48 protein-coding genes, 2 pseudogenes and 2 riboswitches are annotated in these 57,671 nt (G+C 59.0%); of the genes and pseudogenes, 28 read left to right on the plus strand and 22 right to left on the minus strand.

What is annotated here, in order from left to right; genetic code table 11:
- Window positions 1-215 precede the first annotated feature (215 nt).
- The 5 genes and pseudogenes from LJD17_RS20325 to LJD17_RS20345 form a co-directional block, all read right to left on the minus strand.
- Entirely contained in the window at window positions 216-611 is a 396-nt protein-coding gene (locus LJD17_RS20325; protein ID WP_227386027.1) for a hypothetical protein, read from the minus strand.
- A gap of 89 nt (window positions 612-700) precedes the next feature.
- On the minus strand, window positions 701-11,095 hold the full coding sequence (locus LJD17_RS20330; protein WP_227386028.1) for a DUF4214 domain-containing protein: 10,395 nt from the start codon (window positions 11,093-11,095) through the stop codon (window positions 701-703).
- Between the two features lie 255 nt (window positions 11,096-11,350).
- Window positions 11,351-11,881, minus strand: coding sequence for a hypothetical protein (locus LJD17_RS20335; protein ID WP_227386029.1), 531 nt, complete (start codon window positions 11,879-11,881; stop codon window positions 11,351-11,353).
- A 342-nt stretch (window positions 11,882-12,223) separates the two neighbouring features.
- Window positions 12,224-12,991 (minus strand): annotated as a pseudogene (locus LJD17_RS20340) (IS5 family transposase).
- Window positions 12,992-13,281: 290 nt separating this feature from the next.
- Window positions 13,282-14,589, minus strand: a complete 1,308-nt coding sequence (locus tag LJD17_RS20345) for an LPD7 domain-containing protein (RefSeq protein WP_227386030.1) — start codon at window positions 14,587-14,589, stop codon at window positions 13,282-13,284.
- Window positions 14,590-14,922: 333 nt separating this feature from the next.
- Here LJD17_RS20345 and LJD17_RS20350 point away from each other — a divergent pair, with 333 nt between their 5' ends.
- Both LJD17_RS20350 and LJD17_RS20355 read left to right on the plus strand, forming a co-directional pair.
- Window positions 14,923-15,441 carry a DUF2628 domain-containing protein gene (locus tag LJD17_RS20350; protein ID WP_227386031.1) on the plus strand — a complete coding sequence of 173 codons (519 nt, stop codon included), beginning with the start codon at window positions 14,923-14,925 and terminating at the stop codon, window positions 15,439-15,441.
- A gap of 23 nt (window positions 15,442-15,464) precedes the next feature.
- Complete coding sequence (locus LJD17_RS20355; RefSeq protein WP_227386083.1) at window positions 15,465-15,695, plus strand: WGR domain-containing protein; 231 nt, start codon at window positions 15,465-15,467, stop codon at window positions 15,693-15,695.
- An 8-nt stretch (window positions 15,696-15,703) separates the two neighbouring features.
- On the opposite strand, the gene LJD17_RS20360 is transcribed toward LJD17_RS20355, so the two are convergent.
- The 5 genes and pseudogenes from LJD17_RS20360 to LJD17_RS20380 all read right to left on the minus strand — a co-directional run bounded on the left by LJD17_RS20360 (window position 15,704) and on the right by LJD17_RS20380 (window position 18,295).
- Window positions 15,704-16,102, minus strand: coding sequence for a type II toxin-antitoxin system VapC family toxin (locus LJD17_RS20360; protein WP_227386032.1), 399 nt, complete (start codon window positions 16,100-16,102; stop codon window positions 15,704-15,706).
- Window positions 16,099-16,347: a hypothetical protein gene (locus LJD17_RS20365; protein ID WP_227386033.1), complete on the minus strand. Its 249-nt coding sequence runs from the start codon at window positions 16,345-16,347 to the stop codon at window positions 16,099-16,101. The genes LJD17_RS20360 and LJD17_RS20365 overlap by 4 nt, the downstream gene beginning before the upstream one ends.
- A gap of 173 nt (window positions 16,348-16,520) precedes the next feature.
- Window positions 16,521-16,851 (minus strand): annotated as a pseudogene (locus LJD17_RS20370) (DUF2958 domain-containing protein).
- A gap of 331 nt (window positions 16,852-17,182) precedes the next feature.
- Window positions 17,183-17,767 carry a glyoxalase superfamily protein gene (locus tag LJD17_RS20375; protein ID WP_227386034.1) on the minus strand — a complete coding sequence of 195 codons (585 nt, stop codon included), beginning with the start codon at window positions 17,765-17,767 and terminating at the stop codon, window positions 17,183-17,185.
- Between the two features lie 228 nt (window positions 17,768-17,995).
- A complete protein-coding gene (locus LJD17_RS20380) occupies window positions 17,996-18,295 on the minus strand; it encodes a zincin-like metallopeptidase domain-containing protein (protein WP_227386035.1) in 300 nt (99 codons plus the stop codon).
- A 269-nt stretch (window positions 18,296-18,564) separates the two neighbouring features.
- On the opposite strand from LJD17_RS20380, the gene LJD17_RS20385 reads away from it, so the two are divergent.
- The 5 genes from LJD17_RS20385 to LJD17_RS20405 all read left to right on the plus strand — a co-directional run bounded on the left by LJD17_RS20385 (window position 18,565) and on the right by LJD17_RS20405 (window position 21,288).
- Entirely contained in the window at window positions 18,565-18,975 is a 411-nt protein-coding gene (locus LJD17_RS20385; protein WP_227386084.1) for a MarR family winged helix-turn-helix transcriptional regulator, read from the plus strand.
- A gap of 39 nt (window positions 18,976-19,014) precedes the next feature.
- Complete coding sequence (locus tag LJD17_RS20390) at window positions 19,015-19,416, plus strand: DUF1398 domain-containing protein (RefSeq protein ID WP_227386036.1); 402 nt, start codon at window positions 19,015-19,017, stop codon at window positions 19,414-19,416.
- 14 nt (window positions 19,417-19,430) lie between these two features.
- Window positions 19,431-19,868: a hypothetical protein gene (locus tag LJD17_RS20395; protein ID WP_227386037.1), complete on the plus strand. Its 438-nt coding sequence runs from the start codon at window positions 19,431-19,433 to the stop codon at window positions 19,866-19,868.
- Between the two features lie 325 nt (window positions 19,869-20,193).
- On the plus strand, window positions 20,194-20,574 hold the full coding sequence (locus LJD17_RS20400; protein ID WP_227386038.1) for an antitoxin Xre/MbcA/ParS toxin-binding domain-containing protein: 381 nt from the start codon (window positions 20,194-20,196) through the stop codon (window positions 20,572-20,574).
- Window positions 20,575-20,790: 216 nt separating this feature from the next.
- Window positions 20,791-21,288, plus strand: coding sequence for an RES domain-containing protein (locus tag LJD17_RS20405; protein ID WP_227386039.1), 498 nt, complete (start codon window positions 20,791-20,793; stop codon window positions 21,286-21,288).
- Window positions 21,289-21,487: 199 nt separating this feature from the next.
- Here the strand turns inward: LJD17_RS20405 and LJD17_RS20410 are convergent, their stop codons facing one another.
- Entirely contained in the window at window positions 21,488-21,757 is a 270-nt protein-coding gene (locus LJD17_RS20410) for a hypothetical protein (RefSeq protein ID WP_227386040.1), read from the minus strand.
- A gap of 333 nt (window positions 21,758-22,090) precedes the next feature.
- Between LJD17_RS20410 and LJD17_RS24275 the strand changes: the two genes are divergently transcribed.
- On the plus strand, window positions 22,091-22,768 hold the full coding sequence (locus LJD17_RS24275) for a cold-shock protein (protein ID WP_319799711.1): 678 nt from the start codon (window positions 22,091-22,093) through the stop codon (window positions 22,766-22,768).
- 262 nt (window positions 22,769-23,030) lie between these two features.
- On the opposite strand, the gene LJD17_RS20425 is transcribed toward LJD17_RS24275, so the two are convergent.
- Window positions 23,031-25,007, minus strand: a complete 1,977-nt coding sequence (locus LJD17_RS20425; protein ID WP_227386041.1) for a methyl-accepting chemotaxis protein — start codon at window positions 25,005-25,007, stop codon at window positions 23,031-23,033.
- 375 nt (window positions 25,008-25,382) lie between these two features.
- Window positions 25,383-25,745, minus strand: a complete 363-nt coding sequence (locus tag LJD17_RS20430) for a hypothetical protein (RefSeq protein WP_227386042.1) — start codon at window positions 25,743-25,745, stop codon at window positions 25,383-25,385.
- A gap of 1,124 nt (window positions 25,746-26,869) precedes the next feature.
- Here LJD17_RS20430 and LJD17_RS20435 point away from each other — a divergent pair.
- The 5 genes from LJD17_RS20435 to LJD17_RS20455 all read left to right on the plus strand — a co-directional run bounded on the left by LJD17_RS20435 (window position 26,870) and on the right by LJD17_RS20455 (window position 30,862).
- Window positions 26,870-27,583, plus strand: a complete 714-nt coding sequence (locus LJD17_RS20435) for a gamma-glutamylcyclotransferase (RefSeq protein ID WP_227386043.1) — start codon at window positions 26,870-26,872, stop codon at window positions 27,581-27,583.
- A 136-nt stretch (window positions 27,584-27,719) separates the two neighbouring features.
- The gene (locus LJD17_RS20440) at window positions 27,720-28,304 is read left to right on the plus strand and encodes a GbsR/MarR family transcriptional regulator (protein WP_227386044.1); all 585 of its coding nucleotides are present in this window, start codon (window positions 27,720-27,722) and stop codon (window positions 28,302-28,304) included.
- 3 nt (window positions 28,305-28,307) lie between these two features.
- Window positions 28,308-29,729, plus strand: coding sequence for a cytochrome ubiquinol oxidase subunit I (locus LJD17_RS20445; protein WP_227386045.1), 1,422 nt, complete (start codon window positions 28,308-28,310; stop codon window positions 29,727-29,729).
- A gap of 3 nt (window positions 29,730-29,732) precedes the next feature.
- Complete coding sequence (gene cydB, locus LJD17_RS20450) at window positions 29,733-30,740, plus strand: cytochrome d ubiquinol oxidase subunit II (RefSeq protein ID WP_227386046.1); 1,008 nt, start codon at window positions 29,733-29,735, stop codon at window positions 30,738-30,740.
- Window positions 30,740-30,862 carry a DUF2474 domain-containing protein gene (locus LJD17_RS20455; RefSeq protein ID WP_227386047.1) on the plus strand — a complete coding sequence of 41 codons (123 nt, stop codon included), beginning with the start codon at window positions 30,740-30,742 and terminating at the stop codon, window positions 30,860-30,862. Before cydB ends, LJD17_RS20455 begins: the two co-directional genes overlap by 1 nt.
- Before the next feature lie 157 nt (window positions 30,863-31,019).
- Here the strand turns inward: LJD17_RS20455 and LJD17_RS20460 are convergent, their stop codons facing one another.
- The 3 genes from LJD17_RS20460 to LJD17_RS20470 are packed head-to-tail and all read right to left on the minus strand — an operon-like array spanning window position 31,020 to window position 34,362.
- On the minus strand, window positions 31,020-32,405 hold the full coding sequence (locus LJD17_RS20460; RefSeq protein ID WP_227386048.1) for a tripartite tricarboxylate transporter permease: 1,386 nt from the start codon (window positions 32,403-32,405) through the stop codon (window positions 31,020-31,022).
- A gap of 2 nt (window positions 32,406-32,407) precedes the next feature.
- Window positions 32,408-33,001, minus strand: a complete 594-nt coding sequence (locus tag LJD17_RS20465; protein WP_227386049.1) for a hypothetical protein — start codon at window positions 32,999-33,001, stop codon at window positions 32,408-32,410.
- A 47-nt stretch (window positions 33,002-33,048) separates the two neighbouring features.
- Window positions 33,049-34,362: a hydroxymethylglutaryl-CoA reductase, degradative gene (locus LJD17_RS20470; RefSeq protein ID WP_406600857.1), complete on the minus strand. Its 1,314-nt coding sequence runs from the start codon at window positions 34,360-34,362 to the stop codon at window positions 33,049-33,051.
- A 70-nt stretch (window positions 34,363-34,432) separates the two neighbouring features.
- On the opposite strand from LJD17_RS20470, the gene LJD17_RS20475 reads away from it, so the two are divergent.
- The 9 genes from LJD17_RS20475 (at window position 34,433) to LJD17_RS20520 (ending at window position 43,231) form a co-directional block, all read left to right on the plus strand.
- Window positions 34,433-35,872, plus strand: coding sequence for an aminotransferase-like domain-containing protein (locus LJD17_RS20475; protein WP_227386050.1), 1,440 nt, complete (start codon window positions 34,433-34,435; stop codon window positions 35,870-35,872).
- A gap of 59 nt (window positions 35,873-35,931) precedes the next feature.
- Entirely contained in the window at window positions 35,932-36,834 is a 903-nt protein-coding gene (locus LJD17_RS20480; RefSeq protein ID WP_227386051.1) for a hydroxymethylglutaryl-CoA lyase, read from the plus strand.
- A 1,013-nt stretch (window positions 36,835-37,847) separates the two neighbouring features.
- Complete coding sequence (locus LJD17_RS20485) at window positions 37,848-39,605, plus strand: family 1 glycosylhydrolase (RefSeq protein WP_227386052.1); 1,758 nt, start codon at window positions 37,848-37,850, stop codon at window positions 39,603-39,605.
- Window positions 39,606-39,642: 37 nt separating this feature from the next.
- Window positions 39,643-40,191 carry a hypothetical protein gene (locus LJD17_RS20490; protein ID WP_227386053.1) on the plus strand — a complete coding sequence of 183 codons (549 nt, stop codon included), beginning with the start codon at window positions 39,643-39,645 and terminating at the stop codon, window positions 40,189-40,191.
- Between the two features lie 421 nt (window positions 40,192-40,612).
- A complete protein-coding gene (locus tag LJD17_RS20500; RefSeq protein WP_227386054.1) occupies window positions 40,613-41,089 on the plus strand; it encodes a DUF2231 domain-containing protein in 477 nt (158 codons plus the stop codon).
- 130 nt (window positions 41,090-41,219) lie between these two features.
- Window positions 41,220-41,570 carry a PAS domain-containing protein gene (locus LJD17_RS20505; protein WP_319799712.1) on the plus strand — a complete coding sequence of 117 codons (351 nt, stop codon included), beginning with the start codon at window positions 41,220-41,222 and terminating at the stop codon, window positions 41,568-41,570.
- 5 nt (window positions 41,571-41,575) lie between these two features.
- Window positions 41,576-42,115 carry a DUF488 domain-containing protein gene (locus tag LJD17_RS20510; protein WP_227386055.1) on the plus strand — a complete coding sequence of 180 codons (540 nt, stop codon included), beginning with the start codon at window positions 41,576-41,578 and terminating at the stop codon, window positions 42,113-42,115.
- A 295-nt stretch (window positions 42,116-42,410) separates the two neighbouring features.
- Window positions 42,411-42,899, plus strand: a complete 489-nt coding sequence (locus LJD17_RS20515) for a DUF4142 domain-containing protein (RefSeq protein ID WP_227386087.1) — start codon at window positions 42,411-42,413, stop codon at window positions 42,897-42,899.
- A 14-nt stretch (window positions 42,900-42,913) separates the two neighbouring features.
- A complete protein-coding gene (locus LJD17_RS20520) occupies window positions 42,914-43,231 on the plus strand; it encodes a cupredoxin domain-containing protein (RefSeq protein ID WP_227386056.1) in 318 nt (105 codons plus the stop codon).
- 772 nt (window positions 43,232-44,003) lie between these two features.
- Here the strand turns inward: LJD17_RS20520 and LJD17_RS20525 are convergent.
- On the minus strand, window positions 44,004-44,303 hold the full coding sequence (locus LJD17_RS20525) for a hypothetical protein (protein WP_227386057.1): 300 nt from the start codon (window positions 44,301-44,303) through the stop codon (window positions 44,004-44,006).
- Window positions 44,304-44,369: 66 nt separating this feature from the next.
- Window positions 44,370-46,217, minus strand: coding sequence for a phosphomethylpyrimidine synthase ThiC (gene thiC / locus LJD17_RS20530; RefSeq protein ID WP_227386058.1), 1,848 nt, complete (start codon window positions 46,215-46,217; stop codon window positions 44,370-44,372).
- Between the two features lie 58 nt (window positions 46,218-46,275).
- A riboswitch (TPP riboswitch) is annotated at window positions 46,276-46,383 on the minus strand.
- A 96-nt stretch (window positions 46,384-46,479) separates the two neighbouring features.
- Window positions 46,480-46,584, plus strand: a riboswitch (TPP riboswitch).
- Here thiC and thiM point away from each other — a divergent pair.
- The 6 genes from thiM (at window position 46,575) to LJD17_RS24425 (ending at window position 52,366) form a co-directional block, all read left to right on the plus strand.
- Window positions 46,575-47,363: a hydroxyethylthiazole kinase gene (gene thiM, locus LJD17_RS20535; protein ID WP_227386059.1), complete on the plus strand. Its 789-nt coding sequence runs from the start codon at window positions 46,575-46,577 to the stop codon at window positions 47,361-47,363. (Overlaps the previous riboswitch by 10 nt.)
- Window positions 47,360-48,025, plus strand: coding sequence for a thiamine phosphate synthase (gene thiE, locus LJD17_RS20540; protein WP_227386060.1), 666 nt, complete (start codon window positions 47,360-47,362; stop codon window positions 48,023-48,025). Before thiM ends, thiE begins: the two co-directional genes overlap by 4 nt.
- A complete protein-coding gene (gene thiD, locus LJD17_RS20545) occupies window positions 48,022-48,822 on the plus strand; it encodes a bifunctional hydroxymethylpyrimidine kinase/phosphomethylpyrimidine kinase (protein ID WP_227386061.1) in 801 nt (266 codons plus the stop codon). The genes thiE and thiD overlap by 4 nt, the downstream gene beginning before the upstream one ends.
- Window positions 48,806-49,897, plus strand: coding sequence for a TRAP transporter substrate-binding protein (locus LJD17_RS20550; protein ID WP_227386062.1), 1,092 nt, complete (start codon window positions 48,806-48,808; stop codon window positions 49,895-49,897). The genes thiD and LJD17_RS20550 overlap by 17 nt, the downstream gene beginning before the upstream one ends.
- 409 nt (window positions 49,898-50,306) lie before the next feature.
- Window positions 50,307-52,067 carry a thiamine pyrophosphate-dependent enzyme gene (locus LJD17_RS20555; RefSeq protein WP_227386063.1) on the plus strand — a complete coding sequence of 587 codons (1,761 nt, stop codon included), beginning with the start codon at window positions 50,307-50,309 and terminating at the stop codon, window positions 52,065-52,067.
- 188 nt (window positions 52,068-52,255) lie between these two features.
- Complete coding sequence (locus LJD17_RS24425) at window positions 52,256-52,366, plus strand: hypervirulence associated TUDOR domain-containing protein (protein WP_406600858.1); 111 nt, start codon at window positions 52,256-52,258, stop codon at window positions 52,364-52,366.
- A gap of 258 nt (window positions 52,367-52,624) precedes the next feature.
- Here the strand turns inward: LJD17_RS24425 and LJD17_RS20565 are convergent, their stop codons facing one another.
- The 4 genes from LJD17_RS20565 to LJD17_RS20580 all read right to left on the minus strand — a co-directional run bounded on the left by LJD17_RS20565 (window position 52,625) and on the right by LJD17_RS20580 (window position 57,317).
- Window positions 52,625-53,590, minus strand: a complete 966-nt coding sequence (locus LJD17_RS20565; RefSeq protein ID WP_227386064.1) for an ABC transporter permease — start codon at window positions 53,588-53,590, stop codon at window positions 52,625-52,627.
- Window positions 53,591-53,598: 8 nt separating this feature from the next.
- Window positions 53,599-54,579 carry an ABC transporter permease gene (locus LJD17_RS20570; protein ID WP_227386065.1) on the minus strand — a complete coding sequence of 327 codons (981 nt, stop codon included), beginning with the start codon at window positions 54,577-54,579 and terminating at the stop codon, window positions 53,599-53,601.
- Window positions 54,576-56,117: a sugar ABC transporter ATP-binding protein gene (locus tag LJD17_RS20575; RefSeq protein WP_227386066.1), complete on the minus strand. Its 1,542-nt coding sequence runs from the start codon at window positions 56,115-56,117 to the stop codon at window positions 54,576-54,578. Before LJD17_RS20575 ends, LJD17_RS20570 begins: the two co-directional genes overlap by 4 nt.
- 75 nt (window positions 56,118-56,192) lie before the next feature.
- The gene (locus tag LJD17_RS20580) at window positions 56,193-57,317 is read right to left on the minus strand and encodes a sugar ABC transporter substrate-binding protein (protein ID WP_227386088.1); all 1,125 of its coding nucleotides are present in this window, start codon (window positions 57,315-57,317) and stop codon (window positions 56,193-56,195) included.
- Window positions 57,318-57,671: the final 354 nt, after the last annotated feature.

Here is a 57,671-nt window from a genome sequence, read left to right on the forward strand (position 1 = left end):
CCAGAATGTTGACCACCGCGGAAAACACCGCGACGCCAATGAATGAAGGGCTGCAAGCTTTCAGAGCGTCATAAACCTCTGTGCTTTCTTCCCGTTGCCTTTTCGATGCCTGCGTCATCTCTCGTCCGGTGGGCTGCGTGAAGGGGCTGCCATGGCTGCTGGGCTAAGTGGCCAGATGTCAGCAGGCGCGATCTGACGGCGCCCTGAACGGGAGCCTAGCGGCAATGGGAGGCGTAGGTAACCCGCAGCCTGCCGTGCGATGCAGCAAACCCTTCAAGGCTCGCCTGCGCCTTCGGCGCAGTGACGATTTGGGCGCAGATCGGACTTTCCTGTCCTTTCCATGTCAGCTGCCGGTCGCCTGCAACCAGCGTGGCTTTGAGCGCCTGGCAGGTCGCTCGGTCCCATGCCCCCTCCTTGGCGTGGCCCTGTGTAAGAAGGGCTTGCCCGTAACGGTGCGTGGCCGCATCGACGTCCTCGGTCAGTCGTTTCGACTTCTCCATGCAGGCGACGATGGCAGCGCCAGGATCCGACGCCTTAGCTTTTGCATTCGCTGGTAAGCACGCGGCAAGCAAGAGGCCAAGTGCTGTCAGAAACACTCGTGTCGCTTTCATTGGGAAGATCCTGGTCTGTAAAAAGAGAGTCTCGCAGTATTGGACTGGAGGCGCGGCAGCGGGACACCCGGCCGCGCCTCGGGGAGGCGTTAGGCCATGAACCGGAAGTCGTCCTTGCTGAGGCTTGAGAGAAGCACATTCTTTAGGGTGACGGTGTTCTCATCATCTTTGGTGATCACCACGTCTTCTCCGATCTGCTGCGCCGCACCGAACACATCATCCGCATTGGCAAAGGTCTCCTTGTTGAAGACGATCAGATCGCCTGTGGCGCCTGCATCGAAACCACGGACAGTGTCATGACCGAACCGCTGAGCAAAGACAAAGGCATCAGCTCCCTGAGTTGCAATCAGCTCTTCTGGGTTTCCTGTGCCGGAAATGATGCCTGGCGCTGCCCCCCCGAGCGTCTTTGTCTCAAGGGCCTCCGGGGTAAAGCTGAGCGCTGTGTCGCCGGCGAGGGTCGTCCTGCCGTCGGCCCAGGTAATCGCGGCTGTGCCCGAGATCATGGACCCATCAGGGAAGTTCTGAGGCGTTGAGCTATCCGCCTGCAGGTCAATGCTCTTGATCCCCCACTGGTCCAGCGTACGCAGTTCTCCCGCTTCGGAGATCCCATTCTGGTTCTTGTCCTGCCAGATCCGGAACTCACCCCAGCGCTCATCCTTCGCGTCCAGCACACCGTCGCCATTGGAGTCGAAGGCTTGGCGAAGGGCCTCAAGATCAGAGCTCGTCCATTGCGCCCAGTTTGTGAAGGCAATCTCCTTCTTCTGATCAATGACACCGTCAGCGCCCGCAGATCCATCGGCCGCCAGATCAATAACGAGGAAGCCATCCTTGGCACTGGCCCATGCGGTCTTTTCTCTCTTTCCGTCACCATCCCAATCGAAGGTCACGCCGGATGTGCGTCCATCGAGCAGCTCAATTCCGTCGCCGTCAAGGTCAACAGTAATCGGAGCCACGTAGTACGCCCATGTTCCATTGTCGTACTGCGTGCTCATGGCATCGAGATAGCCGTAAGCATTGTAGTGCTGATATTGGTAGTAGATGGTGGAGTTCATATAGATGTCCCACCATTCGTAGGACCGGCCGCCACTGTCGAGATAGAAGGTCTGGTCCATAAGCGTACCGGAACCATTATAATTCTTCTGATAGCTCGTCCAGTTAGTCGCGCCGTAATCCCAGCCGTATTCAATGGTGGCGCCGCTGTCCAGGTTATCCTGCTGCAACGTTGGTCGGGCGGCTCCGTCGTAGATGATCAGCCGTTGGTACAGGGTGTTCGCAGAAGTATAGTCCCAGAAATACGACCAACTTCCACCGCTATCGTAGGTACCCTGTTGGCTGGTACGGTTACCGCTGGCATCGTAGTAGTCGGTATAAGTCGACCAGTTGTAAGCGCCGGTGGGATCCCAGAACATAACCCATTTGCGCCCATCATCATAAGTGCCGCTTTGGCTGGTCCGCTGACCCGACGCATTTATGTAGTCGGTATAAGACGACCAGTTATAAGCCCCTGCCGGGTCATAGTAGTTTGTCCATTGAGTGCCATTATCGTAAGTGCCGCTCTGGCTGGTCCACCGTCCGGCTGCATCGAAATAGTCAGTATACGTCGACCAGTTGTTCGATCCTGTGACATCCCAATACATCGACCATTTGCGACCATCGTCATAGGTACCGCTCTGATTGGTGCGCTGACCGGCAGCGTTCATCGTGTCGGTGTAGGTCGACCAGTTATAGGCGCCTGCGACGTCCCAGAAGATCACCCACTTGCGGCCATCGTCATAAGTCCCATTCTGGCTTGTGCGATGACCTCCTGCGTTGAAATAATCCGTATAAGTCGTCCAGTTGTTTGCGTTTGCGACGTCCCAGTAGCTCGTCCACTTGCTACCATCGTCGTTGGTTCCGCTCTGGCAGGTGCGCAGCCCGTCCGCATTGACGAAAGTCGTGTAGGTCGCCCAGGTCTGAGCGTTCGCCACGTCCCAGATCTGGTTAGAGCGTGACCCGTCGTCATTGACGATGTCTTTTGTCGTTCGCAGCCCGGTTGTGTTGAACTGCTCGACTTGGCTTGTCCAGACCTGCGTATTAGCGGGGTCCCACAGCTTCTCGGTGCGGGATCCATCATCGTTATTGGTGATCAACTTGGTCATGCGGCCCTGTGAGTCGGACCATTCCTGACGGGACAACCACGCTTGGGTGCCTGCCAGATCATGCGACACACTCGTTGATGTACCGTCATCAAACAATGTCCGCTCGTAGATCAAAGCTCCGAGTGCATTGTACTCATGCCGGATGCTGGCCCAGGACTGCCCTGCGTTCACGTCCCAGTCGATGACCGTCCGTGAACCATCGCTCGCGACTGTTTCCGCATGGGCCTCAGGACTCGCAGCAGCTTCTATCTGAGCGCGGGTCAGTTGGGAGCCATCCGCAAATACAACGCCGTTCAGACCCCATTCCTTCGTTCCACTCCCATCCGTGACGCCCGCTCTGAACTGATCGTGGACCGTGATGATCTCGCCCGTTGCCAGAACGCGGATGCGCAGGTCGTCCCAGGCTCCCGTCGGGCTCCCAGAAGCATTGACACGCTGTAGGCTGATATCCGCTCGATTGAGATTGCCGAACTGCAGCCTGTCCGCTCCGACCACTTCGTCCGGTGCGCCGCTGGAGCTTGGCACGACGAGATGGGAGGCGTAGATGACATCATCGCCATCCCCCCGCGCGTAGTGGATTGTGTCCGTACCCTGCCCGTCAACAATCGTATCAGCGTTAGCTCCGCCAGTGATATGGTTGACCCCGGCGCCACCGCTCAACTGATCGCGCCCACTCGTGCCATTCAACACATCGTCGCTGGATGACCCAGGAACAATGTTTCCAGTACTATCGCCCGGTGTCTGCGCAATTGCGAGGATCAGATCGGCGCGAGAGATCTGGCCACCATCCAAGGCCGAGACCCAGTGATTCGTTTCCTGCACAGTGGGAGCGCGGCCTAATGCGTTAAGGAACATCGCTGCAATGAAGGATGCACTCGAGAGGTTGGCGCCATTCTTCGTGCTAAACTCCGACGATGACAACAATGTTGCAATCACTTGTGCAACCGTCTTGCTGCCATTGACGATCGCCTGTGCTTGGGCTGATGCCTCAGCCACAGTCGGATCCCGATCCAGCATGGTGCCATAGAGCTTTGATACCAGATTGAGTGCTAACGCTCTATCCGTCTCGTGTTGCAGACTGAAAGCTTCATTTCCGGGGAACTTTTCTTCAGCCAGGCGCTCGTCACCGTTGGTCAGATTCTCGGCCGAATTGGCAAGTGACAGGGCTGCCCCGACTCGCGTCAGTGCACCGTCCACGAGACCTGAAAGAAGCCGATGGGTGTCTGACAAAGTAGCGCTGTGCTCAAAGGCATTCTGATAGATCCGGTCCAAAAACTCGGCATTCGAGAGCGGTCCGAATCTCTGCCCGAACTCCCCACTCGCTAGAAGGTCGGAAGCCAGCTTGGCCGCATCAAGCGCGCCATTGCTGATATATTTCAGGAGTGTCTCGCTTTCCCGATCCGTCATTTGCCGATCAAGGACAACCCCGTAGATCCGAGTGGCGAGTTCCAAGCATCCCTTCTTTGTCGCTAAATCAATCGTAATCGTCCGAACAACGCCACCTTCGTTCGATGTCCAGGTGTCCACCCCATTCAGGCTGATCGCGTGGCTCACTGTGATGCCGGAACCGAGCGAAACATAAACGCCGTTGGTCGCAAAACCGACAACATCGGCAAGCCCATCTCCGTCCACGTCAGCCAGTTTGCGCGGTACCGTGTTGTTACTGGTCCAGCCCTGATTTGATCCATATGAGCTGGAGGAAAATACCGCACTGCTAAAGGTTCCGTTTGCCTGACCGAAGGAGACATAGACACCATCGGTGGCAAAGCCGACAATATCGGCCCGCCCGTCGCCATTTATGTCAGCCAGTTCACGGGGAGTGGCATCTTGGCTGGTCCAGCCGCCAGCCGTTCCATAACCGCTGTAAGCGAGTGAAGCAGTGCCAAATTTACCATTTGCTTGACCCAGCGACACATAGACCCCGTTGGAGGCGAAGCCGACGATATCCGCCCGACCGTCGCCGTTCACATCCGCCAGCTTCCGCGGCATGGTGTTGTCGCTGGTCCATCCGCCCGCAGTGCCGTATCCGTAGATGCCGACGAACGCAGTGCCGAATGTTCCGTCGGCTTGGCCCAGAGAGACACTGACGCCGCCAGAGGCAAAGCCAACAATGTCCGCGCGCCCATCGCCGTTTACGTCTGCAATCTCGCGCGGATAAGCATCCTGAGTCGACCAGCCGTTCCCTGCGCCGTAGTGATTGTATGCAATGAATGAGGTACCGAATGTTCCATTACTTTGACCGAGCGCGACGTACACCGCACCTGAACCAAAGCCGATGATATCAGCTCTTCCATCACCATTCACATCTGCCAATTTACGGGGATAGGTATTGTCGCTGTTCCAGGAGCTCCCGTACGTAAATCCATTGCCGGCAACGATCGCGGCTGCGAACGATCCATCCGCTTGACCCAACGCAACATTAATCGCATTGTGGGCAAATCCAACGATGTCGGCGCGCCCGTCACCGTTCACGTCTGCCATTTCTCGGGGATAAATCTCCTGGCTGGACCACCCACCGGATGCAGAACCGTAGCCGCTATAGGCAGCTTTCGCATTATCGAAACCGCCAGTAGCCTGCGTCCACGTATAGCTGCCGTTTTGATTGGCCAAATACTCGGTCTTCTCGACGACCCCATTGCTCCATTGCCTCGCGACTGACTGACCATCGGCGCTGACGGTTCGGGTCACAGAGGAGGTAAGGGCCCCGGTCGCGGAATAATACTGGGTTGTCTCGGATTGTGTTTCATCAGCATTTACAGTGGTAGTGACGACCTTGTCATCGATGCCATCACCATCGCTATCAATCTTTGACGTAGTGGTTCGGCCGTCTGCCGTCGTGGTCGTAATGATCTTCTTATGCAGGGAATTGTCCGCATAGCGCGACGCGACGGTCGTAGTCGTAGATCCGTCTATGTTCAGTACTTTGTTCGTTGTCGTCGTCCGATCGGTGGTTCCGTCGCCGTTCGTATCGAAGATGGACGTGACGGTCAGGCCGTCATCGCTCGTTGTCGTTGTCGTCTTACTCACAAGCTGACCGGCGTCGTTCGTCTCCGAGACAACAGTGGTCTGGCTGCCGTCTGCGTTCAGCGCAACTATGCTGGTTGTGACCCGGTCGTTCAGGCCATCACCGTCCCCGTCCACCTGAACTGTCTTGGCGAGACCGTCGGCACTGGTGACCGTAACGACCTTATCCCTTGACGCCTCAGCTGTCCCGGTGTTTTCCCAGCTGTCTGTGACACTGCGATCGGCATTGACGATGGTCGTGTGCAACCGGTCGAACAGGCTATCACCGTTGGTGTCTACCTGCCCGACAACGCGGAGCCCGTCTGCACTGGTCGTCACGACTGACTTTTGAATCAACGATCCCGTAAGACTCTTCAGCTCAGCAGTCTCAGTAACGGCGCCGTTGACTGCGATTGTCTTGCTAGACGCGCGCTCGATAGAACCGTTGCCGTCAACGTCAAGCTGGGTCGTTTTCGACAAGCCGTTGCCGCTGATGATTGTTGTCGACCGATCGAGGAGCACCGCAGAGCCACTGAAGGTGCTGATCGTCTCGGTCCGTGAGCCGTCGGCATTCAGTGTCGTCACGTCTGTGGCACTGCGCTTAAATAGATTGGGAGAATAGCCTGGGCCAGCGGCATCGAACGTATAGCTGGCTGAGAGACCATTGCCGCTCACGGTGGACACGACACTGCTCTTTAGCTTGGCTACGGCTCCACCGGACCCAGAATAAGCAGTGTCGGTCAACGTTGTCGTCCGGCTACCGTCAACATTCAAGACGGTATGACGGGCCTGAACGCGGTCGAACGCCCCGTCGCCATTGAGGTCGCGCTGCTGCGTCCAATCAAGACCAGTGGCACTGGTTGTCTCGACGATTTTGTTGATCAGGGTTCCTGTCGCCGACAGGTTCGCACGCGTCTCAACCAGATTTTTGTTACCGTCGATTGCTGTAGTCACGGTCCGGTCTATCTTGCCGTCGCCATTGAGATCACGACTGACGGAGACGGTTTCGCCGTCATCGCTGGTTGTGACTATGTCCTTGCGCCGCAGAGATCCGTTGGCGTTCGTCACCGTAACAGTTTGCGTCCGGCTACCGTCTATATTCAGGAGGGTCGTATCGGTGGTGGTAGTTTCGAAGGTCCCGTCGGCGTCAGCATCTACCTTAGTCGTCTTCACGAGCCCCGTCGCGCTCACAGATGCCACGGTCTGATCACGCAACGAGCCATCACTGTTCAGGGTACGGTGGGTGGTCGTTCGGCCGCCGTCGGCACTCAATGTCGTCACATCTGTCGCGGTGACATCGACAACACCGTCGCCATTGACGTCCACCTGGGCTGTCTGCGACAGGCCGGTCGCACTGGCGGTCGTGACGGTCCTGCTGGTCAGGTGGCCAGCGGAATCGAGGTTCGCAATCGTCGTGACGGTGTCGCCGTTGACAAGGGTCGCAACGACGACTGTTTTGTCGGCATGGCCGTCGCCGTCCGTATCGATCTGCGACGCCGATGACCGTTTATCGTCACTGACCGTCACCTCACTGCGCTGGCGCAGGGATCCGTCCGCATTGGCTTCGGTAATCGTATGAACCTGACTGCCGTTGGCGTTCAGCACCATGACATCGGTCGTGATAATATCTGTTATACTATCGCCATTGACGTCACGCTCGACCGTCGTCACAAAGCCGTTGGCACTGACTGTGCCGATGGTCTTGTCGCGGACTGTGCCGTCGGGATTGACCGCCGTGCGGGTTGTCGTGCGGCTGCCGTTGGCATTGAGCACCGTGACCTCGGTGGTGGTCAGGTCAAAGGTGCCATCGCCATTGGCATCGGTCTGGCTCGTCCTCGACAGACCCGTCGCGCTGACCGTCGTTACCGTCTTGCCGCGCAGCGAGCCGTCGGCATGAGTGTCGGTCGCCGTGGTAATGCGGCTTCCATCGGCGTGCAAGACCGTGGCAACCGCTGTGGTCAGATCATAGATTCCGTCACCGTTCAGGTCCCTCTGGATCGTGCTGGAAAGGCCATTCGCGCTCTTCGTCGCAACGACCTTGTCGATGAGACTGCCGCCGGCCGTCAGGTGGGTAGCGGTTTCGACGACGCTGCCGTTGGCCTGAACGGCGCTGCTGATGCTCTCATCGGCACTACCATCACCGTTGGTGTCGCGGGAGAATGTAGTCGTCTGCCGGTCGCTGCTCGTCTGCGTGGTTTCCCTGGAGCGGAGGGAGCCGTTGGCGTTGGTTGCGGTCAGTGTCCGTACCTTGCTGCCATCGGCATTGAGTACGGTAACGTCGGCCGTTGACAGGTCGAAGACACTGTCGCCGTTGGCATCGACCTGTGTGGTCTGGCTCAGGCCATTGGCACTCGCTGTTGTGACGACTTTGCCGCGGACCGCGCCATCTGTGTTGGTGGTCGTCTGGGTCGTCGTCGAACTCCCGTCGGCGTTCAGGACCGTCACATTTGCGACAGTGCGATCAAAAATCCCATCGCCGTTCTCGTCGGACTGATCCGTCCGTGCGAGACCGGTGGCGCTGGTGGTCGATACGAGCTTTGAGCGCAGCGATCCGTCTTCATTATATGCCGAGACGGTGGCGACGCTGGCGCCTGTCGTATCGACAGCGATTGTCTCGACCCGGTCGAATGCCCCGTCACCATTGCTGTCGGTTTGGGTGGTGCGGGAGCGCCCGTCGCTGCCTTTGAAAACGATCTCTTTAATGTGGAGGGATCCGTCGCCGTTGTGGGTCTCGACGGTCTGGGTCCGGCTGCCGTCGGCGTGGATGACGGTTGCGTCGGACGTACTGAGATCAATATCACCGTCCCCGTCGACATCGGACCAGGTCTGGCGGACCAGACCGTCGGCGCTGACGGTCGCGGTCGTGCTGGTTTGGAGCGAGCCGTCCCGACTCTGAACCAGGTTGCTCGACGTCGAGCTGCCGTCTGTGGTGACCGTGATGACGATCGACTGAACGAGATCGTTTGCACCGTCGCCGTCGAGGTCCTGTTGGATGGTTTGAGTGCGGCCGTCGCTACTGATGGTCTTGATCGTCCGGTTGCGCAGGGTGTCGTTGGCGTTCCGGATGCTGATCGTCTGGACGCGGCTGTCATCGCTATTGACGAGGGTCGCGTCCTGCTCCTTGTCGTCGGCAATGCCGTTACCGTCGACATCGACGTCGGTCGTTCGCGTCAAGCCATCCGCCGCGACAGTGCTCGTCGCCTGGCGGATCAACGTGCCGTCGCGGCTGAGATCGGAGACGACAATGGTGGAGGTGCCGTTAGCCTGGGTGGCACGGAACTCGGTCTGGTCTGCGAACGTATCGCCGTTGCTGTCGCGCGAGATCGAGACAATCGCCTTGTCGGCACTGGTTTCGGTGACCGTGCGGTCTGTCAGACGTCCTGCAGCTGTGGAGTTGGCCAAGGTTTCCGTCTTGCTACCGTCGGCGTGTGTCACAGTTGCACGCGATTGCATATCGTCGACAACAGTGTCGCCATTGCGGTCGAACAACAACGTTACGGTTTTTCCGTCGGCGGAGGTGAGGCCTGTGATCGCGCTGGCCAGGGTGCCGTCGGCGTTCAGCATCTTGTTGACGATGCTGGTCGAACCGTCGGCGTTTTGGGTCACAGTCTTCTGGACGACATACCCCTCGAGGTCGTAGCTGAGGGCGGCATCGGCAGCCGTACCGGTCGTGCCATCGGTGCGGGTATAGGTCGCCTGTCCAAGGATCTTGCTGCCATCCGGCAAGGTGATGTTGGTCTTATCAGCGATTAGGTTAATCGATTCGATGCCGAGTTCGGCCAGGGTCTTCACCGACGTAGTTCCGTCAGAATTCGTGACCATAACGCGGAACTGCGACCACCGCGCGTCCCCCGCATCGAGTCTGCCGTTTTGGTTGGTATCGAAGACGTTGCGCAACGCCTGCATATCGCCACTGGCGGTGGGGTCCCAGTCAGTAAAGATAGCTTCGCTGCGGTTGGTGATTTGCCCATCGCCGTCAGCGTCAATAGCCAGCACGCCGTTGCCAGCGCCGGCCCAAGCAGTGCGATGCTTGTAGCCATCGCCAGCCATATCGAAGAAAGTACTCGACGATGACTTTTGTGTGATCTGAATGCCGTCGCCAGTTAAATCCAGGATAATGGGCCAATTGCGGGCTCCTTCACCTGGAGAGTTATCTCCGGTATTCTCGGCGCTGTAACTTTGACCATCGTAGCTGCTATAGCCGTAGTTATTTCCATACGCTCCCCCTAACTCGGGCCCGAAACCGTTGAACGATCCCCTCGTGGTACCATCATAACCGCCGTAGTCGCGAGCTCCTCCAGAGTAATCGCGACCTTGGCCGAAATCCCCTCCCTTACTGTACCCACCGTCACTGCTTGGAGCCCTGTCACCGTATGAGTCGCCGGGCTCGCCCAGGTTGCCCCTGTCGCGTGGAGAATCATATCCGGTACCAGGTCCCAAATACCCGCTATCGGGGTCTCTGGCGTAACTATCACCACCCCAAGCACCCGAACTGAAGCCATATCCACCAGAACTGGGGCTGTATCCACTTGGGCTGAAGGAATAGCCACCGGGATCGTAACTGTAGCCACTCGGAACACTCGGTGGTGCGATATCTTGCGCTTCCGCCGGGAGGCTGGGCGCTACGCGTTCGGGGCCGTCCAATTTTAGTCCCTCAGCACGAGCGAGGGCGAGTTGATCGTTGGTAAAAACTGGCGAGTTGTCTAGGCTCCAACTGACAGCATCGGCCGGCAGGCTAGGCATCGCTGGACCATTGAGATTAAACCCGCCAACCACCGCTCCCCGCGCCGCCGCATTGTTGGCGGCACTGGCAAAGTCGTGTTGATTGGCTAGAACGGCCTCGTGGACGCTGCCAGCTTCCAAAACGTCGTTATCGGTCAATCCATGGCGAGCGTCGTTGTAGCTTAGCGGCGACGCCGGAGTAAAAGTTCCGTAGCTAAGACTCGCCTGCGGCACATATGTGTCAAGCCCATAGTACGTCCCCACTCCAAGGCCGAAGCCAATCGCCGTACCAGCAACCGGAGCGAGTGGCCCTGCCAATGAGAATACAGCCGTGCCAAAGGCAAGGCCCACGTTGAATGCTTCTAGCGTGGCCACGCCGATCGCGGCAGAGCGAACGCCTGCTACGGCGCCATAGCTCGCTGCGGCAGGAAGTGATCCCGTCTGCTGATATCCAGCGATGCCCATGGTAACGCCGGTGGTAATGGCGCCAAACCCTACCGCGGTTCGGCCGAGGGCAGTCCCGACTTGTCCCACGGCGCCGACAACGGCTGTAGTACTGCCTGGGGCTAGATAACCGCCCATCTCAAAGGATGCAGTGAGGAGCCCCGTGCCGACCATCATGCCGGCATATGTGTCGGTGATGACACCGCCAAAGGCGTAGCCTACCGCGCCCTAGCCCGGCGATTGCAGCGGACCATCAAGACCGAAGGTACTATGGCCAAAGTTGTCAACCGCAAAAGAACCACTTCCTGACCAAGACTGCGTGAAAGACGATGAATCCGACATGTTCAATCCTGCGTTTGCAGCCTAAGGAGATAGATTGGCGGGGAAAGAAACTGATCGTGGTAGCTACTTGACCTTACTGGGCAAAATCCATTAATACTTTCGGTAACTATAGATTTTCACATAGCCTATTTCGCATAATATACCGATTACGATAATAAATGTGATAGCGCATAGAAGAACCGGCAATATTAACTTTATTAACTGGCGTGCAACGTCTTGGCCACTGTTGAGAAAAACACCGTTAATTTCCCCTATAAACGATAGACGAAGTAACACTAATACTATTAGCAGAAGAGGCATAGTAACGAGATTTCGCCGAAGACCTGGCAGCGCCCTCATCTCAGGCATATGAGGGAGGATTGTAGGCAATCCGGCGATAGCTTGGGCGAGCGCTCCGATCAGCGCCAATACAACGAATTGTTGATGGTAAACTGTCAGCCCGTGCGCAAACGAGCGCTCCCATGGCAGTAAAGAATATGGGTAGAACCATTCGATCAGACCTTGCGGCATAAGTAAGTGCTGCGGGCCGCGCGCCAGCGCATAAATTGCCAGTCCAGTGAATATAAAGAACGGAAGACCAAACATCTTGCCGTTAAACTGAAGGCGCTCTTCATATGTCATAGCAAGCTGCCCAGCGACACTTGGTGTGCGCGTCCATACACTACATTATTTGAAGTCGTTGAGACTTAGCAATGGCATTAAGCATCCAACTTAAGAATCAATTCAGTAAAACTGAACAGTGAAATAGACATCACATTCAACAAACGCACAATGTATCATTATATGTCGTTATGTGAGTATGCCGAAACAGATTGTGTGCTGGCGGCAATGGCTCTTGCGCTCAGATCAGGCTTGGATACCCAGCATGCCTAAATCTAAACTGAGCGCTCCGGCCGTTATCACAAGCGTGAACTAACTCGGCTCGACCATCCCCTTCGTATACCTTGCCCTTTCTACGGCCTGTTAAGTCTTGAGCCAGTCGATTGCTGCGGCAAGGCAGAGCACACCCATGAAGGATGAGGCGGTCTTCTCGTAGCGGGTTGCAACAGCCCGCAACTCCTTCAACCTCGCCCAGAGCCGCTCGACAACATTGCGATTGTTATAAATCCAGTCCGGACAGGCAAGCGGCACCTCATTGGACTTGGCCGGGACGGCCGGCTTGGCACTGATGCTCCGGATGTGTTCGCGGAAGCTGTGACTGGAGTAGCCGCGATCCGCCACAACTCAGCTCGGCACGTCCGGCAGGCTGGTGCGAAGCGGAATGGCTACAGGCAGCTTGTGCGCCTGACCGGGCGCGAGCCGAACGCGATGACGCGCCCGAGAGCGTCGGCGATCACGCAAGCCTTGGTGCCATAGCCACCACGAGAGCGGCCAAGTCTTCACGATCGTCTCGTTGAGCTTGAGAGCCCCTTTTCGGCGCGCCCCGGCGGCCTGCTGATGCGCCCGCGCACTGGTGCCGTCGAGGAACGCCGTTCCAAGCTGGATGCCGCGCTCTTGCACCAAGTTGAGCAGGCGCTTCCAGACACCCAGGCACGCCCAGCGGATGAAGGTCTGAGCGGCCCGCCACCAGGGTCCCAGTTCACCGGGCACAGAGCGTTACTTGGCGCCATTCTGATGCCGCCAGAGAATCGCCTCCATCGTGCGACGCAGATCGTGCGGTGGGGTCTTGCCCTTCGGACGGCACTGTTCCACCAAAGGCTCCAGCATCGCCCATTGTGCGTCCGTCAGCATTGCTCCTCGTCAAATCAGGAAGAGAAAAACGCCTCCAAGTGCAAAGGGTTCAAGTCATAACAGGCCGTAGCGACCATATAGAGATAAAGTGGCAGTTTACGTATAGAAGAAAGCTTTTTCCAAGAGCGAGCCATCATTAGTAGAACTTTTGCTGGATCTTAAGCGTGCGTAACGCTTTGGAACCTGACTCGAAAAGATGGGCTTGGTTTCAGGTGATTACGAGCCCTCCAGTCCGCATTCGAATATGGGAAGTGAAGTGTCGTTGAAGTGATAGGCATCGGATTAAGTCATTATTGCCGGTTGCGCGGCCGATGGATTGGAGGACGCCGCACCTCACGCTGCTGCTCCTGGCGTTGCGCTTCCAGCTTCTGAGCCTGGGCGTCCTGGGTCTGATCCGTCCTCCCCTCGGTCTCCGGCTTCTGCACCAGCTCGGGCCGATCCGTTTGCTTCTGTGATGTCACCTCAACGCGCCACACGCCGCGCTCCATCGGCCTCTCCTCGCGGTGCGTGACTTCGCCTGTTTTCTCATCGCGAACCGGAACCGGCTTCGTCACGCGCTCAATACCGCGATATTGGGCCGTGATGGTGTCGCCCGGCTTCGCGTCGGCTCCCTTGAGATCTTTGGCAACCTGCACGCTCCAGATGCGATGTTCGCTGCCATCCTTGAGACGAATATCGACATATGGCGATACATCGTTCTTCGGGTCGTCTTGATAGCGTCCCTCGCCGACGCGCAGCAATGTGCCCACGAGCGGCGGGCACTCGGCCGGCTCTGCTGGTGGGATCGTCGGTCTGGCTTTCGCATCCTGCGCCTTCTCGGCCTTCTGGTCCGGCCGGTCCTGCTCGGACTTGGCTTTCACAATCTCCGCCGTCTCGGCCTTGCCAAGCCTCTCCCGCTCGGCGGCAATTCGCTCTTGCAGCTCCGGATTGAGGATCTCGAAGCCGTGTTCCGCCGCGAGACCGACCACCAGGCTCTTGTACGCCTCGCCGCCTTTCACGCTCAGTCCGTCCCACTTCTCGGACGAAACCTGCAGTGCGGCCCGAACAGTCTCCCGGTCCTGATACTGATGAATGCGAACCTGCGCGCCTGTGTCCACGAACGCCAGCTTCGGACCGGCTGCCGTGTCGCGGAAGTAATGAACCTCTTCGCCTTTGACCTCGTGACGGAACGGCCCGACATCCTCACGCTTCGGCGCGACGAAGCGATCACCCGCGACCTGCGGTCGGCGCTCCTCGTAGATCTTCCGCTTGTCGGCAACCGCTTTCTCCAGATCCGACATAGCCGCCCGTGCGAGATCCGTCATTTCCGGCCGCTGCTCCATCGGGGTTGCCTGCACCATGGCGGCGATATCCACCTTCATGCTTTCAAGCGTGCTTTCCAACTGCTCGATCCGCGGCATGGTGCGTTCTCCTGTAGCGGGCTCTTGTGAATTCGTCTGGTGCCGTTGCTCTGCCAGCGTGGCGGCGGTTTGCGTGCGGTGGCGGAACGCGATCACCCTCCCCTCGGCGTCCGCCATGGGGTGAAGAGGCTGCGCCTGAACCGCAAGGTTGTGGCTCAGGGTGACATAAGACTCGGGGTTCGTTCGCGACGGAACCACCTCGGACAGCCGAATGATGTCCTGTCCGAAGCCCTGGCCGACTACATTGCAAAGAGGCCTTAGGCCGGTTCTGTGAATGAGATTGTGCTGACTCGATGCGATCCAGCCTGCAACATGAAAAGGCTCGCGGAGCCGACCGGCTGCAGTCAAGGCGAAAGGTGTAGCAGAGGTGCACCCGGTGGGATGCGCGCGTCAGCCCCGAGCAATGGTTGAGGTCCGCAAGATCGCATTGGAGCGTCGGTGCAGGCCCATTGATCTCGTGACCAAAGCCCTTGATGATTTTCTGCGTGAGGTCAGGGGCCGGTTTTAGGTTGACATACGGGATAGGTTTGCATGGAGAATGTAACTTCGGTCGTGCCACAGGTCCGGCAATCAGAGGACCATTATGCGCCCTTTCTCGCCTATGTCGGCGATAAGGGACAGTATTATCTCCATACACTCCTCAAGATGGAAGCCGCTGACCCGACCTTGAAACGTCTCGTTGCAACCTGGTGCTGGCCAGCCTTGCTCATAACTTGGCCATGGCTGTTTTATCGCAAGCTCTATCTGGTTGCGATCCTTACGTCTGGCCTGCCCCTCGCCCTTGATGTCTTAATCCGCAAAATGGGGTGGGGCGCGGGTCTGGTGGATTGGCTTCCATCCGTAGCCGGAGTCTGCTTCGCCATCCTCGGTAGGCAGCTCTATATCAAACACGCGCTCCGCAAGATCGGCAAGTTGCGAACCATCTCCACATCCGAGGCCGAGCTGATAGAGCGGGCGCGGCAAGCTGGCGGCGTCAACTTAACAGCTGCTATTTGGGCTCCGTTCGCGCTGGCTGTCGCCTATTTCCTCGCGTTGCGCTGGATCCCCTGAGCCGCTTGTCTGTGAATGAGATTGTGCTGACCCGATGCGATCCAGGCCGCAACATGAAAAGGTTCTATGCGCTGCGCGTGGAAGCCGACCTATTCGGCGGCGTCGTGCTGGTGCGGGAATGGGGCCGGACCGGCGGCGCCAGCCGCGTTTTGCGGCAGCATTTCGCGCAAGCGGAAGCGACCGATAAAACCTGCGCCGCCCTGCGGCGCAAGAAGCTCCGGCGAGGCTACACGCCTTCCGGATCTCCCCTATGACCACGGCTCTAGGCCAAGTCGGTTTTGGCGAAGTCGTTGCCTTTGTAGAGCAACGGAACGCGGTAGGCTTTCGCACACGCATAGGAAAACACGTCGGCCAAATTGAGCTTCGCGCCGTGGCCGGTTCCCTTGCCGTACTGCGCATAGGCGCGCGTGGCCTTGTTGCCGATCTCCGGCGTGATGCTGATGGTTTGTGCCTTCAAGACTGCCAGAAGCTCAGAAACGATTTCCTGAGACGCAGGAATCGTAACCCCCTTGATAGTGGCAAACCTGACAACGGCTTCGGTCACGGAAACCGGCGACGTGATGAGGTTGGTTTTCGCCTCGTCGATCCTGCGTGCCAAGTCGGTGGCTTCTGGCTCGCCCGCAAGCAGGGCGATAATGGCGGACGTTTCAAGATACATCATTCACCCCAAAGCTCGTCGGAGGCGGCCTTCTCTGCCTCCCAATCAATGCGGCCAATGGGCTTGCCCATGGCGCGAACCTTGGCGTGGATGGCACCAAGCTTTTCGATGGTCGGCGTGTGTGCGTCGTCTCGCTCGACAGCTTGGACGACCACCTGCCGCAATACGTCCGCGACGGTCTTGTTCTTGCGCTGGGCCAGAACTTTGAGCTGCTGCACCACGGCTTCATCCTTAATCAAATAGGTCATGCTCGTTTCCGTCGGTATATCCCAAACGCGTATATACTTATATACCCCTCAGGATATACTGACAAGTGCTAAGGTGCAAAATGAAAGGCGAAGTGACGCCATTTCACACCGCTACGCGATGGTGGGAAGCCGCGCCAATCACTGTGAAAGAGACCGGCGCGCGTTCCCGCGCCCTAGACCGTAATCCGTCGGGCTTGGCGGGCTTCCGCCGCCAGTTCAGAAACGGGTTTATCGGTCCTAAAGGAAAGATCCTTCTCGACTGGCAGGCCGAGTTTGCCTCGAATGCTGCGAAGTTCGGACAAGCTGACAGAAGGCGATATCGGTGTCCTCGGGGTGCACATCTGTGAGAAGCCACGTCGCGCCCGCATCTGGCGTGAACAGCTTAACGACCGGAACGAAGTCCGCTCCCTCGTTGGTGGTCGATAGCTGACCGTTTGCCAGCAATCTGTTCCACTCTTCCTGCGTGAAAAAGCCTTGGATTAGGGAAGCAAATTCGGTCTGCATGGATTTTCTCCTTTGGAATGTTCGGGCGCAGCGCCTGCGCCTGCGCCCCTGCCACGTGGCGAACGCGGGGAGAGAGGGGCAAGCTCGAAGGCCGGAGGGGGATCACCCGCCGGCCAAGCGCGCAGTGCATGGGCGGCCGCATTCGCGGTCCTGCAGGCGGAGCCGAAGGATGGGGAGACCGGCCGAAGCGGCTTGTTGGGAGAGAGGGGCGGAGCCCCACTCTCCCGCCAGCATGTGCATTATCGGGACTACCGCCGCCGCTCGCGGCGGCGACTGTGTGAACATTGGAGGGCCGGAAGCCCTTCAGCCATACGGGCTGCTGCCCGACTTTCTACGCCGCCCGCTTGGCCGTTCCCGACGAACGCTGGCAGATGCTCCAGATATGTCCCATCGGATCAAAGATCGTAGCCGCTAGCCCACCCCCGGCGCTCACCTGTAGCTCATCGCGGACAGCCGCACCGGCGATAACCGCCCTTGAGAGATACGCGTCGGCATCGCTTACTTCGAGCTGGAACGTGGTGCTGACGGCTCCCCGTTCTTTAGGAAAGAACGGACCTCCACGCCATGGCTCGGCCTCGCGCTTGGGATTGGAGCCGGAGACCGAAATTGCGACTTCGCCAATCTGTAACTCAATTGCTATTTTTTGTCCGTCTTGGGTATGAGCCTTAGTCTGGACCGCGCCGAACGCAGCTTCGTAAAAGTTTGCGGCCTCTTGCTGGCGACCATGCTCCACAAAGATCGTGGCCGCCACGGTGATTTCACTGCTGCACGCGGCACACAAAACGTTCCAGTCCGAATAGCCGAGTTGCTGTGCGATCAGTTCCAGGCAGACGCTATGCGAGACTTCCACCTGCTTTTCGGCCAGTGCTTTGCGCAAGGCCTTCGCCATGACTTTTGCACGGTTGATCGTATTCACGGTCAATCCCTCACGTGGGCGAAATCAGTGTCAGTGCTCGCCTTCCTGACGGCCGCCCAACAGGGTCAAACCATGTCTTACGTGCATTCACCAATCCAATCGGAGCGAGCGGCAGGCTGCACGGCCTGCGCAAATCCTATCTATTCAACGCTTCCGGTCAACTTGGTTTCCGCGGCCTGCGCGTAAGAGCCTTCGCGTAAAGGGGCGCCCCATGCCGCCCCTCTGTGTTCAGGCTGCCAGGGCCATTTCCTCGGATAGAGCAAGGTCACGAAGGTGAACGGCGGCCTTCTGTGCCGCGCTGGCGGCTGTGAAAAACGCCCGCTCGTCCTTCTCCAGCAATTTGAACCAGTTCTGAATGTAACCGGCGTGACGGATATCGCCGTCAAAGCTAAACTCAGCGCAAAGGAAAGCGCTGGTCATCAGTTCAGCAACAAGTTCTTCGGCTGCATAAGCTTCCGAACCGAAGGGGTTGCGAAGATCTCGGCCAAGCCGTGACGCGTGGCCGGTCCAGTGTTCCTTATGCCGCATCGTCGATTTCTAAGGCTGAGGAGGCTGCTGTGGACAGGTGGTGGTTCGGCATAATACTGCCGCTACACCGCTTTTACTCGCGGCGCATCCGCGGTTGGAATGCTACGTCCGGAGCCTGACACCAGAAGCGGTATGCCATCCACATTGCTTCATCTGTGAACCCCGACGAATCTAGTTGACTAGGAAACTTAAGTCGGTTAGTTTCCTAGTCAACGATATGGAGAATTGCCTTGAATGCCTCAAAACTGACCGATCATACTGGGTACTGGATGCGGATAGTATCGAACGCCGTGTCGCAGGAGTTTGCTCGGAAGGTGGCTGGCCAAGATGTAACAGTCGCCGAGTGGTCATTCATGCGGGCACTCTATGGTTCTGAACCAATGCCCCCGTCAATTCTCGCCGAAAAGATGGGTATGACCAAAGGCGCAATCAGCAAACTTGCGGAAAGGCTGCTGGCCAAGGGATTGGTGCTGCGGAAGGAAAGCAAGGATGACAAGCGCGCCCACAGCCTTTCCTTGACGAATGAGGGCCGGGACAAAATCCCGGTTCTTGCAGCGCTTGCCGATGAGAATGATGCGGAATTCTTTAATACCTTGACGAGGGAAGAGCTGGAAACGCTCAACCGAATTCTGAAGGTACTCGCCGAGCGACGCGGGCTTAACGCAACCCCGGTAGACTGAGAGCCGTCCAATTTTTACTTTGACATGAAAGGAACCGCCATGGACGCGGAACGGATTTCTATTGCCCAGACTTGCCTGCATGCGGCCCACACTGGAAGCTTGAGCTTCCCGGAGATCGTGGGCAAACTGATCACTGCCGGCTTCGAAGGTTACGCCGTCGACTACCGTCGAAATACACAGACATGCTATCTGCCCGATGGTGACAGCATCATGCTGGACATGCCACCCTCCTCCGGGAGCGTCGCTTCTGAGTTCGATGCCAATAAGGTCGAATTCCTGGTACGTTGGGCTCAGGCAAACCCCGCCGACTACAGCTATGTCGCCTTCTGCGAGAAGGTCAAAGTGGCGGGTTGCGCGGGATACCTGGTCTCGTTTCTAGGCCGTCGCGTGGTCTATTTTGGTCGCACTGCCGAGACCCATGTCGAACACTTCCCGAAGTGATGAGAAGATCGATCATGACGCCTTCTGCACTTTTGATCGGCGGGCTCATTCCAGCTATCTGCCTGGGACTCGGAACCGTATTGATGCGGGCGAGTCTCGGCGCGGGCGCCTCCATCCCCTTGTACTTGGCCGTTGTTGGCAGTGTCGTAGGGCTGATTGGCTGGTCGATGCTCCTGTGGACCGGTGGACCGACACCTTCCCTACGGCCGATCCTATTTGCCGCGACGATGGGTGCGACTTGGGCCATGGCTATTGCCTGCATGGCGTATGGTATAGGTGTGCTGAAACTGCCCGTTTCGATCATCGCACCGTTGACCAACAGTAATGCACTGGTTGCTGTCATCGTAGGCGCAGGAGTTTTTGCCGAATGGCGCAGCCTCAATCTCTCCCTCGTTGCACTAGGCACAGTGCTGATTTGTGCCGGTGCGACGGTAATCTCTTTCTCCCGCTGAGGACTTTCCAATGCTTGACCATATCGGATTACGTACCATTGAGCCTAACCGCATGATAACATTCTATGAGGCAGCGCTTGCGCCACTCGGCATCACCAAACTCACTGGCTGGGATGGCGGCGCAGGATTTGGGCGAAACGCTCCTAACTTTTGGATCGGTGGCGGCGCGGTCGCCCGTTCAGCACGGTGCCGCTCTGCCGGCCCATAGGTCTCTCCAAAACGGCCAAGCCGCTAGGTCAGTGCGCACCGGACCGGCAGACTGATGGAGCTTTCCTCTTTACAGAAAGATTTTAAGGATCAATCATGTTGGAGAAAGAGTTATGGGATGATCGCAAACGCACTGTCCGCCCCTAAGCCCCAGGACGCGAGCATCGTGTCAAAGGCGGCCGTTCGAGCCGCCGAGCGCCTTGGCATTCCAGTGCAGCTCTTTGCCACGATCATTGGCGTCTCGGAAGCAACCGTCTCCCGGATGAAGAAGGGCGACTTTCCCCTCGATCGGGACCGAAATGCCTTCCAGCTGTCCCTACTCTTTGTCCGGCTCTATCACTCGCTCGATGCGATCGTGGGCGGTGATCAGGCTGCGGCGGCTTCCTGGCTCAAAAGCCCGAACACCGCCCTCGGCAACCGCCCGATCGACGCAGTTCAATCCATCGCCGGACTTATGAATGTCATCGATTACCTCGACTCCCGCCGCGCTCCACTCTGAGTTTCGTCCCTACAAAGGATTGTGCTGACGGGTCGTCGAGGCCCAGTACATTATTGCGACGGTGCAGTTGGTTGACACCCTCGATGAGCAGGGTCGACTCGAGGAACTACTTGATCTGACCAAACCTCCAGTGCCGGCGGATTGCCAGCACCTTCATCCGCTGCTTTAAACGCCTGTCCGCTATGCCGCGCGGCAACGCTCGCGGTTCCGACGGCCGTGGCAGAAGGTAGTACCTATTATACCGCCGAACAGGTCGAGACGGCGATTACCGAATTGGCGTTCCATCGACTATTGTTCTTTGCCGAAGCTCCTGAAATGCGGATCCCGCAGGGCTTTGCCGAGTACACACCTCTCTCGGTATCGATTGCGACCGACAGCATGATTGATATTACCGGAAACGTCGATACTGCCCTCGCCCACTTTAGCGATTACCGCGCCACACAGGCATTCGCGGACGCAGCCAGGGCGGCAGGGGCCTCCGGGATTCGGGCAAAATCCGTGCGGTGTCCCAAGCGCGGAGCTACGCTGACGTGGCTCATCTGCGCCGGCTTCGATCACCCCGAGCCGCGGGCCCGTCAGAGCTGGCATATCCGGGTGACACAGTTCGGCGTGCAAGCATTATGCGAAAGCCCCAGGGCTGCGATCCAGTTCGAGTCAGATGTCTTCGCCGCCGATCCACGGGTGGCCAACTTCAGTTGGAACCGGGCGCCTTGAGCGAGCGACGTACATGCTTTGCTTGCGAATGATCCCCTCGCCCGATCCGTAGATCACCTACGGCCAAAGCTTGCTCCATTTAGACTTGAAGAAGCTGTGTGAAGAGAAGACCGACTGCATCTGGGCCTGCTCCCGTCCGTCGGACGGCCGGCCAGCCATAATCGGTCCGGGCGATTGCCTGCCCAAGGATGAGAAGGCTTTATGCCATCATTGCAAACGAGACGGCCAACAGTACGAGGACCACCTCCCTACTCTCCTCGAATGGATGGCCCTCGGCCGACATCACGCGCTCCCCACCCGCCTCCTTGACTAGTCCACGAACCCGCTGGCGGAGGCCTGGTTTGCCTGCGAGAGTGAGGCTACGACTGCTGACGGCGGCCTGCGCATGATCAACCTGTCGGCCAACAAGACTATCGACGAGGCGCTCGATCTGTTCGATCGGGAGCTCCCGGAGGTGCCATCCTCTCATGCTCTCATACAAGACAGGTCGTGAGCTGTGGCACTGCCCGGTCATGGATTCTGCAACCTCGTAACTCACCATCCTGTCCCTGTCCGATAGATCGAGCTCTTTTAAGATTGATCCTTATGGGGCAATTCACACTCTCAGGCTTGGTCGCGACAGCCCGATGCCATGTGCTTCACCAAAATGGATGAGATGCGTTGCTGCCTGTACACCGCGAGAAACCTTTGTGAGGTGATCCGGTGTAAGCCGCTAGACGGACCTTGAGCAACTATCCCCGCTTGCGGTGTCTTAAAGGGCACGTTACGCATAGTCCTCGATAACTTGGGAGAAGGCACTCCTATGGGCCAGGGTAACGATTATCGGGATCGTCGACGTCAATTTGGCGCTCAATCTGCGGATCCATGGGGCGGCTATGCGCCCCGACCTTCATACGAGGAACCAGCCCGGCGGCCGAGCCCCGATCCAGCGTTCGGGAATGAGGTGGAGGCTCGGGTGAAATGGTTCAGCCCTGAGAAAGGCTTCGGCTTTGTCATGCTAACCGATGGATCGGGCGAGGCCTTTCTGCATACCCGGCAAGTCGAAGCCGCAGGCCACACGGCTTTCGCCCCTGGCACAACCTTGATGGTGAAGGTTGGGTTAGGTCAGAAAGGTCAGCAGGTCAGCCAGATCTTCAGCGTTGACACCAGCACCGCCGCATCCGAACCACCCCGGAATGGAACCCAAACCAGACCAGGACAATCTAACGGAAATCCGCGTCAAGATGTGCCGAGACGAACACGGGATTTGGAAGCGCCGCAAGCGAGCGGCCCTCCAACAATTGCCGGAACTGTAAAGTGGTTTAACCCCGTAAAGGGATATGGGTTTGTTGCTGTCGAGAGTGAAAGTCAGGACCTTTTCCTTCACATTTCGACTGTCGAGCGGGCTGGGCTTGGCAGCTTGGCCGAAGGGCAGCCCGTCCTCGTTTCCATCATCCACGGCCGCAAAGGACGAGAGGTCGGCGCGATCAAGCCTGCGTAGTCATTGCAACTGAAGTAAGGAAAAAGTCAGCTCCATTGGTCGTTGCCGTGCGCAACTTCCGCCAGAGGTCGCTCGCCTTGCTAGTTTAATGGCACAGCGCAAGTCAAAATCCGGCTGCCGTTACGCGTAGGCCCGGGGGCCATAACTAGATCCTAGCGTGAGCGCTATTACTTCTGGCGGCTCCACTGTGAGATCGTGCAACGCACTTCCTCAGGCCTGAGTGGAGGCGCAACCAGTTCATCAGCCTGAGGAACTTAAGTGCTTATGCAGCTTTGACATCATTGAGGAAGTTTGCGACTTCGCGTCTCAAGTCTTCCGAATGATGTGACAGTTCCTGGGCGGCCCCGAGCACCTGCGATGCGGCAGCGCCGGTGTCTCCCGCGCCCCGACGGACATCTTCGATATTGCCCGTCACCTGCTCGGTGCCACGCGCCGCCTCCTGCACGTTGCGGGCAATCTCGGCGGTCGCGGCTCCCTGCTCCTCCATGGCCGCCGCGATGCCGACAGAGATCTGCGACATTTCGGTGATGGTCCTGGCGATCTCCTGAATGGCCGCCACCGTTTGCTGGGTCGCCTGCTGAACCGAGCCGATCTGCTGCGAGATTTCCTCGGTCGCCTTGGCGGTCTGGCTGGCGAGATCCTTCACCTCGGAAGCCACCACCGCAAAGCCCTTGCCGGCTTCCCCGGCACGGGCCGCCTCGATGGTGGCATTGAGGGCCAGCAGATTGGTCTGCGAGGCGATGTTGTTGATCAGCTGCACCACATTGCCGATCTTTTCCGCAGTGGCTGCAAGATCCTGAACGGTGGAGTTGGTGCGCTGTGCGCCGGAGACAGCGCGGTCGGCGATCTCCGAGGATTGCGCGACCTGCGATGCGATCTCGCGGATGGAGATCGACAGCTCTTCCGTCGCGGCTGCCACGGTCTGCACGTTGGCCGAGGTCTGCTGGGCGGCCGATGCCACCGTGACGGATTGATTGTTGGTCTGGTTGGCAACCGAGGTCATCGATTGAGCGGTGGCCTCCATTTCCGTGGCGGCGGAGGCGAGGCCCTGGGTCAGGGCGGAGACGTTGTGCTCGAACGTCTTCGTCAGCTGATCAAGCACCTCGGCCCTGCGGGCTTTCGTATCCGCTTCGAAGACTGCCCGTTCATCGGCGATCTTCTTAGCAATCAGCGCTTCTTTGAATACTTGTACGGCGCGTGCGATGGTGCCGACCTCGTCGCCGCGTTCCTGACCGAAGACCGTTACTGACAGGTTATCCCGGGCGAGATGCGCCATCGTCTCACTCAAAGCTAGAATAGGCTTGGACACGGCCCGTCCGACAAGCCATGTGAGTATTGAAACGGCAGCCAACGCAACAGCGATTGCGGTCCACATCATATGTGTCGTCGAAGCTGTTGCATTGTTCATGCCGCTCTTGGCACGAGCGTATTGATCGGAGGCTGCGACCAAGATCGCCGAGACGACCGGATCGACTTTAGCGTAGGCGCTCGACAGCACCTTCATCTCGTTGGTTAGATCATTCGAGACGGTAATATAGTCGGAAAAATCCTTCTGATAGGAAGCTATAAGCTGTTTGATCTCACCTTGCCTTGTTGAGTGGATCCCTGATGAGGATAAGGCGGTTGAGAACTCATCAGCGCGCTTCTTCATGTCCTCGCCGTATTTCGGATCGAGGCGCAGCATGAAATCTTTTTCGTGTCGGCGCATCATGAGCATGAGGTTCGTCAACTGGAGATTGTTGACCTCAGCAAGCTTCGTTTCGACCGTATGAACAGAGCTGCGTAGGGCACTCTGCAAGCCGGCATTTTCGTTTAATCCAAGCTTCTTCTGCGCGGCGACAAGCTTGGTGAAGCTGTTGCTGTAGGTGACAAAATTCTCGCGCAGACTGTTGAGTTGTCCGCCAACGCTCGCAAGACCCGGTAAGCGCCCAAGCGCTGCGTCGAGTTTGGTGAGATTATTCTCGAAGGCCTGTGAGAGCTCGGCATGGCGTTGGGAGTACTTTTCGTCCTTTCGGAGTAGGTAGTCCTTCTCCGCACGACGCATCTCCAGTAGCCCTACATTCGCTGCGGCGGCAAGTTGCTGAGTTTGCTCGGCAGCAGCCAACGAGTCTTCGTAATGAATAAGTGTGCTCTGAGATATGAGGTAGATTGCACCAACGATGAATATACCTGCAGATGCAAACGCACCGACGATCCCAATCTGGAATTTCAAACTGAACTTAGTTAGCAAAGCTTTCATCGTGCCCCCTGCTGCTGCCCGGCCACTTCTTGCGGTGGTTGGGAGCAATGCTCTTGGAATATATTCAAAACACTTGGTGTTGAGCCATCAGCCGGCTAATCATGATGTGCGGAAACTAATGTTGGGTAAATAGATCGAAGAAAGGACTTTCTTCTTTGGGCGTGGTGCACATGCATATCGATGAACTACCATCAGCGTATATGACGGATCGTTATTGGTATGCAGAATTGCAAACAGAACCCTGTCCGTACTTCCTAGCTAGCCTTGTGAGGGTGCCGTTGCCGGAACGTAATGTTGCAAGCTCTTGCGATACCAACTACCGCTCAACCTGAGCAAGCCTGAGCTGCACAGTCTAGGATGACGCTCGTGAGACCCCTACCCATCCGATGCAACTCGCCCTGGATCAAACAGCCCTTGTAGCACGACGATCCCCCAGATTGCGTCTGCCAGCTCGGTGATCACTTCGCTTTCGTGTGCGTCAAGGACATCGGCGCCAGCTTGATGATAATCAATATCGTCCTCCCGAAAAGACGCGCCAGTCACGCCAAAGCGACAAATGCCTAGAGCCAAGTTGGCGAACACATTAGGAGCTGCGGCACTCTTGTCGTCGAAGCCACTTTGTCCACGCACTAGTGCAGGAGTTGCATCCACGCCGCCTGCTGCGCGCACGTCACGCTTGCGCTCATCGCAAATCTGGAGCAGGGATGAAATCGTAGTGGATGCCGGTGATCCGCTCATGCAGCATGACCCCGCCAGAAGAGATTGGTAGGGTTCGGACCTTCGTAGAGCGGTCTGGAAGATCGGCACACCTTGAGAGAATTGCCTGTAAGCTCCTAGGGAGCATAGACATTGATTGTGGGAAGCAACCTATGACCAAGGCCCCAGTGCCGGAGAACGAGTCCCCTGAAGAAAACTCTGCCAGCACGCCACAGCTTGACCGCCTGGAGAGATTGGCGAACGCGGCCGCTACTGCGGCGCAAGCTAAGCAGTGGCAGGCTCGCAAATATGGCCTTCGCGAGCAAAGTGAGGTCTCCGAGGTCCGCAACCTCTCACATGATGCCGAAGCCAGAGCTCGAGCTGAAGCAGCCATGCAACAGATGTTAGCAAAATCGGCTGGAAAGCGGCGATAGCCAAGGCCCTTCTCACAGGACAAGTTCGCTGACTAGGCGACAGTTAAGTAGCTGGCTCCCTGGAGCGCAAGTTCAAACAACTAAATGCGCATGAACGAGTGAAAGCCCGGGCTCGGTCAGTTTCTGAAGCTCCCAGCGGGACGTGACAGACTATTCGGACCTGATCAAGTTCATCCTGACCGGCCCAGTAGTAGTTTTACCACACCTCCGATACGCCTGCTTGCCGACGTCGCTGGCTTGAGAACTGTGAATACTCACGCGGAATGCACGTTCACGTGATGCATACCGTGTGCTATTCAAACCTTCGCGGGGCGGGCACCGGCCGCGGAGAAATTGAACCCTCGCAGCGACACCTGAGCGCGGACGAGCTCATGTTGATGAGCCTGGGGCATTCGCCTGCCTCCATCGATCAATCGACCGAGATCATCGCCGACGCCTATAGGATGCCGGAGCATCAACCGGAACAGGCATCCTCCACGTGACGTCCAGGCTCTGGCCTATGAGTAGAATTCCGCAGAAGACGCTGACGGCAGCGGTCGGGCGCCCCGTCGCGGAGCCATGATCAAGCAAGGGACCATGGCGCGGTTCATCAGGATCCGCCAAGAGGAAGTGCATCATGGGTGACGCTGCCCTGCGCCACCGACATGACCATGCTGCCACTTTAGACCTACATATCGTCCGGCGGCCTTGAGGAGACCGTGAGACCCAAAGCCGAGCCCACTGGAGAGCGGAATGGAAGGATCAAGCGCGACGAAGCGAGCCCACAGCCTGACCCGTGAAGCGCTCCGGGACGGATTCGTGCACGAATTGGTCGCTCGCTCGGGGATCGACTTGGTCGTGCTAAGCGACGAGGAGCGGCGGGTATCCCTCCATGCAACCCTCGCCGCGCAACCCGCACCGGGCGATGTCTGGCTGTTTGCCTATGGCTCGCTGATCTGGAACCCGGCCTTCCACTTTGTCGAGCGCAAGCCCGTGCTGATCCGGGGTTGGCATCGGCAGTTCTGCCTGTCTACCCCCATCGGGCGCGGGACCCCGGAGAATCCCGGCTTGGTCCTCGGGCTCGACCGCGGCGGCTCATGCCGGGGCGTCGCCTTTCGCGTCGCGCACTCCGAGGCGGAGGCCGAGCTTGAACTGGTCTGGCGGCGCGAGATGGTGATGGGATCCTACGTCCCCCGCTGGATCAAGCTGCGTGGGCCTGACCTGCCGGAGTGCACCTACGGCATTGCCTTCACCATCAACCATGCGGCCCCGAACTACGTGCGTCCGGTCTCTGAGACCAACACCGCTCAGGTAATTGCGACCGCATGCGGACCGCTCGGCTCCTGCCAAGACTACCTCTTCGATACGATCCACGGCCTGGAAGGATTTGGGATCCGCGATCACTATATGAACCGCATTGCCGACCTGGTGCGTGAGCACCGGAGCGAGGCGAGGGCGAGAGGGTGATGCTCCCTCCTTCCCCCTCCCGACACTAAGCAGCCCATAAGCTCGACTGCAGCCAGTGCCTGATGCCGGCGCGTCACTTGACTTGGATCAATGCAAATCACATATTTCAGAAATTTCTGAAATTTCAGGATATGTCGTGAACCTCCCTCCCCTCGTCCAGACATTCGTGCTCCACTTCGGCGAGATGGGCTCTCGCTGGGGCATCAACCGCACTGTCGGGCAAATCTACGCCTTACTGTTCCTCTCCAAGGAGCCGCTGAACGCCGAGGACATCGTCGAGCGGCTGGGCGTCTCGCGCTCCAATGTCAGCATGGGGCTCAAGGAGTTGCAGGCCTGGAACCTCGTACGGCTTCAGCACAAGCCGGGCGACCGGCGCGACTACTTCGCCACGCCCGAGGACATCTGGCAGATCGTCCGCACCCTCGTGGAGGAGCGTAAGAAGCGGGAGATCGACCCGACCATGACGCTCCTGCGCGAGGTGCTCATGCAGGAACCCGCCAGCGTGGACGAGCGCCATGCGCAGGAGCGTATGCGCGAGATGCACGACCTCTTCGAGCTGCTGACAGGCTGGTACGCCGACGTGCAGCGGCTCGATACTGAACGGCTCGTCCAGCTTCTGACGCTGGGCTCGAAGGTGCAGAAGATCCTGGAGATGAAGGACCGCCTCTTCGTCGTGCCGGGATCGAAGAAGAGCCGCCGCGACGCGACCAAGGACAAGTAAAAAATGTTCGACCAGTTTGACGCACTGCTGCTGGCACGGTTCCAGTTCGCGTTCACCGTTTCATTCCATTTCATCTTCCCGTCGTTCTCTATTGGGCTGGCGAGCTACCTCGCCGTGCTGGAGGGGCTGTGGCTATGGACCGGGCGCGAGGTCTATCTCAACCTGTTCAAGTACTGGCTCAAGATCTTCGCCCTGGCATTTGCCATGGGTGTGGTCTCGGGCATCGTCATGTCCTACCAGTTCGGCACCAACTGGTCCGTGTTTTCCGACAAGGCCGGGCCGGTTATCGGACCGCTCATGGCCTACGAGGTCATGACGGCCTTCTTCCTTGAAGCCGGCTTCCTGGGCATCATGCTCTTCGGCATGGGGCGCGTCGGCCGGAAGCTGCATTTCGCCGCGACCCTTGCGGTCGCTGTCGGCACTTTCATCTCGGCCTTCTGGATCCTGTCCGCTAACTCATGGATGCAGACCCCGGTTGGCTACGGCGTCAACGAGGTCGGGCAGTTCGTCCCACAGGACTGGTGGGCGATCATCTTCAACCCATCCTTTCCTTACCGCTTAGTCCACACAGTAATGGCAGCGTATCTCACCACAGCCTTGGTCGTGGGTGGTGTCGGGGCGTGGCACCTCTTGCGCGAGTGCACCAATAAGGGTGCTCGCGTGATGTTCTCGATGGCCATGGGCATGATTTCGGTCGTCGCCCCGCTCCAGATCTTCGCCGGCGACATGCACGGCCTCAACACGCTGGAGCACCAGCCCGCCAAGGTCATGGCCATGGAGGGGCACTTCCAGAGCCACCCTGACGGGGCTCCGCTAATCCTGTTTGGCATTCCCGACCAGGAGGCCGGCACGGTGCACAGCGCCATCGAGATCCCAAAGGCATCCTCGCTTATCCTCAAGCACGACCTCAATGCCCCGCTGAAGGGGCTCGACACGGTCGACCGCGCCAATTGGCCGTACGTGCCGGTGGTGTTCTGGTCGTTCCGCATCATGGTAGGTCTGGGCTTCGCGATGTTTGCCCTCGGCGTGCTCAGCCTGTGGGCGCGCTTCCGCAGTCGGCTTTATGACTGGCGCCCGCTGCACTGGCTGGCGCTGACCATGGGACCTGCGGGCTTTGTGGCCGTGATTGCCGGCTGGGTTACCACGGAGGTCGGACGGCAGCCCTTCACCGTCTATGGCCTGCTCATGACCGCGGCCTCAGCTTCCCCGCTTGAAGCGCCGGCTGTCGCCGCGTCACTGCTGACCTTCATCGTGGTCTACTTCATCGTGTTCGGCGCTGGCACCGGGTACATCCTTAAGCTCATGGGCAAGGCCCCGCACCCAGGTGAGACCGGACCCGAGGCCGGGCGCGAGCCGATCCGCACCGCGGGCATCACCCCTGCCCCGGCGATCGACCCGGCGCGCACCCTCGGCGCGGAGGCTTGAACCATGATCCCTGTTTTTGATCTCCCCACCCTCTGGGCCTTCGTCATCGCCTTCGCCGTCTTTGCCTACGTTGTGATGGACGGCTTCGATCTCGGCATCGGCATCCTGTTCCCGTTCTTCCAGCCCGGACCGGAGCGCGACAGCGCCATGAACTCTGTCGCGCCGGTTTGGGACGGCAACGAGACCTGGCTGGTGCTCGGCGGGGGCGGCCTGATGGCGGCCTTCCCTCTGGCCTACGCAATCGTCTTGCCGGCGCTCTACGCGCCGATCATCGCCATGGTGCTGGCGCTGATCTTCCGTGGTGTCGCCTTCGAGTTCCGCTGGCGCGATCCGGGCCACCGCCGCTACTGGGACTTTGCCTTCACGACAGGCTCGGTCGTGGCGACGCTGGCGCAGGGCATCACGCTCGGTGCCCTGCTTCAGGGCATTGCGGTGGAAGGACGCTCCTATGCTGGCGGCTGGTGGGACTGGTTTACACCGTTCAGCCTGTTGGTCGGCATCAGCCTCGTAATCGGTTATGCCCTGCTCGGCGCGACATGGCTCGTGATGAAGACCGAGGGCATGGTCCAGAACCACAGCTACCGCCTCGCCGGCAAGCTCGCCATCGGGCTGATCGTCTGCGTCGGTCTGGTGAGCGCGGCGACTCCGTTCCTGAATGGAGCCTATTACGAGCGTTGGTTTGCTTGGCCGCAGGTGCTGTTCACGGCCCAGGTGCCGCTGCTGGTCGGTCTATGCTCCGGGGCGCTGCTGGTAAGTCTGGTACGCCGCTGGGAATACTGGCCGTTCCTGCTGACGCTAGGGCTGTTCGGTCTGTGCCTGCTCGGCCTGGGCATCAGCATGTTCCCGTACGTGGTGCCGAACGCCGTCACGATCCACGAGGCTGCTGCCCCGACTGCGAGCCTTCAGTTCATGCTGGTGGGCGCGAGCGTACTGATTCCAATCATCCTCGCCTACACCGGGTACTCGTACTGGGTGTTCCGCGGTAAGACCGGACACGAGGGGTATCACTGATGACCGACGAACTCGAACAAGGCTCCGCCCTGCGTCGCTGGCTGTGGTTCGTCGGTCTCTGGGTTGCCGGCGTCGGCACGACTGGAGCGGTCAGCCTCATCATTCGGTTCTGGCTGCATTAATAAGCGAGGTGTTTGTCAGCGTCGCCTCTCTTCAGGACAATGCGCCAAGCGGTGCCACGCGCAGAACCGGCAAACTCCAGAATGAATACGGGCTCAGGAACCTTGCGTACCTGAGCCCGAGTAATCATAGAGAAGGCGTGGAGCTGCTCTTGGCGCGTCAGCCCGTAATGAGTTTGGTCAACGCTGGTACGCTGAGAATAGCCGTATAGTAGCCCATGAATTGGACACCGGTGTTGAATCCGAGGATCCGGTACAAAAGGCCGCCGACGAGGCCCACAGCGATAACTACCAGCAAACCAAGCAGCTGGCCTTCCCACAGCCCAATCACCAGCACGAGGCCGACGAAGGTGGCAATGATGGCCTCATGGCTGATCCGGCGCGACACGAAGGCCGCCGCGGTACGTGCGTAGTTCATGGCGAACGGATAAGCCACCAGGGCTGCCAGCAATACGCCCAGGAAGCCATAGCCGAGGAATTCCCACGGCGTCATCATGGTGTGCAGGTTATTGATCTGCCCTGCGGCGGCATCCACCGTGAAGCGGGGCGGCGCATTGAACAGGGGGGCTGCAGGTCCCGCGGCAACAGGGCTCAACGGCAACCCAAAGGCAATGAGTGGGATCAGGGCTTCGGCAATATAGGTGGACTCCGTCACGCCGTTGCGCACGCTCAACACGGTGGTAAGCCGCCGGTAGGCATGCTTGATCCGCGAAGACACGACCTCGCCCATGATCACCGTCATGGCAACTGGGCTGAAGACGAAAGTTGCGCTGGTTACCGCAGCAGCGCCTGCCGTCCACTTCAGCTGCGTTGCATCCAGAACCTTAAGTGGATTCGGGAAGTAGCCGCCCCAACTCTTCACGTCTGGCGCAAGCGAGAACTTGCGCGGGCCATCTCGCCGCATCCGCGCTCTTTCCACCGGTGCGAGGACACAGAAGAGGTCGGCAACAAGCGGACCGATGGCGATGCCGAGGAAGTAGCTGACGCTGAGCTTCACGCCCTGACTGCCTGTGTAGGCTTGCAGCGCCACGATCATCAGCACGAAGGGGACAAGCGCTGCAACGGAGGCCCAGCGGCCTGCCGAAAAGTAGGCGATGAGCAAGGCGGCAGCGAGGAAGATCCACGGAGCCGAGCTCGTGATCATCTGGCCAAACGGTGCGAGCAGCAGAGCAAACCCGACCGACAGCGGTACGGCGATCAGCGCCGCCACAAGACCTCCAGCAAGCATCTTCCGGAGGGCGATGTGAGGAGCGCCGAGATTGCGAAGCGCCGTTGCCTGCGGCAGCAGGGGCACAGCCAGCGTGTCCCCGGGAATGCCAAGCAATGCTGTCGGCACCGCATGGGTCATATGCTTCGACACGGCAGCCGCGAGCCAGAACGTGAAGACACCAACTGGTGGCACGCCGAGCAGCACAACCAGCAGCGTCACGGGCGCGATAGTGGTGGTTTCGTCGGTACCGGAGATCAGGCCGATAGCCGAGAACAGGATCGCGCCCGCAAGGCCCATGGCAAGGGCGATAGAGATGTCGTAGAGAAGCCCGTCCATGATTATGCTCCAGCGGCGGTCTTCAGCGTCTGAGGAGCAACAGTACCCTGCTCTTTCTCGTCAGCATTTCGGTTTGAGTCATAAGATGCGAAGAGATCGTAGAGGCCCAGCTCTTTCATCTCCTGCGCCACGACGGGAGGTAGATCCTCGATGCGGCCGATGGTGCCGGTCTCAGCAGCGAGCTGTTCCATGGCCTCGGCCCGCCACGAGGGATCGGCCGCGCTCTCCATGACCTCACGCTTCGGCGGGAACAGTTTCGCGCACACGATGCCGCTGACAACGCATCCGACAAGACCCGCCAGCATCGCATAGGCTCGCCCAACCGCCGCAACCTCGACGGTAGCGGCAAAGATGCGACCCGCAATGAAGTAGGTACCGAGGCTGATGGCCGCGCCGATAATGATAGCAACACCGAGCTGACGCAGGTCAACCACGTCGCCCCAGACTTCTGCCAGTTGATACTTCGCTACGGCACGATTAGTCGAAACCGGACCGGCCCGATTTGAATGAGTGAGTCTATCCATTTCCTGTTCCTCCCGGAACGTTTTGTTATTGTTGTAGCTGATGGTTAGCTGGCACCGATAGTTCTCAATCATGCCAGCCCGCAAGACCTGACGACGTTCGTCAGGTCTTGCGGCTCTCCTTACCCGCGGATGCGGACAAGAATCTCTTTGGCGCGATCGGTGCGCACGTCGTGCGCCTTCGCAAGCTCGGCCGCCACGACCTCGACCTCGTTGCCTACGGCTCCGGCAATGATCGCGATATTGCGGGCATGAAGGGCCATGTGACCGCGCTGAATACCTTCAGTTGCCAGAGCACGAAGCGCTGCCATATTCTGCGCTAGGCCAACCGCAACGGTGACCTCGGCCAGTTCCTGCGCACTCCTCACCTGCAATACCTTGAGAGCGGCCTGTGCTGCCGGGTGCGTTTTGGTGGCACCGCCGACAAGGCCGACGGCCATGGGCATCTCAAGGGTTCCAACAAGGTTGCCTTCCGTGTCCATCTCCCAGGTGGAAAGAGAGGTATAGTGTCCGCTACGCGCCGCGTAAGCGTGGGCACCCGCTTCGACCGCGCGCCAATCATTACCTGTTGCCACAATCACTGGGTCGATGCCGTTCATGATGCCTTTGTTGTGAGTCGCCGCGCGATAGGGATCGATCGCTGCGAGCTCATAGGCCTCCAGGATGCCCTCAATCATGCGGCGTCCGGAGAACTCTTTCGTGGCAAGAGTTGTCTCGGCAATGCAGACCCGCGCGCGGGAAATGCGCAGATCGGCGAGATTGGAGAGAATGCGAAGGCGTACCTGCCCCCCAGTGAGTTCTTCGACGGTAGGAGCAACCGTCTCAGCCATGGTATTGACCGTGTTGGCACCCATGGCGTCACGTACGTCCACCAACAGATGCATGACAACCATCGGCCCGCGAGCGCTCTGCGGGAAGACATGAACCTCGATGTCCTTGCAACCACCGCCCAAGCCAACGAGAACCGTATCGCGTGCATTTGCCTCGGTCAGGATTCGATCCCGCGCGGCGAGCAGCTTGAGTCGCGCACCATAGGGATCCGTGACCCCGACCACCTGCACCTGAGCCCGCATGATTGGTCCCGTGCTTGACGTCTCGAAGCCACCGTGTTCGCGCGCCAGTCGGGCCATGTAGGATGCGGCTGCCACGACAGACGGCTCCTCAACCGCCATTGGCACGAGATAGTCACGGCCGTTGACGAGGAAGTTGGTAGCGATGCCAAGCGGTAGCTGGAATGTGCCAACGACGTTCTCGATCATGCCGTTGGCGCGTTCAATCGGCAGGGCATTTGGCTGGCCCAGAATGACTGCGTCTTCCGCGCTTAGGCCGACTGTCTGCGCCAGAGTGTCGAGACGCTCACTCGGCGTTTTGTTCCGGTAGTTTTCAAGGCGCGAATTGATTGGCTTCGGCGCAAGGGTGCCGGCGTTATCCATCATCTCTCCCCTATATGCTGCTTGGTTATTGAATGAAATTGTCCTATGCTGACTGGGACAATCAAGGGACAGTTTGTGCCAATATCGCCATGACTGTCCCAGTAAAATATTAGGGACAGTCATGGCTGGTCAGCATCGACGGATGACGCGCGTCGATTCAATTGTCGAGCATCTAACGACCATGCTGCGTGCAGGGGCCTACAAGGTGGGCGAAAGGCTGCCCTCCGTGCGGCAAGCGGCACAGGAGCATGATGTCTCGAAGAACACCATGGCAGAGGCTTACGATCGGCTTGTGGCTCACGGCCTCCTAGAGGCGCGCATCGGTTCTGGCTACTATGTATCTCATCTCGATTTGTCCCATCCTAGCCCTTCACACCCCCATGTAGCGGAGGCGGTTGATGTCGTCTCCCTGCTGCGGGAGCAGTTGGATCATCATTATGAGGTGCGCCCCGGCGACGGCCGGCCGCCCGCTTCTTGGATGGAAGACTCGGAGCTGCGTCGGTACTTCGTCAATTTCAAAGCAGCCGGGCCGGACAGCGTTGATTTCGGCTATGGCAGCTCACGAGGCTACGGTCCCTTGCGGGAATGGCTCCGTGTGCAGCTGATGGATCGCTCCATCGCCGTGCGGTCGGACGGTCTGTTGCTCACCCATGGGGCCAATCATGCGTTCGATCTCATCATTCGCCATCTCATCGAGCCTGGCGACACAGTGTTCGTCGACGATCCAGGCTATTATCCGCTCTTCGGCAAACTGACACTCGCAAAAGCACAAATTGTCGGCATTCAGCGCGGGCCCGATGGCCCTGAACTGGCGGATCTAAACGCGAAGCTCGTCACTCACAGGCCAAAAATTTTCTTCACCCAATCTCAGGCGCATAATCCAACAGGAAGCTCCCTCTCGCCTGGAACGGCCTTCGGCTTGCTACAGGCGTCCGAGCGCTTCGGATTTCACCTTGTCGAGGATGACACCTTCGCCGACCTGCTATCCCCAACATTGCCACGCCTTAGCGCCCTCGATCAACTTGATCGGGTTCTCTATGTCGGAACGTTCTCAAAGACACTATCGGCAAGTCTACGCAGCGGCTTCGTGGCAGGAAATCCGGCGATCATCGGTCCGTTGAGCGATATCAAAATGGTGACAGGCGTCGCAACGTCCGACTATGTTGAGCGCTTCATCTTTAATCTGATCAACGGCGGGCACTACCTTCGCCATCTGCGTCGTCTGCGAGCACGCCTTGAGGATGCGCATCGAATTGCGGTGACAGAGCTGACGAATGTCGGCCTGACCGTCTACGCCGGTAAAATTCCGGGTTTCTATCTCTGGACTGAGCTGCCTCCAGATATAGACGAACTCGACTTAGTCCATAAGGCTGCGGGGGAGAGTATATTTCTCGCACCTGGTCAGGTGTTTCGGCCTGGGCGCACGCCGGGGCGACGGGCTGCAATGCGCGTGAACGTTGCTTACGGCGCAGATGAGCGCTTTCTGGATTTCCTCAAACGCTCGCTGAGATAGAGACCCCCTTCTCTGGATACTGCTTTTCCCCACAATATTATGAGAGGTCAACGGCCCATATGACGTATCCGAAAACCGTGCGCATCGTTGAGGTAGGCCCCCGTGACGGGTTGCAGAATGAGCCCGGCATTGTCGCGACAGAAGTCAAGATTGAGCTGATCAATCGTCTCACCCATGCGGGACTGCAAACTATTGAGTCCGGCAGCTTCGTTTCACCCAAGTGGGTGCCTCAGATGGCAGATACGGCTGAAGTCCTGAGCCATATCCAACGCAAGCCCGGCGTTCAGTACCCAGTACTCGTCCCGAACATCAAAGGACTCCACGCAGCTTTGGAAAGCGGTGTTGAGGAAGTGGCTGTTTTTGCTTCCGCATCGGAGGCATTTTCACAACGGAATATCAACTGCACCATCGATGAGAGCCTCGCTCGATTTCAGCCCGTGATTGCGGCCTCACGCGAGCGGGGGGTTAAGGTCAGGGGATACGTCTCCTGTGTACTGGGGTGTCCGTACCAGGGCGACGTGCCGGCAGAGAAAGTCGCCGATGTTGCGAAGCGCCTTTTCGATATGGGCTGCTATGAAATCTCTCTCGGCGATACAATCGGCGCTGGTACTCCCGCAGCGGCATTCGCTATGACTAAGCATGTCCTAGGATTCGTTCCTGTCAACCAGATTGCGCTGCATTTTCACGATACCTACGGGCAAGCGCTTGCCAATATCTATGCCTGCCTCGGCTTGGGTATCAGCGTACTCGATTCGTCCGTTGGTGGTCTTGGCGGATGCCCATATGCAGTTGGCGCCAGTGGCAATGTTGCGAGCGAAGATCTCGTGTACATGCTGCACGGCATGGGCATAGACACAGGGGTGGACCTAGGTCAGCTTGTTGAGGCAGCCCGCTTCATATCGCAGGCAATCGGACGAGAGCCTTCGTCGCATCTTTCCAAAGCTTGGAGGCAAGGTAATTAACTAAGCTCCTAGCCCCAGGCCATGGGATCTGCGGGTTTGGTCAAGTAGATGTCGACTGACTTGGCATGGGGGAGGCTGCTCCTGTGCACAAACGCTATCTTGTCGATCTCGCCCGCCACGAGCACTAAGCTCCTGAGCCGTCTCAACAGGGCATCGCTTCAGCCCGGACGTTTACTCGTGCGCCGAGAGTTCAACTCCCGTCGTTCCAGTCGGTAGGACGAGAGCTTGTCCGTTCCTAGCATGCTCGGAGCGCAACCCTGCTTCCTCAGGTCAAGCTAGTCTCTGCGAAGTCCAAAGCACACTTGTGCAGGGTCGCAGCGTGCCCTTTGATACGCCCTTGCGAGCACTCTGTGACATCCGCGATGTGGGTGTAGGTACGTTGCAGCTACCTCACGTGTGCCGAACGTGCGGCCGATTCACCACCCAATCCGCAAGAAGAAAGTTTTTACTGCGTCAACCACGTCGAAGTTCGAGTCGATAGCTTAGCGCACATTCCATCTGTCGAAGGTAGTGTAGGGGTGAGGGGTGCCGAGCTTCACCTTATCTCTTGGACGCAGATGACTGGCCTCGAGGCATTTCAGATCCTGCATGTTGATCTACCATTATGCTACATCCCTGTTGTAAGATAGCGTCTCTTGCAGCACGCCTGCATAATTGTTGATGGCACACAAGTTTCCTGCTCATTGACAGCTTGCTCGTGTCGCATCGGGTATACCCTGCGGTGACGTTACTTCGGGCAGTGAATTTCATGCCACCTGTGAGTTGACGCGCCTATTTGTGACACAGCTACGGTCGGGCTTGAAACCCTGAGATTGCAACATGGCCCGCGCTAGTTACGCCAGCGCCACCGACCAAGATCTCTATACTCAGCTTGCAAAGTTTAAAGCCGAAGACTGCAGGATGGTTCGGTCTGAGAAAGTACTAGGAGCGATCCAAAACGGCGGGAACCTTCTTGGCTTGTTGCGATCCAATGGTCATCCATCAAGGCTCCACCAGGCACGGATGAATAGGACATGATCCGCTCGGTTGCCTACTCAAAGGCGGTATTTGCCGGCATGGCAGGCGCCATCGTCTGGGAAATCGTCGCTCGGCTGCTGATCTGGGCCGGCGTGCCATACTTCGACATCGTTAGGACCCTTGGAACGCTGGTGCTGCCCCATGCCGACCAGTGGACGTCCTGGGCTGTGGGCATGCTGCTGCACCTGCTGGTCGGTGCGATCTGGGCCGTGTTCTACGCCTACTTCTTCTGGTCCGTCTTGCCCCTGCGTCCTAGCCTCCAGGGTCTAGTGTTCGCCCTCATGCCGATGCCACTGGCGATCTTTATCATGCATCCGCAGTTCGACCTGATGCACCCGCTCGTCCAAACCGGCCAGATGCCCAGTTCCGGATTGTTTGGTTTGAGCACTGGAGCGAACGACCCCCTCTCGATTGCCGTTGGCCACCTGATCTGGGGTACGGTGTTGGGCCTGCTTTACACCCGGCCTGTCGGATATCGGGCGGACCGTCCGCCGTGCCTAAGCCATCGGCCCCAGGGCTCATGCCCATTCGTCGGCGAGGCTCCGGGGCCGCCCAATCACCGGTTCATGTTCGCGACCGGCATCGAGTGCAGCTATCCCACCCTTGAGGGCGGAAGGTGGCGCATGGACCAGATGGCGGCCTGCGGCCATTACCGCCATTGGCGCGCCGACCTGCAACTCGTGCGGGATCTTGGCCTACGCTACCTGCGCTACGGTCCTCCCCTGCACCTGATCCATCGCGGCCCCGGCCGGTACGACTGGTCGTTCCTGGACGGCGTCGCTGCTGAGATGCAGCGGCTCGGCATCGTGCCGATCATAGACCTGTGTCACTTCGGCCTGCCCAACTGGTTGCAGAACTTTCAGAACCCTGAGGTGCCGCTCGCGCTTGCCGACTATGCCAGGGAGTTCGCCCGACGCTATCCGTGGGTGCGGTTCTACACCCCCGTCAATGAGATGTACGTGTGCGCCAAGCTCAGCGCCCTGGAAGGGCTATGGAACGAGCAGTGCCACGATGAGCACGCCTTCGTCACCGCCGTCCGTCACCTCGCCAAGGCCAGCGTGCTAATGATGCAGGCGATTGCAGAAGAACGCCCCGACGCCATCTTCATCAACAGCGAGAGCGGCGAGTTCTACCAGCCCTGCTGCCCTGATCCAGAGATCCGACGCATCGCCGCCTTCGAGAACGAGCGGCGCTTCCTTCCGCTGGATCTCCTTTACGCCCGTCCTGTGCATGAGGACATGCGAGCCCATCTTCTCCAACACGGCATGTCGGACGAGGAATACGCGTGGTTCATGCAGCAGGACGTGCGCGGCCGGTCGATCCTCGGGGTCGACTATTACGAGTGGAACGAAAAGCTCATCGACAGCAACGGGCATGCGCTAGCACTGGGCGAATTGTTCGGCTGGTATGCCGTCGCCGGCCAGTACTACCAGCGGTACCAGCGGCCGATGATGCACACCGAGACCAATCGCATGGATGCCCGCGACGGACCGCGCTGGCTCTGGCGGCAGTGGCATAACGTGGAACTCATTCGCCAGGCAGGCGTGCCGGTCGTCGGCTTCACCTGGTACTCGTTAACCGATCAAGTCGACTGGGACATCGCGCTGCGGGAGCCGCTCGGCAACGTCAATCCGGTTGGCCTGTTCGACCTTAACCGCGACCCGCGGACGGTTGGCCTCGCCTACCAGCATCTCGTGCGCCTCTTCGGGGCTGACCTCAACGAGGCACCATCCGTCGAGGCAGTGCTGGAGTAAGCGTCAAAGGTCGCAGCCCAAAACGTGAGGAGGCTCCATGCTTAAGATGCTGCGGGCCCACGGACTCGATGCCGGTCCGACCCAACGGCCGTTTCTCGCAGGGGCCATCGCAGGCGTGACTGCAGCGATCCCGGCCCTGTTGGTCCTAGCCGGCTTTCAGTCCCTGGATGCACCTGCCCGAACTATCGGCACGTCCGCAGTGGCTACCGGTCTCGTCTATGCCGGAGTGATGCTTCTCGGTGGGATCTTGTACGGCTGGCTGTTCCAGCGGGCGGCCAACGACATGCGGGGCGGCTGGCTCTTCGGCATGGCGTTCGGTTTCGTCCTTTGGATGATCGGGCCGATCCCGCTGCTGCAGTGGCTGCCGGATCAGCCGATCCTGCGCGGCTATCCCGCTACCGGACTGCTGTTAGCCCAACTGGTCTGGGGTCTCGCTTTGGGTATCGTGTTTTCACCCGTTCATCATCGGCTCTACAAGAGCCTTGACCGTCAGTTGGGCCCTGGATCAGCCACCACAGGACCGGAGGCCGCGACCGAAGTGCAGAGACTTCGGCCACTCCCGTCGGCCAAGCGTCCGTCATCTTGAAGGGTCCTACCGCTCCAACACGGTTTGGGAACCTTTGTCGAGATGCTCCATCTAATGAGAATGGGCAGGAACGGGAGCTTGACAATGCAGATTGCAGCAGTCGTTGCGGCGCCGTTGGATGCCCTTGATGACAAGGCTCTGGTTGAGCGAGCCCGTAACCGGGGTGGGGCCGAGGTCCGACTGATCATGCGAAGGCGCAATCGGCGCCTGTTCCGTGTGGCTCGCAGCGTTCTCCACGACAGCGCTGAGGCCGAGGACGTGGTGCAGGAGACCTACGACCGCGCCCGTTGTATTCTGCGGCAATCCCTCAGCAGAACGTTCTCAGCCGTGGTGAGTGACGTCTTCCATGCGCCGGCGCCGCTGCGCCCGGATCACGGACGCCGTGCCGGAGCATCCCAATCAGTAAGCAATGGAGGCCATTATGCAAGCCGAGAACCCGATCCGTGCCGGGAACCCTCAAAGCACGGCGCAGATAGCCGGACACCCGCTGCACCCTATGCTGATCCCGTTCCCAATCGCCTTTCTCGTGGCCACCCTTGTGTGCGACCTGCTCTTCTGGAACACGGGCAACAGCGCCTGGAGCACGGCCTCGCTCTATCTCTTGGGTGCCGCGCTCATCATGGCGGCGCTCGCGGCAGTCGCCGGCCTGACCGACTTCCTGGGCGACCGGCGTATCCGCGATCTGTCGGCGGCCTGGCACCACATGGTGGGCAACGTGGCCGTTGTTCTTCTCTCATTGTTGAACTGGTACCGCCGCTACGAGGCCGGCGACGCCGCCGTGCTCCCCATGGGACTTCTCATCTCGCTCGTCGTCGTTCTCCTCCTGCTCTACACTGGCTGGCGTGGGTGGGAGTTGGTCTACCGTCACCGGGTCGCCGTCTCGGATCAAGTTCCCTGATCCGAGTGTTCCGTGCAGCGGGGATCTGAAGGGAGCCAGAGATGGATTTGACCCAACTTGTTGCCGAATCCATCCTTTCCGCTGCCGCTGACGCCATAGTGGCGACTGACCGTGACGGGGGCATCTGCGTATGGAAACCGAGCGCGGAGCGGATCTTCGGCCATCGCGCCGACGGGCACTCGAGCAGTCGCCGGACCTCATCTTCCCGGAACACCCGCGTGCACGTGGCTGGGAAGGGTTCCGCCATGCCATGGCAACGGGCGAAAGCCATTATGGCGTGGGTGACCCCCTGTCCGTGCCGGGCACCTGCCAGGGTGGCCAGCAGGTCTTGCTCGAGTTCACCATTGTGCCGCGAAGAGATGCGCAGTCACAGATGCATAGCCTTGTTACCGTCATGCGCGACGTGACCAGCCGTTTCGAGGAGATCAAAGTGTTGAAGAAGAAGCTCGCCGAGACAATTCTACTCCCGAGCCCCCACTGACCGGCATGGCAAACCCGTTCTACACCATCGGGCATTCGACCCGCTCCATTCCCGAGTTCGTTGATCTTCTTCGCGAGGCGAAAGTCGGTCTTGTGGTGGATGTCAGAACGGTGCCGCGCTCCCGGACGAACCCGCAGTTCAACCGCGACGCCCTGCCCGAGAGCCTTGCGGGCTATCAGATCCGGTACGAGCACATCACCGAACTCGGTGGGCTGCGCGGCAAGCAGCGCCTGGTTGCCCCCTCCCCGAATGGATATTGGGAGAATGCAAGCTTCCGGAACTATGCCGACTACGCCCTGACGGAGCGCTTTCGGGAGGGGCTCGCCCGCCTGACCGACCTCGGCGGCAGGAGCATCGCGGCGATCATGTGCGCCGAGACCGTGTGGTGGCGCTGCCACCGCCGGATCATCGCCGACTACCTGCTCGCGGCCGGTTACTCGGTGCTTCATATTCTTGGCCCCGGCAAGATCGAGCCGGCATCGTTGACGCCCGGAGCCCACCCTTCCCCAGGCGGACTTGTCTATCCCCCGCGCCAGGCATCCTGACGGCCTCGGTTAGTATGTCTCCCAGGTGCGTTGTGTCCCTGGTCAGCTCCGAGGGGAAATCTCAGTGCCCATGAGACTGGGGTGCCTTCCTATCCTGGCTCTGCTCACAAAGAACCGGGAACCCTCCATGAGTTGCAGCATCCAATGCAGTAGCTGGCGGATATGCCCACCGGCTGCCCGGTGTCGTCGGCAAAAACTTGATCCATCGGATCAGCGCCAATCGAAGGAGAGAACCATGTCCAAGCTTCCCGTAACCCTGCTGGGCGCCTGCCTATGCCTCGCGCCGTACGGCGCAATGGCACAACAAGCCGCCAAGCTCACGGATCCGCAAATCGCCCACATTGCTTACACGGCCGGGCAGATCGACATCCAGGCGGCCGAGCTCGCCCTCAAGCAGTCCAAGAACAAGGAGGTCAAGGCCTTCGCCAACGACATGGTGCGTGACCACAAGGCGGTGAACGAGAAGGCGCTTGCACTGGTGAAGAAGCTGAACGTCAAGCCGGAGGACAACGACACCAGCCGCCAACTCACGCAGCAGGCCGGGGCTAAGCGGAAGGAACTTAGCACACTCAAGGGTGCAGCCTTTGACAAGGCCTACGCCCAGAACGAGGTTGCCTTTCACCAGCAGGTCAACAGCGCACTTCAGAACACCCTGATCCCGAACGCCAGCAATGGCGAGCTCAAGGATCTGCTCTCGACCGGACTCAAGATCTTCCAGGGTCATGAGCAGCACGCCGAGCATCTTGTCCAAAGCCTGCCCGCGCGGACTGGGGCTGTGCATTGATGGGAGACTGATCGATGTGCCGGCTGATCATTCTGGCTGCGGTTGCGTTGGGGATGCTGGCCAGCCCGGCATCCCCGGCCGGGACAATACGGCCTATCCTCATGAAGGACATCGCGTTCGCGCCGAAGCAGGTCACGGTGCATGTCGGCGACACTTTGGAGTGGGCCAACCAAGACATCGTGGCGCACACAGCGACAGCCAAGGACAAGAGCTGGGAGGTAAACGTGCTACCGGGAAAGAATGGACGCGTGGTGATGAAGGCGGCTGGCACGTTTGACTACATCTGCCGCTATCACCCGAACATGACGGGCGAGATCATCATAGAGCCCTGAAGAGCGAGGGGCGGGCAAGCGCTAACGGTTCTGCCCACATCGGCGGCTCGACGCCATTTTTCCCAGGATGAAGCGGGTCGCCGACACCATCCCATCCGGCTTTCGCTGGCCGAAGATGAAGTTTGCCGCGCCGGGCTTCACGAGACTTGAGTTGCCGGACACGAAGGCAGCCGCCCGCACGGCGGCCGGGACCGCAATCTCCGCCTCCTGGCCCTATAGGTCACTCGCAGCACCTGCCCCTGTCGGCGGCCTCCACGCTGGGAACGATGGCGTTGGTCATCGGCTGCGAGGAGATCCCACGCGAGCTGCCTCTCACTCTGAGGGGCAGGAAATGGACCTCAAGCGCCCGGAGCTTGCCGTCAGGTCCTGGACGCAGGTTGAGGCAATGGAGATACCCGTCTTGATCTCGGAGAGGCTGCGCTTCTCCGCGCCAGATACCGAGAAGTTCTGAGCAAGGGTAAATTTAGTCACAAAACGCTCGCCAGAGCTCGGCGATGGTCTTGATTTGGTGCTCAATGGCGCAGCGGCCTCCGCCTCTTTCAGGTGCTAATCCGGCCCTACTGCGAACAAGGTAGCGAGCGCCTTGGCGCGACCGCAGGGCGATTAGATCCCAGTTTTGCCTGGAACCCTACTCACACGTATCCACGCCTGCAGGCGACGATCCTTCGCACAAGTTCATCTCCCGCTACCATGCTCCCTTGGTCAACTTCGCGAGGTGAATGAGCACACATCATTCTGAGCAAGGGCGGCTGCGCCCGATTGTCAGATCTATTTATTTGCCCGGCACCGTGAAGACAGACTGCCGAGTCAGGTTGCTTGCGATTTCTCGTGATAGCCCACGATTGGTGGCGATGACGTCCGTTTGCTTCGAAGCTAACCAAGCCAGAAGATCGTTTGCTTCATATTGTCGTTGTTGAAACCGATCGGGAACTGCAACAGCCGACGCATAAAACGCGTCGGCATCAATGTGAATGAGCTTCCTTTGCCAATCGCCGACATTTGGCTGGCGCTCATGCTTCCCGGGTTTGTATCTGAGGCAGCGCGTAAAGCCAAATTTTGGACGATTGAGCAAGCCTATACATTTCTGTGACGAACACGAACCTTTGGTATAGCGCCCGTGTCCATCACACTGGTGCGTTCAAGGCTGGTCGATGTAAAGTCTACCGCCGCCGGCGAGGAAATCCCGACTTTTCGCACGCATGCCGGCCAATCTCTCCTGGGCCTCTGGACTCATCGCGGCTACCTCCGCCCGCAAATCCTGCGTGATCTTCATCGAACAGAATTTCGGTCCGCACATGGAGCAGAAGTGCGCTACTTTGTGCACATCCTTCGGCAGGGTCTCATCGTGGTAGGCCCGCGCTGTGTCCGGATCGAGAGAAAGGTTGAACTGATCCTCCCAACGGAACTCGAAGCGGGCCCGGGACAACGCATCGTCCCGCATCTGTGCTGCCGGATGCCCCTTTGCAAGATCTGCGGCGTGGGCGGCGATCTTGTACGTAATCACGCCTGTCTTCACGTCGTCCCGGTTCGGAAGCCCCAGATGCTCCTTCGGCGTCACATAGCAGAGCATTGCCGTGCCGAACCAGCCGATCATAGCTGCTCCGATGCCGGAGGTGATGTGGTCATATCCAGGAGCGATGTCCGTGGTGAGTGGGCCGAGGGTGTAGAACGGTGCCTCTCCGCATTCGCGAAGTTGCTTGTCCATGTTCATCTTGATCTTGTGCATCGGCACATGGCCCGGCCCCTCAATCATAACTTGGCAGCCCTTGTCCCAGGCAACCCTCGTAAGTTCTCCCAGGGACTCAAGTTCCGCAAATTGTGCGGCATCGTTCGCATCGGCAATAGAGCCAGGGCGCAGTCCGTCACCCAACGAGAACGAGACGTCATAGGCCCGCATGATGTCGCAAATCTCGTCGAATCGTTCATAGAGGAAGCTCTCTTTGTGATGCGCGAGACACCAGCGCGCCATGATCGAGCCACCGCGGGAGACGATCCCGGTCACGCGATTGGCCGTGAGCGGTACATAGGTCAGGCGGACGCCCGCATGAATGGTAAAGTAGTCGACCCCCTGCTCGGCCTGCTCGACCAGCGTGTCCTTGAATACCTCCCAATCGAGCTTTACCGGATCGCCGCCGACCTTCTCCAGCGCCTGATAGATCGGCACCGTTCCAATCGGCACTGGCGAGTTGCGAAGGATCCAGGAGCGGATATTGTGGATGTTGCGCCCGGTGGACAGATCCATCACCGTGTCAGCGCCCCAGCGGATCGCCCAGACAAGCTTTTCCACCTCGTCGGCCGCCGTCGAGACAACAGCGGAATTGCCGATATTGGCGTTGACCTTGATGAGGAAGTTACGCCCAATCGCCATGGGCTCCAGTTCCGGGTGATTGATATTGGCTGGGATAATGGCCCGCCCTCGGGCCACTTCTTGGCGTACGAATTCCGGCGTAATGAACGGCGGGATAGCGGCTCCGAAGCTCTCACCATCGGCAATCTTCGCCTCTGCCTCCGTCAGGATCGCCTCCCGGCAGAGGTTCTCGCGATGGGCAACATAGATCATCTCGTCCGTGATGATCCCGGCCCGGGCGAACTCGTACTGCGTGACCAACTGACCTAGCGACGCACGGCGGACGACGCGCTCGGCTGGGCACGGCGCTACGAGCGAGTCGACTGAGACATTGCCGTTATCCTCAGGTTTCACCGGCCGCGGCTCGACCGCCGCGTAGTTTCGCGCCGTGATCCAGGGTTCGCTTACGAGCGGAAGCCCCTTGCCAAGATCAATAGCCGCATCGTCCTGGCTATAAGGGCCAGAGGGATCGTACACGCGCACAGGGGGCTCGTTGGGGTCCGTCAGAATGATCTCGCGGACGGGAACCCGGATATCGGGGCGGCCTCCTGGGGTGGCATAGACCTTGCGCGATCCTTGGATCGAGCCGGTGGTGACGGATTGGGGGGCACCCTTGGGCTTGTCGACGGTAACAGTCACTGGATCTCTCCTCTTGAGCAAAGGGAGATCCGGGCAAAGCGAGCTGAGGGCTTCTTGTCGTGCTCGATAGTTCCAGTCCCTCCGCCGGTATGACCCGGATCAGGTTCAAGGGTCACGGCGGATCTGCCGACTCTCAGCCCCTCACAGGGCTCCCCTCGGAACGAAAGGGAGCATCCGCGAGGTGTCATCTCGTGTCAAGCGGCCAAGTTTGGCGGCAAGAGATTGCATCTTGCCAAACGCGGCAGAGGGTGTTTATTTCAGCGCCATCTCCTTGGGGTGCCCGCTCGGGCTGAGAGGTCTTGCATGAGACCAACCCATCGAACCTGATCCGGATCATGCCGGCGGAGGGATTGCGAGATGATGAGCGCATTGGCGTCCAAAGGGGACGCGCACAACATTTCAAACTTGGCTGGGCCTTTGCTTGAGCGTCTTCGTAGCGAGCGGACGCGTGTGCATGCAATCACGAATGCAGCGGCGCAGACTCTTACGGCCAATCTCCTGCTCGCTGCCGGTGGCATTCCATCCCTGACTGCTGCACAGGAGGAGGTGACGTCCTTTACCAGCCGCTCCGCCGCGTTGCTCATCAATCTTGGCACGCTCGACGCCGATCGCCGCACAGCAATCTCTCACGCCATCGCAACCGCCCACGCTCACGCCAAGCCGTGGGTGCTCGACCCAGTCTTTGTCGAAGCCTCTCCGGCCCGCCTGGACTTTGCCCATGCCTGTCTTGCGGGCAAGCCGCGTGTCCTGCGCTGCAACGCTGGCGAATTCGCGGCTCTCGCAGGTGGCGAAGCAACGCCTCAAGCTGCCCAGGCCTTCTCGAAGACTCATGGCATAGTCGTCGCCCTCACTGGTAAGGTGGATTTGATCGCCGACGGTGAGCGCCTCATTCGGATCGAGAACGGCCATCCCTGGATGACCCACGTGACCGCCATGGGATGTGCCGCAACGGTCCTGATGGCAGCCCTCACGGCCCTGACCGGCAGTGCGTTCGAAGCCGCCGCCGCGGCTCTGCTGGTCATCGGGGTTGCAGGCGAGATTGCAGCCCAGGGCGCCAACGGACCTGGCACATTCCAACCTGCCTTCCTCGACGCGCTTTTCAACCTTGATGCTGCAACCCTCATTGCCCGTGGGAGGGCCTCATGAACCCAGTCGATCTTAGGCTCTACGGCATCATCGATCCGGAGCGAGCCACGGGCCGAGATCCTGTCGAACTTGCCCGACAGGCAGTTGCCGGCGGCGCGACACTCATCCAATACAGAGACAAATACGCCGAGGGCCGCCGCCTCGTGGAATTGGCCCGCGCCTTGAAGGCTGCGCTTGAAGGAACCAGCGTGCCGCTCTTAATCAACGATCGCATCGATGTCGCGCTTGCAGTAGGCGCCGATGGCGTCCATCTCGGGCAGGACGACGTGCACCCTAAAGATGCGCGCGAACTGCTGGGTCCGCACGCGATCATTGGGTTGACGCTGAAGACGCCGGAGCAGGCCGATGCGATGGTGGGCATGCCGGTGGATTACGGCTGCATCGGCGGTGTCTTCGCAACCGGGAGTAAAAACAATTCCGACCCGCCGATTGGGCTCGACGGACTTCGCAAGATCCTAAAGCGCGTCAGGCTCGCAAGCCGCAGGCCAATGGGAGCCATCGCTGGAATCGACGCGTCGAATGCGGGAGCCGTCATCGCCGCAGGCGCTGACGGTATAGCGGCCATCTCGGCGCTGTTCATGGCGACCGATCCACCAACCGAGGCCCGGCGGCTGTTGCACATTGTGGATCAGGCCCTGACATCACGAGGTGTTCTGGCATGACTGCCATCGCAGTCACCATCGCAGGTTCGGACTCGGGCGGAGGAGCCGGCATCCAGGCGGATCTGAAGACTTTCTCTGCCCTGGATGTCTACGGCGCGAGCGTCATCGCGGCACTGACGGCGCAAAACACCCTGGGCGTTCACGGCATCCTCGACGTTCCGCCCGCTTTCGTAACGCAGCAGATTGACAGCGTCTTCTCCGATCTTGCGATTAATGCCGTGAAGATCGGCATGCTGTCCCGTTCCGCGATCATCGAAGCTGTGGCTGAGGGCCTCGAGCGCCACCATGCGATCCAGATTGTGCTCGATCCTGTTATGGTGGCGGCCAGCGGCGATCGGCTGCTAGCGCCAGAGTCGGTAGATGCGCTGCGTAATGCTCTCCTACCGAAGGCGATGCTCGTCACGCCCAATCTTCCGGAAGCCGCCGCCCTGCTTGATGAGCCGATGGCGTCCGACGAACGTGCGATGTGCCGCCAGGCAGAGCGGATCCTTGCCCTCGGTCCGAAGGCCGTTCTGGTGAAGGGCGGACACAGCACAGGAACGGAAAGCATCGATATCCTTCTGGATGCTGATGGGGTCCAACGGTTCACGGCTCCTCGCATCGATACGCTGAACACACACGGCACTGGCTGCACGCTGTCCTCTGCGATCACGGCCGGGCTCGCCAAGGGCCTGCTGCTGGCGGAAGCAGTTGCAGCCGCCAAAAGCTTCATAACCGCCGCCATTGGGGCTTCCGATCAACTCAAAATTGGACACGGGCACGGGCCTGTGCATCACTTCCATGCCTATTGGTCCTAAGCTCTCCCGCCGTGCAGCGATGGTCATCGGGGCTGTGACGCTCGCGACCCCGACTGTCGTTCGCGCTCAGACCCTGCGCTGGCGTATGGTCACGTCCTGGCCGAAAGGCCGCACCGGTCCCGGTATTTCCGCGCGGCGGATCGCTGAGCGCATCAATGCCATGAGCGACGGACGTCTACAGGTCAATCTCTTTGCCGCCGGTGAGATCGTGCCGCCCTTTGCGGTGCTTGACGCAGTCTCGAACGGCACCGTTGAGATGGGCCATACGGCATCGCTCTACTGGCAAGGCCGCATGCCCGCTGCAGGGTTTTTTACAAGCGTGCCGTTCGGGCTCGGCCCAATTGAACACCAGGCCTGGATCGAGCTGAGGGATGGGCAGGTGCTCTGGGACGAACTTTACAAGCCTCACGGTATCCGGGCTTTCCTGGCAGGAAATACGGGCCCATCTATGGGTGGGTGGTTCCGGCGCAAGCTGAACGGCGCTGAGGATCTGAAAGGCATGCGCCTGCGCGTACAGGGCCTAGGCGCCGAAATTTATGCCAAGCTAGGTGCCGTGCCGATGACGATCTCGGCCGGCGACCTGCTGCCGGCGATCGAGAAAGGCTCCATCGACGCCGCAGAGTTTCTGGCGCCGGCAACGGATCTGGAGGCCGGGCTGCCGAAGTATGCCCCGTTCTATTATGCGCCCGGGTTCAACAAGCCGAACGGCGCGAGCGAGTTATTGGTCTCGCTCTCGGCTTGGGAGCGGCTCTCACCCGACCTGCGCAGCGTCGTGATTGAAGCCTGTCGGGCCGAACATGCCCTAGGCCTCGCCGATGCGTACCAAACCAATGCTGCCGCGCTGACAGAAATTCTCGGTAGGTACCCGGTGAGCCTTGAGGCATTTCCCCGCTCCATCATGGAGGCTGCCCAAGCAGCTTCAGCGGAACTCCTCACCGAGATTGCCTCGACTTCTCCACTCGCTAGTCGCATCGTGGAGAGCTATCGTAATGCCCAGCGCGAGCTGCGTGGCTGGTCGTCGCTTGCAGCGGATATGGCGCGAGCCAACACGCGCGCATCCTCGACTGCACGGTAAGTGGTAGCCGGGGGTGAGCGAAGGGCGCTTCGGGTCACGAGCCGAAATTCCCAGGGCTTTCGGAACCGTCGGGTTCAATGAGGATTGCTGTTTTCGAACTTGAGTCTCAGGTGTGCCACGAGCAGCCATTGCAAGCATCAAGTTTAGTCGCTCAATGAGCTCTGGTTTGAGGTCGTTGGCGAGGGATCATCCTTGATGGCATCCGCAAACCTGCATCCTGAATGAAAGGACACAAGGTTGGCGCAGTACACCCTGGCTGCTGCAAAGGTTCCGGTAGAAAGACCTATCCACGGGATTGGAACAACACAGGCGTGCCTGAGTTCAGCTGAAACACGACAGCTTCTTCAACAGCCACTCACCTCGTTCTGTAAGAGGCAAGACGGCTTTGCATCTTCACACGGAGCTAACAATGTCTCGCAACGGAGCCGATGTTCTGGTCGAGTGTCTAATGGCCTGGGGTGTCGATGTGGTGTTTGGCATGCCGGGGGATGGCATCAACGGTGTGATGGAGTCAATCCGCACCCATTCCGACCGCATCCGCTTCATACAAGTCCGAAATGAAGAATCTGCCGCTTTTATGGCCTGCGCCTATGCCAAGTTTACTGGCAAGCTCGGCTGCTGTCTTGCCACTACAGGGCCGGGCGGCAATCACCTCCTCAATGGGCTCTATGATGCCAAGTTCGACAAGGCCCCCGTGCTCGCAATCACGGGCTTGCCCTATCATGACCTGATTGACACCTTCACCCAACAGGACATTGATCACAGCAAGGTGTTCCAGGATGTCGCCCTCTACACCGCGCGAGTCATGAGTCCTATGCAGGTGGAGAACACCGTTGGGCTTGCCTGCCGCATTGCGCTCACTCATCGTGGGGTTGCCCATGTAGCAATCCCTGTGGACGTGCAGGAAGAGCCGGAAGCAAAGGTCAAACGCTCGGATCGCAATGTTCCCCACCATGCCTCCTTCGCTCACACGCAATCGATCAGCCTGCCCGACCCGGAGGCGGTCGCCCGTGCCGCGGATATCCTCAATGCCGGGAACAAGGTGGCGATCTTGGCTGGACAAGGGGCATATCATGCCCGTGACGAGTTGATCCGCACGGCGGAGCTTCTGGGTGCTCCCATTGTCAAGGCTCTTCTCGGAAAGGGTGTGGTGGCGGATGATCATCCGCTCACCACCGGGGGAATCGGCCTCCTGGGCACACGACCTTCACAGGAGGCTTTCGAGCAATGCGATGCCTTCCTGATTGTCGGCTCAACTTTTCCCTACATAGAATACTACCCCAAGCCAGATCAGGCACGCGGGGTGCAGATCGACCGCGATCCGACGCGCATCGGCTTACGCTTTCCGGCCGAGGTCGGGCTTGTAGGTGACGCTCGCGCCGCACTTGAGATGCTTAACGCTCAACTGAAGCGAAAGGAAGATCGGAGATTCCTGGAGCAGGCGCAGCAGGGCATGGCCGAATGGCGACGTTTGCTACAGGACGCGGTCGAGAAGCAAGAACAGCCTATGAAGCCGGGGCGCATCGCTCACGATCTCAACGACCGTCTGGACGATAACGCCGTTGTGACATGGGATTCCGGCCATAACACTGGTCTCCTTGCTCGCTATATCGAAGCCCGTGGGGATCGGATGTTCTCCGGCTCAGGTCTGCTGGCCTCCATGGGCTGCGGTGTGCCCTATGCCGTCGCCGCCGCACTCGCCTTTCCAGGGCGCCAAGTCGTGGCCTTCGTAGGCGATGGAGGCCTGAGCATGCTGCTTGGTGAGCTTGCGACGATCGTTCGTTACCGGCTGCCAATCAAGATCGTGGTGGTAAAAAACAACACCCTCGGCCGGATCAAGTGGGAACAGATGATGTTTCTCGGCAACCCAGAATACGAGTGCGATCTCACACCCATCGACTTCGTTAAGGTAGCTGAAGGTTTTGGCATCCGTGGCTTTCGCGTCGCAGATCCGCAGCAGTGCGGCCGAGTTCTTGACCAAGCTCTCGGCGCGGCTGGATCGGCACTCGTGGAAGCCATCGTCGATCCCAATGATCCACTTCTGCCACCCAAGCGCATGGAAAAGTACGCCAAAAACCTGGAGAAAGCCCTGCACGCTGGAACTCCGGGCCGCGAGGCAATCGAGCGGGCGCTTGCCGAGGAACCAGCGCATACAATGCTGCAGAGCTGAACCCACAGCTCTCGCGCTAAGACCGAGGGATGGAACGCAATCATCTAGCGCGAGTGCTGAGGGGTATTATCCGTTGGAAGGAAGCTCTCATGGCCAAGTCACTGAAAGCTGGCGACAACGTCTCCTGGAAGTCGTCCAGTGGTCACAGCAAAGGCAAGGGCGTGAAGAAGCAAACCACCCCTATTTAGATTAAGAGCCACAAGGTTGCAGCTTCCAAAAACAATCCCGAATATATCGTAAAAAGCGACACGTCGGGAAACAGCGCAGCTCACAAGCCGGACCAACTCAAGAAGGTGTGAACGCACTCTTGGCATGTCGGAGGACCGGAGTTGCTATTGGAACGAGGATGGTCTCGCTTGGTTGACGCCTCGTGGGAGTTGTATCCGGCAACTCCCCCTCCACAGCACCCAATGAGAGGTTTCATGCGGTACGCACCTCTATACACAGGACTTTTACTTGGCGTCTGTCTTACAACCTCTGTTACCCTTGGCTCCGCAATGACTCAGACTTCCTCATCGCAACAGCAGCCTTTCGAAAAGCATCTGGCAATATCGCGGTCAGTGGACCAAGCCTTCGCGTCCATAGAGCAAAAGCATCAGGATAATTACGACGCCATAGATAATTTGCCGGCCGGATTCCTCAATCTGCATGACTGAAAGAATGGACTGAAGAAGCGTGATGAGGATCACGCCCGCCACTGTGCCGAGATAGTTTCCGCGGCCGCCGAGGATTGACGTGCCGCCAAGGACAACGGCGGCAATCGATGGGAGCAGATAGGCGTCCCCCATGCCCTGCGCTGCCTTGCTGGCATAGCCGGCGAGAAGCACGCCACCAAAAGCTGAAAGCCCGCCCGAAAGAGCGAATGCGAGCAGGACGACTCTCTGCAACTTCACTCCTGACAGATAAACCGCGCGCTCCGAGTTGCCAATGCCATAGACGGCCCGCCCGAAGGTTGTGCGGGAGAGAAGGAATGTTGCTGCGGCGCCAACCACGCCCCAGACCAGGAGCGCGTTGGGAATGCCGAGGAGGCTGTTCCCCGTGGCCAGAAACCGCATCGCCTGGGAGGATGCGTCTTGTGGCGAAAAACCGCCTGTATGGACCACCATCAGCCCTTGCGCTACAGCGTTGACGGCGAGAGTGACAATCATGGAGGGAATCCGCAGATAGGCGACGCCAAAGCCACTCACGAGGCCCAGCGCCACTCCACAGAGAATGCCGAAAGGAATGGCGATAATTCCGCCCACCGGGCCCCACCAGCTGGCAACCGCTGTTGACATCATGCCGCCGACGGCGACGACCCAGGGTACGGAAAGATCGATCTGACCGAGCAGGATCACAATCATCGCCCCCGTCGCGATCACTCCGAGAAAAGAAGCGACCTTGAGCTGTTGAAGCAAGAATGCGGGCGACACGAAGCTAGTCGAGTAGAGGCTGCCTAAGAACAGCAGTGCTGCGATGCAGCCGAAGGCGATTGCAACTGCCGGATCGATATGCCGAACGAGAGATCTCGCCAATCTCGACATGGTGTACCCTATCCGAACAGATCAAGACGGTTGCGGATCCGGAAAAGCCTGACTGACCCGAGAGATACGGCGACGAGAAGCACAATGCCCTGAAATAGCGGCTGCCAAAGAGGCTCAAGGTCGAAGACGAAAAGGAGATCCCCGATCGTCCGGAACATCAGCGCGCCAAAGATCGCGCCAATGGCGCTCCCCGCTCCGCCGAAAAGTGATACGCCGCCTAGGACGACGGCCGCAATGGAATACAGGGTGTAGGTGCCGCCGTTCGCCGCCGACGCTTCCCCCGAATAGGTGATGAATGTCAGAAAAAGACCGCCCATTGATGCCAGAAGCCCCGACAGCGAATAGGCTACGAGCTTGGCGCGGCGGATGGGAACGCCGGACATGTACGCGGCAATCTCGGACGAGCCGGCCGCATACACGGCTCGACCAATCTCCGAGCGACGAAACGGAACCCAAATCACCAGGACGACGATGAAAAGTGCGACCAGGCTCGCTGGGATGCCTCCGGGGAGCTGACCAGTAAGGCTATCAGCCAGAGTCGAGTTCACATCGCCGCCTGGAACCGGTCGCAGCGCGAGGGCGAGCCCGAAATAGATCGCTCCCGTCGCGATCGTCGTCACGATCGGCTGGAGGCGGCCATAAATCACAATGAGCCCATTCAGAGCGCCGCAGAGCGACCCCGTGAGAAGAACACCGATCACGCCGAGCGCTGTCATCCCCAGCGAGCCTACCACGATCCACGAGGCCAGACAGTTGGTGAGAATGAACACCATTCCGACCGACAGGTCGATGCCAGCGGTCAGCACCACGATCGTTTGAGCCATGGCGACGAGGGCAAGAAGAACACCCTTGTTTGCCGCCGTCGTGACCACATTGGCGTTGAAGCCGGCGGGATGATTGCTTACGTAAATCACAAACATCAGCAGGAAAACGATAAAGGCGAGCAGTGTCTGCCGATGCTCGCCGATACGATAGCGCCATTCGTTCACGCGCCGATGGCCAGTTTCGCACCAGCCTCCTCTGTCTTGGACGTGATGTTGAGCGCGCTGCTGACCAGCGCGTGCTCCGTGATGTCCGGCCCAATGAGCTCCTGTTTCACCGCTCCGTCATAAAGCACCAGAACCCGATCGCAGCAGCCGATCAGTTCAGCATAGTCGGTCGAATAAAAAAGGATAGCAGCGCCTGAATCGGCAAGCTTGCGCAGGAGCTGGTAAAGCTCCTGCTTGGTACCGACATCAATGCCACGCGTCGGGTCATTGAGAAGAATAATTCTTGGAGTAACCATGAGCCATTTGGCAATCAGGACCTTCTGCTGATTTCCGCCGGATAGTGCCCCCACGGGATTATTCGTCCCATCCGTGCGGATCGAAAGCAGATGGATCACATCGTCGACAGCAGCGTCCTCGGACGCGCGATCGATGACTCCGAGCCGTGACAGACGTCCAAGAGCAGCGAACGAGAGGTTATGGCGGACCGACATTGGCAGCATCAGGCCTTCGGTCTTTCGATCCTCTGGGATCAGAGCCATGCCGATTCCGGGACTTTTGGCCAGGTGAGGGCTCGTCACAGACTCGTGTTTCCCATCGATGCTGATCTCGCCTGAAACCCCACGGAGCACGCCGAAGAGGGCCAGCAGCAACTCGCGCTGGCCTTGACCATCGAGACCTCCCAGGCCGACCACCTCTCCGGCATTCACTTTGAGCGAGATATTCTTGAGGCGATTCGTCCAGGAGAGTTCACGAGCTTCAAGGACAGGAGTCCTTTCACTCGGCACGACCGAAGGTTTCGGCGGGAATACATGGCTGTATTCGCGCCCAATCATGAGCTCGACGACCTCGTTGTCCGATTTCGTGCCCGCCTTATAAGTTGCGACATTCCGGCCATTGCGAAACACGGTACATTCGTCGGCAAGCTCGGCGATCTCCTGCATGCGATGAGAAATGTACAGAAGCGCGAGCCCCTCGGACCGAAGGCGCTTTAGGACCGTATAGATCTTGTCGACATCCGCTGCGGCAAGGGCCGACGTCGCCTCGTCGAGGATCAGAATGCGGGGGCTACGAGCCAGCGCTTTGGCGATCTCGACGATCTGGCGTCGTGACAGGGGCAAATCCTTGACAGGGGTTAGGGGATGGATGTCCTGGCCACCGGCGCGCGCCAGCGCTTCCTCAGCGATCCGACGCTGAGCTCTTCGGTCGATCAAGCCGAAACGTTTCGGCGGATTGCTGATGGCAATGTTGTCGGCCACCGAAAGATCGGGAAGGAGTGACAATTCCTGAAAGATACATGCGATTCCGGCCTGATTGGCTGAAGCCGGAGAGGCAAACTGTACTTCTCTTCCTTCCATGATCATCCGCCCCTCGTCGGGCATCACGACGCCAGCCATGATCTTGATCAAGGTCGATTTGCCGGCCCCGTTCTCGCCAAGGATCGCGTGAACGCGTCCGGCTTCAACGTTGAGGCTCGCGTTCTGTAATGCGCTGACCCCGCCGAAATGTTTGAAAACCCCCTTCATCTCGAAGAACGCCATCACAGACCTGTATATCTTATGGCAATGGGTGGCGTCGCAGGATGACCTTGCGACGCCCGAGGTTGTGATACGGCTTTACTGGTTCGCCTCTGACTGACCCATGATTTCCTGTGCGGTGAAGTTGATACCGCAGGTCGGAAACGCATTGCCTACGAAGAAGTTGTCGGACTGCTCCGAGTAAAAGTCCTGACCATCCTTGAAATTTGGATCCTCTACCCGGGCGAGGGGCAGCTTGATCGATTGCGGCACGACATTGCCTTCAAGTGCGGCGATCGCAGTCTTGATCGCAACGGCGACCTGGGCGGGGCCAGTGCCGCCCGATGCGCATTTCAAACCATCGGCCGAGTACTTCGCGCAGAATTTGCGAAAGCCATTCTCGGTTTCGCCGCCGAAGGGAACGAATGGATGTTTGGCGTCGATAATCGCTTGGACGACACCAGTATCCCCGCCTTGGGCCGTAACGCCATCAAAGTGTTTGTGCACGGCAATGGCGTCGGCGGTCACCTTCTGGGCGGTCGGGTCATCCCATTTGCCGATGACCTCGACGGTGTCCCACTTTTTTCCCGAGGCCTTCAAGACCCCCTGAATGCCATCGTGACGATCCCGGTCCACCGAAGTGCCGGATACGCCGCGAACCTCTAGGATCTTGCCGCCGTTGGGGATGTTCTTGACGAGCCAATCGGCCCAATATTCGCCGAGCCCTTTTTGATCGACGTTGACGTTGATCGCATCCTCGGTATCAAGCGTGTTGTCGAACGCAACGAGGACCACGCCAGCATCGTTGGCGCGCTTAATTACGGGCTTAAAGGCTGTCGGATTCTGGGCGTTGACGACGATCGCGTCATAGCCGGAATCGATGAAGTTATTGACCGCTGCAATCTGCGCTGCCACATCCTCGCCGGTCGAGACGACCTTGAATTCCTTGAGTTTCGTCGCCACATCAGGCTGCGAAGCATAAGCCTTCGCGGTTTTGATCATCTGAATACGCCACGTATTGGCGATGAATCCGTTCGCAAGCGCGATCCGATAAGGCCCCTTCTTCTGCGTGAATTGAAAGAGCTTCACGCTGTCCGTCCAGGGGGCGAAACACTTCGGATCTGAGTTTGGTCCGGCAACAATCTTGGGCCCTGCAGCATAGGCTGCGAAGCCAAAGACGCCATGAATTAGTAGAATGCCAGCAAAACCTGCTACGCGGCGCATGCAGGATCGCGATTTCATAACTGTTCCTCCCATCGAGCACGTTTTATTATAAGTGGCTCGCATACTGGACAGATCAACAAAGCATAACTGCAGTATGTCCTAAATTTACTACATACTACTTATAAAATCTAATAAACGCACCATGTTTGGCTTGCAACATTAAATTATCATCCCGTATTTGTCAAGAAATTGACCGCTGGCGCATAGAAGGGATCAGACGAATGACTGGTTCGGTGCCCTGCTCTCTTCCTGTTCGCACCCGCCTCACGCAGAACCCGTTGTCCGGGACTGCGCCTCCAGCCAGCGCCAAGCCTCCTCCTGAGATAGATCGAAGTGGCGGGTTTCGCCGTGCAC

Source organism: Microvirga rosea, from assembly GCF_020595095.1.
Classification (GTDB): Bacteria; Pseudomonadota; Alphaproteobacteria; order Rhizobiales; family Beijerinckiaceae; genus Microvirga; species Microvirga rosea.

What these genes read in the sequence shown, in the direction of transcription:
- LJD17_RS20400 (WP_227386038.1), top strand. Translation starts at nt 20,194, where the DNA reads ATGATCGCAAACGCACTGTCCGCCCCTAAGCCCCAGGACGCGAGCATC.
- LJD17_RS20485 (WP_227386052.1), top strand. Translation starts at nt 37,848, where the DNA reads ATGATCCGCTCGGTTGCCTACTCAAAGGCGGTATTTGCCGGCATGGCA.
- LJD17_RS20395 (WP_227386037.1), top strand. Translation starts at nt 19,431, where the DNA reads ATGACGCCTTCTGCACTTTTGATCGGCGGGCTCATTCCAGCTATCTGC.
- LJD17_RS24275 (WP_319799711.1), top strand. Translation starts at nt 22,091, where the DNA reads ATGGGCCAGGGTAACGATTATCGGGATCGTCGACGTCAATTTGGCGCT.
- LJD17_RS20455 (WP_227386047.1), top strand. Translation starts at nt 30,740, where the DNA reads ATGACCGACGAACTCGAACAAGGCTCCGCCCTGCGTCGCTGGCTGTGG.
- LJD17_RS20565 (WP_227386064.1), bottom strand. Translation starts at nt 53,590, where the DNA reads ATGTCGAGATTGGCGAGATCTCTCGTTCGGCATATCGATCCGGCAGTT.
- LJD17_RS20380 (WP_227386035.1), bottom strand. Translation starts at nt 18,295, where the DNA reads ATGCGGCATAAGGAACACTGGACCGGCCACGCGTCACGGCTTGGCCGA.
- LJD17_RS20365 (WP_227386033.1), bottom strand. Translation starts at nt 16,347, where the DNA reads ATGACCTATTTGATTAAGGATGAAGCCGTGGTGCAGCAGCTCAAAGTT.
- LJD17_RS20460 (WP_227386048.1), bottom strand. Translation starts at nt 32,405, where the DNA reads ATGGACGGGCTTCTCTACGACATCTCTATCGCCCTTGCCATGGGCCTT.
- LJD17_RS20430 (WP_227386042.1), bottom strand. Translation starts at nt 25,745, where the DNA reads ATGAGCGGATCACCGGCATCCACTACGATTTCATCCCTGCTCCAGATT.
- LJD17_RS20500 (WP_227386054.1), top strand. Translation starts at nt 40,613, where the DNA reads ATGCAAGCCGAGAACCCGATCCGTGCCGGGAACCCTCAAAGCACGGCG.
- LJD17_RS20505 (WP_319799712.1), top strand. Translation starts at nt 41,220, where the DNA reads ATGGAAACCGAGCGCGGAGCGGATCTTCGGCCATCGCGCCGACGGGCA.
- LJD17_RS20410 (WP_227386040.1), bottom strand. Translation starts at nt 21,757, where the DNA reads ATGAGAGGATGGCACCTCCGGGAGCTCCCGATCGAACAGATCGAGCGC.
- LJD17_RS20510 (WP_227386055.1), top strand. Translation starts at nt 41,576, where the DNA reads ATGGCAAACCCGTTCTACACCATCGGGCATTCGACCCGCTCCATTCCC.
- LJD17_RS20390 (WP_227386036.1), top strand. Translation starts at nt 19,015, where the DNA reads ATGGACGCGGAACGGATTTCTATTGCCCAGACTTGCCTGCATGCGGCC.
- LJD17_RS20580 (WP_227386088.1), bottom strand. Translation starts at nt 57,317, where the DNA reads ATGCGCCGCGTAGCAGGTTTTGCTGGCATTCTACTAATTCATGGCGTC.
- LJD17_RS20445 (WP_227386045.1), top strand. Translation starts at nt 28,308, where the DNA reads ATGTTCGACCAGTTTGACGCACTGCTGCTGGCACGGTTCCAGTTCGCG.
- cydB (WP_227386046.1), top strand. Translation starts at nt 29,733, where the DNA reads ATGATCCCTGTTTTTGATCTCCCCACCCTCTGGGCCTTCGTCATCGCC.
- LJD17_RS20335 (WP_227386029.1), bottom strand. Translation starts at nt 11,881, where the DNA reads ATGACATATGAAGAGCGCCTTCAGTTTAACGGCAAGATGTTTGGTCTT.
- LJD17_RS20425 (WP_227386041.1), bottom strand. Translation starts at nt 25,007, where the DNA reads ATGAAAGCTTTGCTAACTAAGTTCAGTTTGAAATTCCAGATTGGGATC.
- LJD17_RS20520 (WP_227386056.1), top strand. Translation starts at nt 42,914, where the DNA reads ATGTGCCGGCTGATCATTCTGGCTGCGGTTGCGTTGGGGATGCTGGCC.
- thiM (WP_227386059.1), top strand. Translation starts at nt 46,575, where the DNA reads ATGATGAGCGCATTGGCGTCCAAAGGGGACGCGCACAACATTTCAAAC.
- LJD17_RS20350 (WP_227386031.1), top strand. Translation starts at nt 14,923, where the DNA reads ATGGAGAATGTAACTTCGGTCGTGCCACAGGTCCGGCAATCAGAGGAC.
- LJD17_RS20385 (WP_227386084.1), top strand. Translation starts at nt 18,565, where the DNA reads ATGCGGATAGTATCGAACGCCGTGTCGCAGGAGTTTGCTCGGAAGGTG.
- LJD17_RS20555 (WP_227386063.1), top strand. Translation starts at nt 50,307, where the DNA reads ATGTCTCGCAACGGAGCCGATGTTCTGGTCGAGTGTCTAATGGCCTGG.
- LJD17_RS20515 (WP_227386087.1), top strand. Translation starts at nt 42,411, where the DNA reads ATGGCACAACAAGCCGCCAAGCTCACGGATCCGCAAATCGCCCACATT.
- LJD17_RS20575 (WP_227386066.1), bottom strand. Translation starts at nt 56,117, where the DNA reads ATGGCGTTCTTCGAGATGAAGGGGGTTTTCAAACATTTCGGCGGGGTC.
- thiE (WP_227386060.1), top strand. Translation starts at nt 47,360, where the DNA reads ATGAACCCAGTCGATCTTAGGCTCTACGGCATCATCGATCCGGAGCGA.
- LJD17_RS20435 (WP_227386043.1), top strand. Translation starts at nt 26,870, where the DNA reads ATGGAAGGATCAAGCGCGACGAAGCGAGCCCACAGCCTGACCCGTGAA.
- LJD17_RS20490 (WP_227386053.1), top strand. Translation starts at nt 39,643, where the DNA reads ATGCTTAAGATGCTGCGGGCCCACGGACTCGATGCCGGTCCGACCCAA.
- LJD17_RS20550 (WP_227386062.1), top strand. Translation starts at nt 48,806, where the DNA reads ATGCCTATTGGTCCTAAGCTCTCCCGCCGTGCAGCGATGGTCATCGGG.
- LJD17_RS20330 (WP_227386028.1), bottom strand. Translation starts at nt 11,095, where the DNA reads ATGATGGTCGGCACGGGGCTCCTCACTGCATCCTTTGAGATGGGCGGT.
- LJD17_RS20465 (WP_227386049.1), bottom strand. Translation starts at nt 33,001, where the DNA reads ATGATTGAGAACTATCGGTGCCAGCTAACCATCAGCTACAACAATAAC.
- LJD17_RS20325 (WP_227386027.1), bottom strand. Translation starts at nt 611, where the DNA reads ATGAAAGCGACACGAGTGTTTCTGACAGCACTTGGCCTCTTGCTTGCC.
- LJD17_RS20470 (WP_406600857.1), bottom strand. Translation starts at nt 34,362, where the DNA reads ATGATGGATAACGCCGGCACCCTTGCGCCGAAGCCAATCAATTCGCGC.
- thiD (WP_227386061.1), top strand. Translation starts at nt 48,022, where the DNA reads ATGACTGCCATCGCAGTCACCATCGCAGGTTCGGACTCGGGCGGAGGA.
- LJD17_RS20360 (WP_227386032.1), bottom strand. Translation starts at nt 16,102, where the DNA reads ATGATGTATCTTGAAACGTCCGCCATTATCGCCCTGCTTGCGGGCGAG.
- LJD17_RS20480 (WP_227386051.1), top strand. Translation starts at nt 35,932, where the DNA reads ATGACGTATCCGAAAACCGTGCGCATCGTTGAGGTAGGCCCCCGTGAC.